Source organism: Pseudomonas sp. Con_6, from assembly GCF_059379395.1.
In genome coordinates, this window is record NZ_CM182011.1 from 5,551,196 (window position 1) to 5,605,907 (window position 54,712).

Here is a 54,712-nt window from a genome sequence, read left to right on the forward strand (position 1 = left end):
GATGGCTTCTTCGTCGGTGGTGTTCGGACCATCGATGATAGCCAGGCCGCGCAGCTTGTCGGCCAGAGCGACCAGGGCGGTGCCCACGGCGGCGGTGGCGCTGTGTTTCGGCGTGACCAGCAGGCGTGGCTGGGCGTTGAAGCGGCTCTTGCCGTCGAGCAGGGCTTGCAGGCCGCTGCGTTTGCCTTCGGCGTCGACGCTGCCGATGATCGCCGAGGTCTGCTCGGCGGCGTCGGTCAGCTTGGCCACGCCGCAAGCGACGATGACGGCCTTGGCCCTGGCGAAGATGGCCTGGCAGGACCTGGTGATCGCCGCGTCGGCGCCGAATGCGGCGACGGCTTCACGCTCGCTGGTGATCAGCACCAGGTCGTTGGCCTTGGCGGTGGCGGTCGCACCTTCGGTGAAGGTGTCGACCAGTCCGATGATGGACGAGGACGGCAACGCGATGCTGCGGGCGCCGGTGTCGACGTTGGTTACGGTGACGCCGTGGAAGAATCCACTCATGTGTTTATCTCCAGAAATGAGAAGGCCCCGTGGATACGGGGCCTTTGGGATGGGAAAGCAAGTACCCGGGTAGGGCTTTATTCATCTGTTTCAAGAAGCCAGACAGGGGAGACTGGGCGCTGATCGATATTAGGAAACACACTGGCTGATGGCCAGTCACGCAAGGTCTGACGATAGCCAAGCAATTCGACGACCTGCGTAGCAGTCAACGTCGGTGTTATGCCCATATCCTGTTCTTCACGATGACGACTCACCAACCATTCATAACGGGCCAGTTCACCAGTACGCCAGATCCTCTCTCGCTCGCTCAATATCTCGATACTCAGCAGCGGCTGCTCGTGAATTTCAGGAAGACCATCATGCTGAGGCCGAATCAGCTGCCCGCCAGCGCAGGCTTCAAGCAACTCCAAATGCCGCTCACGGCTAATTTCATGGCCTCCATTGTTATCAAGACTGAATAGAAACCGGCCATCCGCTTCAATCCACTTTGCCCAAATACTCATATTTTATCCTCAATAACCGATAGCAACCCAACGGATATAAGCGGTACCAGCAGGATAAGTACTAACGTTGATAATATCCTCTCGACGAGACTGAAAACCGGTTGCAGTAAGCAAGCGCATCTGTGTACCGACGGTGGAGTTTACAACTGCCGCATCATGAGTGAAGGTGCTGACACAGGCAGGGATAATACTGAAGCCCAATGGAAAACTAACATTGGTCTCAGTATCAACACTGTTCGCTGCATGTACGCCCCACTGAATCATCAACCCACCCAACCAGCTCGGGAATATAATCGCGCTGCTCCCATAGCCTCCGCCCTTTATGAAATCAAACCCCCAGCGTAATTTCTTGGGCGTAACCACTGCCGTATCGCTTACCCCCTGATCAACTTCGGCTTGAGTCGCGACGGATCCTGTCAGCAGTGGAATACCATTCCATTTCAAAGCACCCAAGGCATCCATGATCAAACGCCCAGAACGACGGGCACTCCAGAAAAAGGCCATCCCAGGGGCATATTCATCACCCGCCTGAGCTGCACCGACCTGTTGTGCTTCTCGAATGACTATCGCGGTATCTGCTGCCGTCAAACCGGCGGAGGGCGCAGCGAGAATCGGTACCTGCTGACTGACATAGTTTGAGTTCACACGAAGCGCATCGGTAATTCCATAACCTGCGAGCGTTGTAGCTTTATCAGCCTTGTTTCCGAACTTGGCTAGAAGTTCCGTCGCGGTGAACGTATCGGTAATTCCGTAACCCGAAAGCGTTGTGGCCTTGTCAGCCTTGCTGGCGAACGTGCTGTGGAGCTCAGTGGAGTTGAAAGTATCGGTAATACCGTAACCAGCCAGTGTTGTGGCTTTGTTTGCCTTACCGGCCAACAGCCCGTCCACTTGTGCCCTCAGGTATCCATCACTGACACGAATATACTCGGATGGCCTGAAGTTTCCGTCATGCCACAGGGTTCGCGTATTCCCCCATTGCCCGGAAGTCTTGGCTGAACGCACCAGGACTTTTGGCTCATCCGAACCATATTGAAAACCAAGCTGGGCAGCATAATCATCCGTGGTATAGGGAAAGTTAAGCAACGAAAGCCAGTTTCCAAAGGAAGTGGTGCCAGAAGTGAAAGAGTGGAATCCTCCTTCAAGACCAACCCTGTCGATCTCGCTAGCAGCCGCAGTCTTGCCGCCCAGACCCAGATAGCCCTTCTTCAGTCCGTCAACGATTCCATACCCTGCCAGCGTCGTCGGGTTTTCACCGCCGATCACGACACCACGATCATTGACCTGAACTTTGCTATATGTTCCCGCTGGTCGGGTCGGCGGTAGCACAGTCATGATTACCGTTTCAATGTAATCTCGCGTCGCCAGTACGACCGCCGGATCAATCTTCAACTGCACATTGGCGCTGCTGCTTACCACCAGGTTCAGGCGTACCACCTGGGTCTTGCCGGTCCCCTGCGCCAGCAACGGCTTGTAGCTCGGCGCACAGTTGGCCACCGCTACCAGGTCGCCGGCGCTGTCGTAGAGGCCGATCTCGCGGATCCACCAGCCACCGACATCCGGCGGAATCACCTGCTCGGCAATGATGATGCTGGCGTCCTTAGGATCGATCGTAAGCTGGTTCAACGGCGCCCGACGGCGTTCATTGATCAGCCTGGTCTGGGTGCGCGACGGCACCGGCTCGGTATTGTTGGCGTCGCCCACGCCCATCTGGGCGAAGGTCCAGGGCACGCCCAAGGCGTTCGCGTTGGCCTGCTTGGCCTCCCCCACCGCGGTGAGGATCGCGAAGAACTGGCTGTTCTGGTCAGTCATGAGTAAACGTCCAGGGTTTCGATTTGATGGTCATGGCCTCTGCGGCCAAGGTTTCCGCGGACCTCGATGTCACGTGAGGCAGGCGGGTAGATGTCGATTTCATCGCCTTCGCTCAAACCCAGGCCAACCCGCAGGTAGCCCTTGCTGTCGAGGGTGATGGCGAGGCCGATCATGTGCCGGCTGACCGGCCGCGCGTCGTCGATCAACGCGGTGAGTTCCTCGTAGGTCTCCTCGCTGATCCCGGATTCGGACACGCCGATCTTCAGGGCGAAAGTGCCCGGCACGCCCTCGGGCACGGTGTTGAACCATTCGGCGACTTCGATCAGGTAGCCGAAGGGTTCGACCACCCTGCGCAAGGCGCCAAGGGTGCCCTTGCGGGCATGCACCTGGAACGAGCCACGGATCACCGCGCGCTTGACCGCCTCCGGCCAGTTCTCGTCCCAGCGGTCCACCGACCAGGCCAGCGCCAGCTGGTGCAGCAGGTGCGCCGGGCAGGTGTCGGGGTTGTACAGGGTGCGCAGGGGAATCTGCGGAACATCCGCCGTGGCGGCCTCCACAGCCCGTTCCAGCAAGGTGCTGTTCAGTGGCAGGAGGCTGGTCATGTCAGCCTCCCAGCGTCACGGTGAATTCATCGCACCAGGCGGCCTGGCCCTTGGTCGGACGGATGTCCTGCCAGCCGACCAGTTCCACCCGAGCGACCCCGCTGATATGCAGTTGCGCGTCGATCCCCGAGCGCGCCACTTCGATACCGAGACGACGGCGCGGGTTGATCCAGGCCTGCAAGCGGCGCCGGCACTCGGCCAGGGTCGCTTCGTTCTCCGGACCGTTGCCGACCATGTGCAACACCGCCTCGATGCGATAGTGCAGGATCTCGGCACTGCGCACGGTCAGGCGATCCGCGACCGGACGAACCTCGTCATCGTTCAGGTAGGCGGCGACCTGCGCCAGGAGTTCGGCGCTGGCAGCGCCCTCGTCGTCGAAGCTCAGCACCGTGACATCCACCATCGCCGGCGACGGGCTTTCCGCCGTGGCATCGGCCACCTGCCCGGAGGCATTGCGGGCGTGCAGGATGTAGCTGTTGCGCGGCCCGGCGGTTGTCAGCCCTTCGTAGACGAGTTCGATGCGCTCGCGCAGGGCGTCGTCTTCTTCAAGCAGTTCTTCGATCGGCGGCACGCTGTTCGGGTCGGCGGCACGTACCACCAGGCGGCGCAGTTGCACATTGGCCGCCAGTTGGTCGAGGTCGCTGCCCTGGGCGTAGGCCAGCAACAGCGCCTTGGCGGCGTCGTTGACCCGGGCCCGGTTGAGCAGTGTGCGGTAAGCGCCGACTTCCAGCAGCTTGGTCACCGGATCGCTTTCCAGCGGCGCGTTCCAGCCGTCGCCCATATGGGACATGAAGGTCGTCAGGTCGGCCTGGAAGATCTCCTCGAAATCCAGGTCTTCCAGCACCTGCGGCGCGGGCAGCGCCGAGAGGTCCACAATACTCATGCCGTCACCTCCAGGATCTGGCTGTCGCCCAGGTACTGCCCGGTGAGTTGCAGGCTGATCTGCCCGTCAACCACCGCCGTGACCCGGACCCTTTCCAGTTTCAAACGCGGCTCCCAGCGCACCAGGGAGCGCGCGACTTCGGCCTGCACCGCACTTTTCCAGCCCTCGTTGACGGGAAGGTCGACGAAGCGGCGCAGCTTGCTGCCGTAGTCCGGACGCATGCGCCGGCTGCCCAGCGGGGTGGTGAGGATGTCCTCGATGGACTGGCGCAAGTGGGCGAGACCGGAGAGTGGCTGACCGGAGCGGCGATCCATTCCGATCATGGCGCTACTCCTTTGTAGATTGAGGGTTGTGCACCGCGGCGCGGACACCGGGTGCAAAATGCTTTTTCGTGGGCGCCATGGCGTTCCTCCCTGGCATGAAAAAGCCCGCAATGGGCGGGCTTCAGTGTTTGTGGTTCGGCGTATTGCCGGCGGTGTCGATGATCGCCCCGCCGCCGTGGATATCCCCGGTCACGTTCAGCGCGCCGTTGACCTGCACCGGACCATTCAAGGTCAGGCTGCCAGCGGTCAGCGTGATGGAGTCGGGAGTGGCCACCAGCGTGCTGCCGCCGACCTTGAGGGTGATGCTGCCTTGGGGCAGCTCGACGCTATAGCTGCTGGCGTGCCAGTCGTAGGTCAGCGAGCCGCCATCGTCGAAGCGCCAGACTTCGACATGCTCGCGGTTGTCCGGCGGATTGCCGGCGTTGCCGTAGAGACCCGGGACGAAGGTGCCCTGGGCCGGTTCGCCGCTGGGACTGATGAGCATGCCCTGCTCGTCCAGGCTCGGCGCCCGCCAGTGCCGGGCCTTGCCGGCGGCCTGGCTGTGCCAACGGACCCAGGCGCTGGTCCAGCCGGCGCCGTCGGATACCCGCACCCGCGCCGCAGCCAGGTCGACCGCCACCACCCGGCAGGGAATCAGCAGGCCAGCGATCATGCGGTCATGCATTGCGCTGGCGTAGCTCACGCGAAATCCTCCGGCGCCTTGTAGTCATTTTCGTGACCAGGGCCGGAATCGGGATCGAAGGCCAGCACCAGTGAACCTGGTGGCTGGTTCGGCCACGGCCATTGCGCCTCGCCCAGGTGCAGCGCCTGCTCCCATTGCACCGTCCAGGTGGTCGACGCCGTGCTCGACGGCAACGCCTGCACGCCGCGGGCTTCCTCGACGAAATCGATGTTCCAGTACTGCTTGCGCAACAGCACCATCAGTTGCGCGGCCAGGGTGATGGCTTCCAGTGTCGCCTGGGGGCGACCGCCGTCGGTGCTGATCTTCGCTTCGAACGTGGCGATGACACGGGAATGCCCGTCGCCCGGATCGACATCGGGCTTCAGCCCGACGATGGCGTAGAACAGCGCCGGCAGCGCCGTTTCCTGCTGCACGGCGGCATAGCTGCCGACCGTGGCCAGCTGCGGTATCGCCGTCTCGATGGTTGCGCTGATGGCCTGATGCAATCCGCTGAGGTCGGTCATGATCTCTCCTTGCTGTCATTGCCCAGGCCCAGGCGCTTGGTCGCCCAGCGCTCGTACAACCCCATGGTGATGTCCGCGCCGCCCACGGCGGTCAGGCACCCCAGGGCGCTGGCCGCCCAGATCGAAAAGCCGCTGGCATACAGCAGCATCATGGTGGATACGCCGCAGACCATGCAGGCCCCCGAGCGCAGTGCCAGTCGTCTCAACAGGGCTGCGCCACGGGCGCCCGCCTTGTCCGCTCGCCACATCTCGCCGCAGACCCCACCCAGCAACGCCAGGACGATCACCAGCCAGATCGGCATTTCCAGCAACGTCTGTTGCTCGCTTGTCACGGTCCTGCCTCCTTTTTTACTTTCCGCCTGGCGATGAGCCATTTGGGACCGAGGGATCACTCGGCATTCCAAAGAGCCCGGGGCCAGGCCCTGGGCTCTTCAGTAATGCGTCGTTGAAACGCCCGCCACTACTGGTGCGCGGGACGTCTGCACTTCAGATTGTTCCTCCGGCCGCGGCCACCTGCCCGCCGGATAACTGCTCTTGGTGCTTTACGCTGCACACCCGGGTCAGTTGCCAACCCTCTGAACAGTCGAGGCCTGTTCATCGCTGCCTTTCTCGCCGCCGGTGTCTGACCGGCTTGAGACGAACTTTATGCATGGATGCATATACAGTCAATGCATTTTTGGAAATATTTGCACTACTGGATTTGCACATATGCATGAAAGCCTTGCTGGCATGGGTGCGGAGCGGTTTTCGAAGGGCGAAAAAAAACCCGCCGAGGCGGGTTTTCGATGACCGAGGAGATGACCTAGCGAGCGTACATGCCCCACCAGAACACATGGCCGAGGATGGCGATCTGTTCTTCCTGCATCTGCTGGAAGCTGTAGTCCTCGTCGGGGTGTTCATCGCGGTTGAAGCTGCGCAGGCGGATGCCGGTGGGCAGGCGATACAGCTGCTTCACCCGCAACTGGCCGTTGTGGTTGATGGCATAGAGATCGCCATCGATGATGTCGCCAATCGAGCACTTGCCCGTGTTGACCCCCACCGTGGCGCCATCGCGCAGCACCGGCAGCATGCTGTTGCCGCGGACCGTCACGCACTTGGCCTGGTCGAACTGCACGCCGTTGTGACGCAGGCTGCGCTTGCCGAAACGCAGGCGGGCGCGCTCGCTTTCCTCGATGACGAATCTTCCTGATCCTGCTGCCAACTCGACCTCGCGAAGAAAAGGAACGGACACCTCGTCGTCCTCGACGGGGGTTTCATCGTCCCACAGGCTGATATCACGCAACTCGTCATGACCGGGCACCCGCTCGACCTCGCGGCTGTCGCCCAGGTCGACACGACCGCGCAACTGGTCGGTGCTCACGCCGAAATACTCGGCGATCTTCGACACGTGCTTGTCGGACGGATCGACGATCTTCTCGCCGAGAATCCGCGACAGGGTGGATTGGGGCACGCCGGTACGCCGGTGCAGCTCCGTGGCGGAGATCCCGTGGCGATCCAGCAGTGATTTGAGGACTGAGGCTACATTGCGCTTGTGCATGACGTGCATACTGCCCTGGCGATAGCCGGAATGCAATTGCGAATATGCATTGAACGGGCGCGATCCGGCATAAGTTGTAAAGAGCCTGTGGGGATTTGTCGCCTTGCGGCCTCAGCGCCAGCGAAGAAATCCCTGTAGTATTGGGCGTTTCGCATTTGTCCAATAGACGCACAGCTGTAAGGCCTTGAATGTCTGACCTCTCCGCACACACCCCGATTGTGCTGGGGTATCAGCCTTAAAAGAGCCTCAGCCCTTGATTTACAAGGGCTGCACACGCCATATGCGCTATCGCATACCCTTTCTCCTAGGCGCTGATGGGCATTGTTTGGCGTCTGATTTGCCCCATTTTTGCCCCATGGATTCACCAACGGCCGCCCCGCCGGATGCCTGCCGATTGGCCGAGCTGCTGAGCGCTCTCTGGATAGGGATTTGCACCAGCCGGGAGTCCTCAGTAGGCCGTTGCAGGCCTGAAAACACGATCCACTACCGTATCCGCTCTGTGCTGAGGCGTCGTGTTATGGCCCAAGATTTGCCCAAGCTCCACCACCCTATTTATGGGTCATAGTCAGGCAGCGTCCAAGAAACGGCAATTCGACAGATCTCGCTATCCTCACCGCCAGACGGTGACCATTCGATCTTATTAGAATGGATTCGAAGGCGTCAGACACTGCCAATAGGCCATCAATGGCCAATTGACACTATCACTATCCTTCTGCAACCTGCAGTGTCAAACACTCCAAAGACAGGGATGACAGATGCGTAAAGTATTAATTTTTGGTAATGGGCTAGGCATGGCACTTGCTCCGCAGCAGTTCAACTTATCCCAAGTTATGCACGACGTATGGAACATCGCCCACTTTCTAACAGAAGATGATAAACGGCTTATCAGTTTGACCCTTGGACATGAGGGTGCCATTCCTCAAAGCGAGGCTCAGCTTGACGTCCTTCATCAAGCCGTTACAGCTTGCAAAACATTAAACAGAATACTTTCCCCAAACCTCCACTGGCTTACGGAAAATGGTCAGCGCTTTCCAACTGCGGTTTCAAAATATATTCATATGGTTGCGAGCAGACTACACTTAACAGATGCTGACTTGCCAGCCGACTTTATTACATCGCTATCTAATTTCATCCTACAAACAAACTCCCATGTAGCCACCTTAAATTATGACAAATTATTATATGGCGCCTTTATTGATCGGGGCATCCTAGCTGGCTTCAACGGCAGCCTTGTCGACGGAATCACAAACCAAGGATTTACTCCTGCAAACCTAGAGCGCATGTATGGTAGAAATTTTGGATACTACCTACACCTTCATGGCTCGCCTCTTTTCTATACCAATGCCAACGGACAAATTCTTAAGCTTCAACGCCATGAAATTAGCACATTCACAGCAAACCCTTCTGAGCATATTGTTTTAACCCACGTAGCACACAAACGTTCCGTGATTAGCGCATCCCCCATCCTGACTGCTTATTGGCACTACCTACATCGCGCCCTTCAAGAAGCCCATCAAATTGTTGTAGTCGGCTACTCTGGACAGGATATCCATCTAAATGAATTGATCGCCATGTATGGAGCTTATAAACCCATTCGAGTTATTGAATGGGTCGGAAACATTAACCCCCATCGACTCATTCAGTGGCAGACAGCGTTCAAAACACAAAATATACAGCTGGAGCATTTTGCGAACATATTGGACAACCGTGTCTGGTAAGGATCTTTTTTCACAGATGTATTAATATCCAGCTCAATTGTGATGGAGTATCAGCCACAAAATCGCCTCAGCCCTTGATTTACAAGGGCTGCACAAGCCATATCCGCTATCGCATATCCTCTCTTCCAGGCGCTTATGGACATTGCTTGGGGTCCGATACAGCCATTTGTGTCCCGTGGATTTCTCAACGGCCGCCCCGCTGGATGCCTGCCGATTGGTCGAGCTGCTGAACGTTCTGTGGATAGGGATTTGAACCCGCCGGTCGTCCGCAACAGGCCGTCGCAGGCCCAAAAACACGGTGACTTACAGTACCTGCCCCGGACTGTGGCATCCTATTAAGGCCTGAAATTTGCCCAAAAATTGCCCCAGCTTCGGGTCCTTGGTCGTGGGCAGTGCCAAGTGCGTCCGCACCATCGCCCTCCCCAAGCCCCCTCATACAGATCTCGCCAGCCGCACCCACCTGAAGTGGACCACCTGCTCTTATTAGTAGAAGGAATTCGAATCCGCCCCCCCGATGCGGTAGCCTGTGACCCGCTCAAAAACTCAAGATTTACACACAAAGACGTTAAGCAAAAATACAAGTAAACTTTTCAGGCCACAGCAGAGAACCAATTTTAGCACCGACCATTGTCCATAAATTACTCCCCCTACTACCGAGCAGGCTATCACAACAAAATACATTCATATACTCCTAGTCGTTAAACCACCCACATCACCAACATTAGAACCAACGTTACCAAGGAAAACATGGCAAAGAGTATCATAATCAATAATTCTAACACCCGGATAGCGCCGACAGGCTTGGATTATTTCAGAATGGTCAGAATTCTCCCAACTCCCAACAACTAGCACCAAGCCGGGATTGTAAACTTCAATCCCATATTTTCCTTTAGCAAATTCGGCATTCGCCGGATAGGAAAAATACTCTGCATAGTTAGCTAGCTGTGCAACCCCTTCCTCTACGTAATCAATAAACCGTCTGCGCTTTCGTTGGCCTTTGGTGATATTTCTCCTATCCAAAAGCGCCGTCTTAAGGTCATATATATCGTACAACCCATCCTCACGCCGCACCATTAAATCAGGATTGATCGCGCTATCCGTGCATGTGCCGTCATGTTGAATCCAAAGAAGATAAGGCTCATATATGAATTTCTGCGTTTTGAACGCAGAGTTAACAACATCAGGATGAAGCCGGAAAAACTCCCCAAGAGTTGTTTCGTGCAGCCCTCTAGATAGATAAAGATTTTGAAGCTGACCTGCGACTTTCTGCCGACGCACGTATTCGTCTGGGACACAGTGAACCCCATGAATTTCAAGCTCACCCAAATAGCTCGACAACAAGCGATCGACCTCCCCCCTTGACAATTCACTCTTAAAAACCATCAAATGGAGAACACTCTTACAACGATATAGCTCCTCCCTTGAATTTACAAAAATACAATTTTCAAAAAAACAGTATTCCATTTCATTACCAAACCCAACAACACTACCATGTCCATTCTCCCGACTTATTGCCGGCCTACCTAACTCCACACATGGAAATCGTTGAGAGACTTTATCTAAGTCAGCCGCAGTTGACAGCGTCAGCCCCCTAAACGTAGCCGCCTTCTCAATTGCGAATAACGGATCCGGCTCATCGTCATAAAATTGACTTAAATATCGATAAATAAATTTTTCAGCACAGCGCTTAATAACAAGCCCACGGTACACATCGGTAACACCTACCAATTCACAAAGATAATACCCTGAGCACTTGGTAAATACGATCATATTCGGGTAAAACGCCTTATGACCATCCGGAAATACTAACTTCCCACTCTCCGACATACCTCTAACAGAAGCTAAATATTCTTTCCAGCGTGCAGAAACCAGATCAACAAATTTTTCGAAGAGCATACTGAACGTACCTGCACCAAGCAGCCATTACCGAAACAATGCCCCGAGTATAGACAAAACTCGACGTTCACAAGCAAAGAAAGTAATGAGTTAAGCACGTGACCACCACAGCGCTAGTGTGCAAACACCGTCCAGAGTTGATTAATTCGTGTTGTATACAACCGACTCATCATCTCACGACGCATCCCCCACTCGGGGGTGCGGGGGACGCTAGCGGCGCGCATCGTTCCCCGGCCATATCGGCAATTGATCTCGTCCAGCACCGCCATGAGCCTCTCACATGCCTCCGGCTGCGTCACCGCGAACAGGTCATCCGTGAATTCGCCAGGCTGCCGCAGATCCATCAGCAGCACCTCAGCCTTGCTGTAACGGAATCCGGGGCGGTAGACCCGCTCCACAGCCTCGATGGCCGCCTTGGTAAGCAGCAGGGTGTCATTAGTGGGATACGGCAGTTCGACCAACGCACCGTTGGCATACCTCGCCTCATCAGGGTTGAACATACCGGTACGAATGCTCACCCGCATGCGCTTGCACACCGAGCCTTGGGCTCGCAGCTTCTCCGCTGCCCGTGCAGCATAGGTGGCCACCGCCTGCTTGATCGGCGTCAGCTCAACCAGACGCTTACCGAACATCCGGCTGCAGCAGATCTCTTGCTTGGGCGGATCTGGGTCCTCCAATTCCAGGCAGGACGTGCCGGCGAGCTCTCTGGCCGTCTTCTCCACCACCACGCTGAACTTGTCGCGCAACATCCGTGGGTCAGCCTTCGCCAGGTCCATCGCCGTCCGGATACTCATTGCCTGCAGGTTCTCGGTCATCCGCCGGCCAATGCCCCACACCTCCTTCACCGCGGTATTGCGCAACACCCAGTCACGCTTGAAGTCATCGCAGATATCCACCACGCCGCCGGTCTGAGCCTGCAGGCGCTTCGCGGTGTGGTTGGCAAGCTTCGCCAGGGTCTTGGTCCGAGCGATCCCCACACCAACGGGGATGCCCGTGCACCGAAACACTCGAGCACGAACGTCTCGGCCGAGCTGGGTGCGATCGCCCGGGATCCCGGTCAGATCCGCGAAGCATTCGTCGATCGAGTAGACCTCAGACGCCGGCACCATCGACTCGATCAGGGTCATAACCCTCTCGCTCATGTCTCCGTACAGCGCGTAGTTCGACGAGAAGGCGACGATGCCATGTCGCCTCAACTTCTCCTTGGCCTGGAAGTAAGGCTCACCCATCTTGACGAAGGGCTTTGCGTCGTACGATCGAGCAATGACACAGCCGTCATTGTTGCTCAGAACAACAATTGGGGTCTTCGCCAGGTCGGGGCGAAACACGCGCTCACAGCTCGCATAGAACGAGTTGCAGTCGATCAGGGCGAACACCTGGTCACTGGGCATGATCACGCACGCTGTAGCGAACCACGCCCCAGATCACCAGTTCGTCGCCCTCCAGGATGTGCCGGGGCGGGTAAGCGGGGTTTTCGGACTGGAGGATCACCACACCGTTGCGACGGTGCAGCCGCTTGCATACCGGCTCCGAGTTGACGGCCGCGATCACGATATCGCCGTGCTCGGCTTCATTGCTGCGGTCTACGATCAGAAGATCACCTGAGTAGATTCCGGCGCCCTGCATGCTGTCACCTTCTACCTGCACCAAGTAGACATGAGGCGCACGGAGGTCGAACAGCTCGTCGAGGGAGATGTGCCGTTCGAGGTGATCCGCCGCCGGCGACGGAAAGCCGGCCGGCACGCGGAAGGAGTAAACAGGGAGCAATGTTGGTCCACCGGTCGGCGTTCCAAAAAAAGTGATGGTCATAGCGAAGCGTCCCACAGCAGACTGTATATTCATACAGTTAACTGTCAGATGCTTCCTACGTCAATGGATGGTCGCAAAGCAACCGACAAACGAGTGGAGGTGATTTATGTGCGGGAGGTACTCGATCTACGACGACATGGACACCTACCTGCGGCAGTTGTCCTTGGACCTCGTCGTGATCAACGGCTATGACCACGAGCGGATCAACCGCTACAACGTCGCGCCATCGACCCGCGTGGAGCTGATCCGCTCTGTCGCGGGAGGCCTGAGCGTCGATCGAGTGAAATGGGGATGGTCGCCATTCTGGGCGAAGGGGAAGCGTCCCGACCCGATCAATGCGCGGGCCGAGACGGTGATGACGGGGAAGTTTTTCAAATCGCTCTGGCCAGCAGGCCGAGCCGTGGCGCCGGCGAACGGATGGTTCGAGTGGATACCCGACCCGACCGATGCAAAGCGCAAGCAGCCCTACTACATCTCTGCCAGCGATTATGAGCCGCTGTTCTTTGCAGCGCTTGCAGAAGTCCACCCAGGGCTGGAGGTCGACCAGCGCGATGGCTTTGTAATCATCACTGCCGCCGCCGACGAGGGGCTCGTCGACATTCATGACCGTAAACCGTTGGTGCTTACACCTGGAGTGGCCCGCGAGTGGCTAGATCCGAACACGCCTCCGACGAGAGCAGCCGAGATCGTGCAGAGCGGATGCCGACCAGCCAAAGACTTCAGATGGCACCCCGTTAGCAAAGCCGTAGGCAACGTACGGAATCAAGGCCCTGACTTGATCGATAAGCTCCGATAAAAATTAAACATATGGATATCCTTTAGATACCCAACAAATACCAATTAGATATCCGTCGATATCCATAGATAACTTCAAGCTATCCCTTGATATCAAAAGATATCGGAATACAGCAAAGTAAACCCAAGGTATGTACAAAGGTACAAAGATACAAAAGCGCAAAAGCGCTAATGCGCTAATGCGCTAATGCGCTAATTCGCGAACGAGCCCGCACCTGGCCGACAGATAAATTCCATCAACAAGTGTTGACGCAACTGTAACTTCCAATATTTAATGGAAAGGCACTGAACCAACCGCCCCAACCACTCGACGCCATCGGCTTTGAGCGGGCGCATCTGACTTGGAGAAACTAAAGCATGAGCTTCGACCTGATACTTATTCTAGCGATTGAACTGGTAAGGCTTATCCGTGAGCGGAGGCGCTAGAACAATCCACCCAGATCTGCTGGGCTCCAGTTCATAATCACAAGTTCTCCAGTGACATCAGCTTTTCCTTGTCGCTGATTAGTGTTTGTGTAGCGGATATCGAGGCTCTCAAAATGAAACCCTTCGAAGGCTTTCCGGATATCCGGATGATCATTGATGCTGACCATCACCTTGCCCTTGCAGCGGCGCATGAAATCCACCATCCGCTCATACTCGGAGAACGGAAAGTCCATTCCGTACCCTGCCGTCTGCCAGTACGGCGGGTCCATGTAGTGGAAGGTGTGAGGCCGGTCGTACCGTTCGGCACACTCAAGCCACGCAAGATTCTCTACGTAGGTGCCAGACAAGCGCTGCCACGCAGCTGACAGGTTTTCCTCAATCCGCAGGAGGTTGATCGCGGGGCCGGTTGTCGCGGTACCGAAGGTTTGTCCCGTGACCTTGCCGGCGAAGGCGTGGTGCTGCAGGTAGAAGAACCGGGCAGCCCGCTGGATATCTGTGAGGGTCTCCGGCCGGGTCATCTTCTGCCACTCGAACACCTGACGCGAGCTGAGGGCCCATTTGAACTGCCTGACGAACTCCTCCAGATGGTTCTGCACAACCCGGTACAGGCACACCAGGTCGCCGTTGATGTCGTTGAGCACCTCCACGGGAGCAGCTTGAGGCCGCATGAAGTAGAGAGCAGCACCGCCGGCGAAGACCTCGACGTAGCATTCATGCGGCGGGAAAAGCGGGATGAGGCGATCGGCAAGGCGGCGTTTGCCACCCATCCAAGGAAAGATTGGGGATGTCATTGATTAGCAAGTCTTTTCGGTAGGTATTAGCAAATGGTAGGCTCGCTGCGCTTTGTGCACAGAGCAGGAGCCTTGGCCGGACTTGCAGGATTGGTCTGCGGTTTGGTGGGCCTGGTGGATGTTGACGCATCCACCAGGCCCGCTCCTTTCACATCAGGGTGCGATCCCTCGCACATAGGCCTGGCAGGCCTTCAGCGCGATCAGTCCTTGATCGCCGTCACCGGTGATTCCGATAATTCTTTGAGCATGCGCTCGGTCAAGTCGGGCTCGACTGGCTCCATGAACCACGCCGCCGGCGCCGGTGGTGGCTGACACCCCACCGCCACCAGCCGAGGCGGAGGCGTCGAGGAGGACTGACAGCCGCAGATCAGAAGTAGCAAGGCGGTCGCGAAGGCGAGCCGAAGCTTGTTGCGCATCGGTAAGCTCCTGGTGATGGATTTTGTCAGCGGCCTGCAGGCGGGCCTCCAAGGCAGTACGCCTGGCCTGCTCTGCGTTGTTCCAGTCAATAACGGCGAGCCCCGCCGCTAGGCGCTCGTCCTGGAACAAGCCAGCCTGCTCGGCGAGCTGCAGCTGATACGCGTACGCCTGCCACTTCCAGGAGGCGCTGCCGCCCAGGCCGAGCCCCAGCAGCAGCGCGAACGCAGGCAGGCGCCAGTCCAGCAGGCTCACTGGAGCACCTCCAGCGCGCGGTCATACAACGCCTGACGGTCCTTCAGGCCGTTGCTACCACCGTTGATCGTCTTCGTGATCTGCCGCAAATCACCCTTGTCCGCCAGGCTATTGAGCCCGTTTGTTTGCCAGAACCAGGCAGCCGACATCGATGCGTAGACCGGGTGCTCGAGGAGTTCAGGGGTGTTGAGCAAGCGCCCATCCCCGAACAACGCTTCGCTGCAGGCGTTGTAATTCAGCCGGCCGGTCAGTTGGATCAGACCGCGCCCAGGGAAACGCCAACCATCTCCCGACGCTTCTGGCCCATTCCCCATCCGGCCGCCGTAGACGGCATTGGCTAACTTCTCGGGCTGGCCACCCAGCTCAGCGGCACGCGGTACCAGGGAGCGCCAACGGCTGTCAGGCGGCGATGCCAGCCCGACCTCACGGATCCGCTCCGCACGGTAGTTGAGGTTTTCTTTCAGGTTGCGCAGATGACCAGACTCATGACCGGCCTGGGCAAGGAAGGCCGCGATGCGCAGCCGGGTGATGATCCCGTACTTACCCATGGCCGCGTTGAGTGCAGGAACAAAAACGCCGGCTTGTTTGCCGGCGCTGGGGAGAATGCGCAGCAGTTGCTGCTCGTTGATAGGCATTGTGTCGTTCTCCTGTGTGGCCGTCAGGCCGTGGGTGACAGATCGATCGTCTTGAGGGGTTTGGTTTCTTTCTTCTTCTTGCCTTTGGCCTTGGCCTTGCCCTTCTTGCCGCCGTTGCATTCGACCGAGGTCGTCCAGCCGGACGCGGTAAAGGTCTGCTCAACGCTGTCGACCAGGTACTCGCCGTCGAGTCCGACCTTGAAGCCTTGGGCAACGATCAGGCGCTCAGCGAACAGGTCCGTACGACCGGCCATTTCCAGCCGCACGCCCGCAGTGCTGCGGTTGAACGCGGCCAGTCGAGCCTTGGCGGCCTGCTCGGCTGCCGTCTTGTTCGGGTGGATGTGGCGGTCGGTGTGGACCGGCGGCAACGTCGACGGCGCATCGTCGTTGGTGACATCGATCACCTTGAGCTCGCCCGTCTTCTTGTCCTGGTGCTTCGCCTGCACGGTCTTGTGCGTGGTCTTGTCGCCGAGGGTGAACTGGTAGCGACTGACCTCCTCCCGGCTGATGGTGATCGCCGGCAGCGTCTTGCCACTTGCGCTCTGGCCACCCTGGCGAGGCATCACCAGCAGCTTGCCGTCAGCCACCTTCGCCGTGCAGTCGTACTGCTTTGCGAGCCGGGTGATAAAGTTGAAGTCCGATTCGTTGAGCTGGTCGACCCGGGGCACCTTGGTCTGAACCGGACAGACCGGCTCCCAGCCGTTGCGCTTTGCGATGTCGCGCACAATCTCCTGCAGGGCGACGTTCTCCCAACTGCCGCTGCGCGTGGTCTTGCCGGTACCGCGCATGTCGCTGGCCTTGCCTCGGATGACCAGGGTATCCGGCGGTCCACTCAACTCGATCTCGTCGACCGTGTAGCGCCCCAGCTTCGCAAGCGGTCTGCCGGCGTAGCCCATGAACACGTCGACCTTGGCCCCCCGGGCGGGCAGCGACACCGCTCGATCGCGGTCATCGATGCGCAGCTCGAATTCGTCGGACTCCAGCCCGGGCTTGTCGGACGTGCGTAGCATCAACAGCCGGTCGTTGATGAGGGCGGTAATATCGCGGTCGTCCGCGACGATGCGAAAAATCGGTTGCATCGTTCCTCCTCCAGAAAAAGAAAACCCCGCGCAGGGCGGGGTCAGTGACAGGAAATGCGGTCATTCCCACAACTGCACCGTTGCGTCCTGTTGCACCGCCAGGTCAGGCAGCACGATCAGCACGCCGGCACGGTAGGGCTGTGGCTCTTCTGCCAGCCCCTGGTTGGCGTCCAGCACGGCTTCGACGGCGCCGTTCAGGTGGCCGTAGTAATGCTGGCAGAGCGTGTCCAGCAGATCCCCGTCAGACGTTCTGCATGTCGTCGCCATAGCTCACGAACTCCAGGGAGAATGACTGTTTACGCGGGATCCCGCCGGCGAGCAGGCTGCTCTGCTCTTCCTCGACACTGAGCAGGCACCAGTTGCCGAGCACCTCGCCGTAGCCGGTGACCAGGCTCAGCGGCCGCAGCGCGCGGCCGATGCTGCGCAGGGTCTCCAGTTGCTTGAGCCCGACCTGGCCGTCGGGGTAGATCACCCCCTTCAGCGAGACCTTGTCTTCGCCCTGCCCCACTGCTTGCTGGGCGATCGAGCGCGAGAGCCGTTCCTGGCCAGCCCAGCGGAACGCGGTCTGGCGGCGGAGCTCGTCGAACGCAGCAGTGTGGAGGTTGAAGTAGTACGGCTGGGCATTCGGTTCGAGCGACTGGATGATCAGCAAATGCGGGAATGGCTTCACCGCCTCCGCCGCCGGCGTTTGCTCTGGCGCGAACGAGCCAGTCGACACGATGTTGCCCAGCGACGGGCTGACCTTGCCGGCGACCTGGTTGATTGCAGCACCGGCTTTCGCGGCCTGCTCCCGCAGCATCCCCAGTCGCTCCTGCACCTGGGCGGCCGCAGTGGTCGCCTGGCCGTAGATCGCCGCTGCCCGGCCGACAGTCTCCTGCGCAGCGTTGATACCCCGCATCGTTCGCTGCAACTTCTCCCCGATGGCCGGGCCGAGGAACGGGATGTTCTCCAACTCGGATGCAGCACCGGTGATATCGCTGATTGCCCCGGTGATGGGGCCCAGCATGTCGTCCGCGCTGCGCCGGCCCGCCTCTCCCGCTGCAACCAGGTACTTCAACCCGGACTGCAGTTGCTCCATATAGGCCATGGGCCCTCCTACACGTGGGGTTCATCACTCAACTGGCGGGCCTGGGCCTGCCGTGCGAAGTCCTGCATCTGCCGCTGTATGTGAGGCCAGAGCTCCTGTGCCATGCGACCTGGATCCTTAGCGTCGCCTTGCACAGTGATGGGGATGCTGGGGGAAAAGACGAAGGACTGATCGACCTTGGCCGGCTCGGGCTTGGAGGCCGCAGGCGCAACCGCGATGCTCGGCGCCACGGCCGGTGGCGGGGCGGCTTCGGTGATAGAGCGGACTACATCACCAGGCGCCGGGGCTGCTACCGGCTTTTCAGCGACCGCTTCCGCCGGCATTTCCTTTTCGCCGAACAGCGCCTTGCCCGCCCAGGCACCGCCGACCTCCCCGCCCATGCCGCCGACGATGGCCCCCACCAGACCGCCAATGGCGGTTCCGATCACAGGGACCACCGAGCCGATCGCCGCACCGGCCATAGCACCTGCAGCAGAGCCTGCGAGGTTACCGACGACGCCGCCGTAACCCTCCGCTTTCTCGTCCTGGGTTTCGGCATTCAGCGCAACATCAATCGCGCCAAGGCCGGCGTCGACCAGGCTCACCCCCGGCAGACGCTTCCCAACTTCCGTCACGCTCCGCGCACCCTTGACGATGCCACCGAGCCGCCCCGACGGAGATGCGGGCAACCTCGGCGCATCAAGCGTTTGCGGATGGGAAACCGTAGCTGGTTTGGGAGTGACCGCCGGAGTTGTTGGACGAGAGGCCGTCGTGCGACGCACCTGCGCGCGATCCTGACGCCGCGCCCGGCGCCGTTGCCGGCGGCTGGACTCGGGCCCTGAGCCTCCGCCCTGAACGGTGCGACCGATAGCATCAGCGTTCACAACGAAGACCTTCTGCGTCTCCGGCGCTTTCACCGGCAGCCCGCCAGCGGGGTCATTGCTCCCTCTGCGGAAACGGCTGGGCAGCCTCGGTTGCTCACCTGGCGCCATCGGCACTGGCACTGACGCCGTACTACTTCCCAACACACTTTTGCCGGCGCCGACGCCGATCTCGGCGAGTCGCTCCCCGGCTTTACCGCGCCCCAGGTCGATCAGCCCCTTCCCGACCCGGTAACTGTTGATGGCCCCCTTGAGCGCAATGAACCCCGCAGCGAGCGCCCCGATCCCGACAACAACCGACTGGGACTCGCTGGACAGCTTGCTGAAGCCCTGGGCCAGGCCGGCAACGCTGGTCGCCACCCAGTCAGTGAACGGCCGTATCGAATCGCCGAGACTTCGCATGGCGTCGTCCATGGCGTTCTTCGCCTCGATCCATTTCTGCGCGGATGTCTCGCGGCGCTCGGCAAGGTTCTTGTCGAGAATGCCGGTGGCCTTGTCGCCCATCGCATCCTTCTTCAACTCCTGATACAGCCCCCGGTTCTGGCCGTATGCCGTCAGCGCCGCCTTCACTTGCATGTCGGCGAAGATATCGCCGGTACGCAGCGACTGCTCAAGGGCATCCAGCATTTTCAGCGCCTTCGCCGGGTTGACTTCCTTGTCGATCTTCGCCTGCGCCTCGGCCATTTTCTTCGCCTTCGCCGGGTCGGTCTTCTGCACGTACTGCATCGCCAGGGCCATGCTTGATTCGAGAACAGACATACCCTTCTGGATCCCTGTGGTGAGCGACGCCTGGTAATCGATACCCGCCTTCTTGTATGCGTCGACCACTTCGCCGGAGCCGATCTTCTCGATCCAGTTCTTGAGGTTGTTCGCCGCCTCGTCGGAGCTGCCCGCAGTCTTCATCTGCACCTGCAACATCGCCCCCAACTGCGCCACTGCCTCCGGCCCAACACTGCCGGTCTTCTCCATGCCGGCCAGCAGCACCGGGAACCAGCGGGCCATGTCACTGGCTTCGAATGAACCTGCCTGGCCCTGCAGGGCGACTCCCTCCAGGGCCTTCTTCATCTGCTCAGGGTCAGTGATCTTGGCGTTCTGCTCCATCGACATGATCATCTTGGCCGTGTCCTCGCCACTCGCCCCCTGCCCGACCGAGAACTTCGCCGCGACATCTGCATAGGACAGCGCACGGTCGAGGTCCATACCTGCACCGACAAGCTGGTTGACGAGATCTGCAACGCCGGAGTTGCTCATGCCGTTGTCCTGGGCGACCTGGATGATGCGCTTGGACATCGCCTGCTCCTCGGGCTGATTCGCCACACCGGCTTTGATCGCAATGTCACGCATCGTGGCCTGGTACCCGGCGCTGATCGCGGTCGGTACCGCCACAGCAGCCACCGCTGCGGTCGCATGGGCAGCGGTAGACTTGAGCCCCTCCTTGCCCGCAGTGAGCTGCTGCTGGCCCTTGACCTGCAGATCAGTCGCACGCGCGGTCCGACCCAGGCGCTGGTACTCCTTTTCCAGCCTGCCCACCTGGACACCCTGCTTGCGCAGAGAATCCAGGTTGTTCTCCAACTTGCGCAGCAGCCCTGCGGCCGAGGCCGAGCCGCTGTCGTGCGCTTTCTTCCACTCCTCCCGCAGCTTGACCGTTTCGCCAATCACGTTCTTCAGCACCCGGGCTTTGGCGCCCTTCTGCTCCAGCTGCGAGATGCCGCTTTCTGCGGTCTTGAACGCCGAGCCAAGGGACGACGCCACGGCGCCGCCGATGACCAGCGATAGATTCAGCTTTGCCATGATTCACCCCAGCTGGGCTCAGTCCGTGAGCCACCAGACCATGTCGGCGTAGGACATGGTCATGATCTCTGCGGCGGAAAAGCCGAGCTCCTGTGCGAGCCGCTTCGCTGCCGCTTTCTGCGTGGACGGACTAAAGCTCGTCGTCCTGCACCAGGCGAAAATACCCGGCCTGCAGGCGGGTGTAGTCCTTCAGGGTCATGCCCTCCAGATCCTTGGCGCTGACCTCGGCGAGGGACGCGAACAGGTTCATCTCACGCTGCTCGGGATCCTCACCGCCGGTCTGCTGGGCAGTGCGCAGATCACGCACGGTCGGCGCGCGCAGGCTCAGCTTGTCGACCTTGATGCCGTTGGCTTCGACGGCGCGACTCAGGTTGACGGTGACGCGGTCAGCATCGATGACCATCCAACTCGGGATTTTCTGGCTCATGCGGGGTTCCTGTGTATGTGATGGGGGTTAAAGGCCAAGGGCCGAACGCTGGGCAGCCAACTGGTCGACACCGTTGATTACCCGCTTCATGCCCAGCGGGTCGATCTCGTACATCAGGCGCCCGTCGACTTCGAGCTTGTAGTACGTGAGCGCGACCGAGTGCTTGAACTCGGCTTTGTCTGCGGGCTTCCAGTCGCCCATGTCGAGCTCCTTGAGCAACCCGCGAAGCGTCACCACCACCGGGGTGATCGCGCCCTTGAGGCCCTTGAAGGCCCCACGGAAGGTGCCGTTGAACGACGTACCGTCGGCCAGGCCGAAGAACTTCAGCGACTCCTTGCGCACGCCGGTTGTGGCGAAACTGGCTTCCAGCTTCTCCATGCCTTGGTCTTTCTCGATCGGCGCATCCATGCCGCCCAGGCGCAGTTCCTCGGTCTTGAGGGTCAGCTTGGGCAGCGTCAGGCTGGTGACGTCGCCCTGGAAGCTGACGCCGTCGACGAACAGGTTCAGGTTGGCCAGGGTTTGCGGAATCATTGCCATGTGGTGCGCTCCTTATGCGTTCTGGTCGAGGACTTCGGTCAGCCACTGCTCGGTGACTTCGACGCGGAAGTTGGGGTTTTCAGCAGGCGGGACGTCGGTGAAACGGATGTTCCAGTACACCTTGCCCTGCTCCAACTGGCTGGCCGTGTTCAGCTCGGGGTCCGCGTAGACTTCGAAGTTGATGATTGCGCCCTGGGCTTTCAGGTCGCGCATGAAGCTCTCCAGGCCCTCGGCCACATCCTTGACGTAGGTCGCGGTGATCGAACGGTCGACCGCCCACTTGTGTCCGTAGAGGATCGCGTCCATGACGATGTCCATGGTGCGCACCCGGGTCACGAACGCCCATTTCGGATCGCTGGACAGCGTGCGGTTGCCCCACAGGCGGTAGCCGTCGTCGCGGATGATGGTGGTGATGTTGGCGTTGTTGAGCAGGTTGGCCCGGCAGGTCTCGTCGCCGTCGAGGAATTCGACCGAGCGGGTGGTGCCGGTGATGCCGACGAACTCCTTGTTCGACGGCGAGGCCCAGAAGCCATACTCGTTGTCGGTCCAGGCGAACAGCCCGGCGACCCAGGCCGAGGCAGGCGCATCGACCGTGGCGTCGGCAGTGGTGTCCCAGTACTGCACACCCGGGTCGACCATGTAAGCGCGCTTGGCGCCGAAGTTCTCGGCATAGGCCAGCGCAGCTTCGTCGGTGGTTCCCGGTCCGTCGATGATCGCGATGCCGCGCAGCTTGTCGGCCAGGGCGACCAGGGCGGCGCCCACGGCTTGGGTGGCGCTGTGCTTCGGGGTCACCAGCAGGCGTGGCTGGGCGTTGAAGCGGCTCTTGCCGTCGAGCAGCGCTTGCAGGCCGGTGCGCTTGCCATCGACAAGCACCCCGCCGATGATCGCCGAGGTTTGCGCCGCAGCGTCATCCAGCTTCGCCACGCCGCAGGCGACGATCACTGCCTTGGCGCGGGTGTAGATGGCCTGGCACGCCTTGGTAATGGCCGAGGCCGGGCCGAAGGCGGCGACAGCTTCGCGCTCGCTGGTGATCAGCACCAGGTCGTTGACCTTGGCCGTGGCGTCCGGTCCCGGGGTGAAGGTGTCGACCAGGCCGATGATGGACGACGACGGCAGCGCTATATTGCGTGCGCCGGTATCGACGTTCGTTACGGTAACGCCGTGAAAGAATCCACTCATGAACGTAAAGCCTCCAGAAATGCGAAGGCCCCGACAGAGCGGGGCCATTCAGAAAATTGCGGATGAAAAAAAGCCCCGAGGGGACGGGGCTAGGGACTGGCCGATACAGCGATCCAGGCCGGTGTAACGGGGCGTCGGGATCGGTCGGGGAAGTCGACAGACTGCGGCCATTCACGCAGCAGTTGCAGATAGCCAAGCAGCTCAGCGAATTGGGTGTAGCTCAGGGTTGTGGCCAACTGCTGTTCCTGCTCGTCGCGATGTCGATCTCTGAGCCACTGCACACGTGCAAACTCTGCGTCGCGCCAATCGCGCTCGGCCAGCCGCGCCTTGGCAGCCAGCGCTGCGGGGTCCGCCTCCGGGTCCGTCAATACAAACTCACCACCGACCCGGACAACTTCCTGACCCCGGGCAACCCCCTCCAGGATCTCAACCCGTTTTGAAGGTGTCACTTCGACCGCGTCGCCAGGAATGACCCGGTGAATATCCGAGTCAAAAAAACCGCGCTCCGCGAAACTGAAAAGCAAAGTCATGTCAGTACCTCATCGCCCAATCGCAAACCACGAAATTTCGCCGTCAGAACCGCTGTAGTTGTTCTGTATCCGGATGACCGACTTCGATATCGCCATCGCCCCCGGCGTCCCGGCCGAACTGGCCGCGCCGGCGGCCGTGGCAGCCATCGTTGTGAAGTTCATCGTTGCGAACACGCGGAACACGTCGGCGGTGAACGCCACTGGCAAGATAACGTCGCGCGTGGGGCCCGCCGCGCCCACTGCGGTACCCGCCTTGGGTACCCCGGACGCGATCCCCCATTGCAACATGAAGCCCCCCAACCAGGGCGGGAACTGAATGTAGCCAGTGCCGCCGACAAGGAAGGAAAAGCCCCAGCGCAGCTTGAACGGAGACACCACCGTCTCGTCGCTCGCGCCCTCGTTCAGCTCTTCGAACGTTGCGTATTTGCCGGTCAGCAGAGGCTTGCCGCGCCATTTCAGAACGCCCAGGGCGTCCATGATCAGCCGGCCTGCCGTCTTCCCACTCCAGTGGAAACCGAGGGAGGGCGCGTACGAATCCGTATCTTTCGTCGCCGCGACCTCCTGCCCTTCGCGGAGCAACAGCGCGGTATCTGAAACAGTTTCACCCGCCGTCGGCGCCGACAGTGAAGGCTGCTGCCGGCTCACCGCACCCACTTTCAACGCATCGCCGATGCCGTAGCCCGCCAGGGTTGTGGCCTTGGTCGCTTTCTTCGCCAGCTCGGTAGTAATCGTGGTTGCGAAATTCGGGTCATTGCCGAGCGCCGCCGCCAGCTCGGCCAAGGTGTCGAGCGCACCGGGCGCAGCAGCGATGAGCGCATCGAACTCAGCGCGTACAAACTCGGTATTCGCGATCTGCTTGTTTCGGCTCCCCGCCGGCGCGGTCGGGGCAGCCGGGGTGCCTTTCAGATCAGGACTGTCCAACGGCGCCTTTTTCTGGATTTCGAGCGTCATCAGATCTTGTTCAAGCGTGGTGATGACTTTTTGTCCGCGCCACGTCAGATCGCCAAGCGACGTCATGATGAGCTTTCCGGCGGACTTCCCATACCAATAAAAAGCGATGGATGGCGCGTACGTCTCGTTGTGCTGGACAGTAATCCCGCCCTTTGCTTCTCGAATGATTAGAGCTGCATCTTCGAGCGTGTCGCCAGGCGTTGCTGCTGCAAGGACCGGGCGCTGGGTGCTTACGACTCCGACTTGTAGCGCGTCGACAATGCCAAGGCCGGCAAGCGTGGTCGGGTTAGAGCCAGCGACGAAAATGCCTCGCTCGTTGAACTGGACTTTCGTGTATGTGCCCGCCAGCTTGTTCGGGGGCAGAACGCTCAAGATCGACGAATCGACATAGTCCCGGGTCGCGAGCACCACCGCCGGATCGATCTTGAGCTGGATGTTCGCTGTGCTTGTGACAACGATGTTCAGCCGTACTATCTGAGTCTTGCCGGTGCCTTGGGCGAGCAGAGGCTTGAAGCTCGGCGCACAGTTCGCCACGGCCACAAGATCGCCGGCAGCATCGTAAAGACCGATTTCGCGTATCCACCAGCCGCCCACATCCGGCGGAATAACCTGCTCGGCAATGATGATGCTGGCGTTCGCGGGGTCAATCTTGATCTGATTGAGCGGCGCCCGGCGGCGTTCGTTGAGCAGCTTTGTCTGGGTGCGCGACGGTACCGGATCGGTATTGTTCGCGTCGCCAACCCCCATCTGGGCGAAGGTCCAGGGCACGCCCAGGGCATTCGCGTTGGCCTGCTTGGCCTCCCCCGCCGCAGTGAGGATCGCAAAGAACTGGCTGTTCTGGTCAGTCATGAGTACACGTCCAGATATTCAATTTGATGTTCACGGCCGGAGTGGCCATAGGTACCACCGACGTCGATGTCACGCGCAGACGGTGGGTAGACGTCGATTTCCTCGCCCTCGGCGAGGGCCACGGCGAGGCGCAGGTAGCCGGTCGAGGCGAGCGTGATCGCCAAGCCGGTCAAGTGTCGACTGACCGGCTTGGCGTCATCGATCAGCCGCACAAGTTCCTGATACATCTCGTCAGTGATGCCCTGATCGAGCACGCCCACTTGCAGCGCGAAGGTGCCCGGAACGCCCTCGGGCACGGTCTGCCACCACTCACGCACCTCAATCAGGTAGCCCAGTGGTTCGACCACCCGCCGCAGCGCGCCGATGGTGCCCTTGCGCGCATGCACATAGAACGAACTGCGGATCACCGAGCGCTTGACCGCCTCGGGCCAATTCTCGTCCCAGCGATCCACCGACCAGGCCCACGCCAACTGGTGCAGCAGGTGCGCCGGGCAGGTGTCGGGGTTGTACAGCGTACGCAACGGGACCTCTGTGACCTCAGCCACAGCAGCTTCCATGGCGCGCTCCAGAGACGTGCTATTGAGCGGCAGCAAACTGGTCATGTCAGTCGCCTCGCGTCACGGTGAATTCATCACACCAGGCAGCCTGCGCCTGGCTGGGACGGATGTCTTGCCAGCCCTCAATATCGACTCGGCTGACACCAGCGATATGCAACTGGGCGTCAATTGCGGAACGCGCCACTTCCACCCCAAGGCGGCGGCGCGGGTTGATCCAAGCAGCCAGCCGGCGCCGACACTCAGCCAAAGTCGCCTCGGCTTCAGGGCCTGGCCCGGTGGTGTGCACAACCGCATCAATGCGGTAACGCAGGATCTCTGCACCCTGCACAGTCAGTCGATCCCCCACCGGCCGGACATCGTCATCACTGAGCTTGACCAGCACCGTATTCAACAGCGCCTCGTCGGCTTCACCAGACCCGCTCAGGCTCAGCACCGTCACCGTGACACACGCCGGCAACGGGCTTTCGGCGCTCGCGTCAGCGACCAACCCGGAAGCATTGCGCGCATGCAGGATGTAACTGTTACGCGGGCCTGCGGTGGTCAGCCCCTCATAGACCAGCTGGATTCGCTCTCGCAGGGCGTCATCTTCTTCAAGCACTTCCGCAGTAGGTGGCGACGTGCTCAGGTCTTCGGCCTGAACCACCAGACGGTGCAGGCGGACATTTGCCGCCAGTTGGTCAAGGTCGCTCCCGCGAGCAAATGCCAGCAGCAAGGCCTTGGCTGCATCGTTGACCCGTGCCCGGTTCTGCAGGGTGCGATACGCCCCAACCTCCAGCAGCTTGGTCACTGGGTCGCTTTCCAGTGACGCGTTCCAGTTATCGCCCAGGTGCGAACGAAACGCCGCCAGGTCATTCTGGTAAACGTCCTCGAAGTCCAGGTCTTCCAACACCAGCGGCGCTGGCAGCGACGACAGTTCGATAGTGCTCACGCGCTCACCTCCAAGATCTGGCTATCGCCCAGGTACTGCCCGGTCAGTTGCAGCGTGATCTGGCCGCCGACGACGGCCGTCACCCGCACACGTTCCAGTTTCAGGCGCGGCTCCCAGCGTCCCAGCGCCCGGGCGACCTCCGCTTGCACCGCGCTTTTCCATCCCTCGTTGACCGGCAGGTCAACGAAACGGCGCAGCTTGCTGCCGTAGTCCGGGCGCATGCGCCGGCTACCCAGCGGGGTTGTCAAGATGTCCTCGATGGACTGCCGCAGGTGGGCGATGCCCGACAGCGGCTGCCCGGTACGGCGATCCACTCCGAGCATCGGTTACTCCTCTGGCACCAGGTCTGGGTGCGCCGCCAAGTAGTCGAGCCCGACGGTGTCGCTCGCGGTGGTGGCGACGATGCCCTGGGCAACAGAAAGCAGCCGGCCGTCCGGCAGCACCAGCACGCGGGAGGTGAAGCGGGTGTCGCGATAACTCAGGGCCGGGCCGGGCTTGGGCGGTGTCGCCGGCGGGGTTTCTTTGTTCGCCATGAATCCTCCTGGAATGAAAAAGCCCGCACTGGGCGGGCTGGTTAAAAGGGATGGGTCAGTGCTTGTGATTCGGCGTGTTGCCGGCCGTGTCGATGATCCTGGCGCCGCCGAAGATATCCCCGGACACCTGCAGCTTGCCGTTGATCTGCACGTCACCGTTCACCACCACCGTGGTAGCCGTTGCGGTGATCGCGTCGTCCGTGACCACTGCGGTACTGCCACCGACCTTGATCGTCGCGGTACCAGTGGGCAGAACGATCGTGTAGGTCTTGGCCTGCCAGTCGTAGACCAGCGAACCACCGTCGTCGAAACGCCAGACCTCGACGTGGTCGCGGTTGTCGGGCTGGGCACCTGCGTTGCCGTAGAGGCCCGGCACGAACGTGCCCTGGGCGGGCTCCCCGCTGGGACTCATCAGGGCACCCTGCTCGTTGAGGCTGGGCGCCCGCCAGTGCCGCGCCTTACCGGCCGCCTGGCTGTGCCAGCGGACCCAGGCACTGGTCCAGCCAGCACCATCGGATACGCGCACCATCGCTGCCGCCAGGTCGACGGCGACCACACGGCACGGGATGATCAGGCCAGCGATCATGCGGTCATGTGCCGCGCTGACCCGACTCATTCGAGGCCCTCCGGCGCGATGTACTGGCCTTCCTGGCCGGTACCGGTGTTGGGGCTGAAGCCGAGCATGAGCGTCCCCGGGGGCTGATTCGGCCACGGCCAGACTTCGTCTCCGAGATACAGCCCTTGCGTCCACTCAACGACCCAGACGACATAGCCGTCCAGTTCGGGCCGAGTGAAGTCTTGGGCAGCACGAACGAACTCGGCCGGACCTACCTCCTGGCCCCAGTGCTGCATGCGCAGAAGAACCGCAAGCCGGGAGGCGATGAATGCCGCCTGCTGGTAGCAATCCTCCTGCTCGGCACCGACGATAGCCCGGGCTTCGAAACGTGCGAGAACAGCAGTCTCGCCGGTACCCTGGTCCTGGCCCGGCTCCAACTCCGCCAGTTCCAGCAGCACCATCGGCACTGGCACAGAGGTCACCACGCCAGGAGGAAAGCAGACCGCCTCCAGACCCGGGATCGCCTCGCGTACATGATCCTCGATCGCCTGATAGAGCGCGTCGAGGTTGAAGGTTTGATCAGACACGTCAGCCCCCTTTCAACAGCTTCTGCAGTTCGTAGTTCAGCTCTTGCTCCAGGATCTCCAGCAGCCGCTCGTGCGCCCGCCGGGCCCAGGTGTCGAAGTGGGGGCGGACGCCCTCAAGCGACAGCATGGCCTTGGCCAGGGGGAACCGATATCCGCTTTCCGAGGCGTAGCCAGTGCTGCGGGCACCCAACTTGCTCTCCGGGTAGTCACTTGCGTTGAAGTGCTTGCTGGCAGTGCGGATCCAGATGTCCGGGCTGTTGCCGTAGACCTTCTTGTAGAAAGCGCCCTGGTAACGGCGACCGGCCACCGAGACACCTGATCGATTCTGTCGAGCGCGGCCCGCTCGACTTGCCTCGATCGCGTTGATGCCGAACCAGAGCTTGCCAGGACCGCTACCACTGACCGGGAAGGCACGCAGTCGCTGGCGAACAGCAGCCTGGGCGATTCGCTCCTGCTGACTGATCGACCGGGCAATGTGCGTACGCAGCCAGCGCAGCGTCTTGTTGATCGCTCGACGCTCGGCAGCACTGAAGGCTCTCGGCGCCAGCTCAGCGAAGCGGCTGAACCGCTGCTTGTCGGTGGTCGCCACCTGCAGGGTGAGCAATCCGTGGTCGGCTTTGTTCTGGAAGTAACTGCCAACGCTCATGCCGTTTTCCTCAGAATCAGGGTGACCAGCCCGTCCCCGCCCGGCTCCGGCCGGACAACGATGTAGGTGCCACCCCCGTCCTGCACAGGCAGATCGATACGCACCTGCTGCCGCTCGGTCACGCCCTGCGCATCCGCAACACGAATGACCAGGTGCGGCTCACGCACGGTGGTTACGATCTTGCCCAGCTTGGGCTGCTGCCAGGGCACACGTAGCATCCCCAAAACCTCGCGCCCCTCGATATACGCCGTGTCCGCTAGCGTCTCGAACACAACGTCGTCCACATCCTCGATCAGCTCGCGGAAGCTCATGGTCAGAGCGTCAGGCGAACGACCGCACGCGGCCGGGTACAGATGTGCAACGGGTTGGACTGCGCCTCGCCAGATACGCCCTTGCCGTAAGGCATAGGCTCCAGCTTGCTGTAGTAGGGCAGGCCCTGCGTGTTGACGGTCTCCATGTAGTCGGCCGGGGCATACACCGACAGGAACATCTCCGGCACCCCCTCCGGCACCAGGCGCGCTTCGTCATCGTGGATGAAGGCAATGCCGGCAACCTTGCCGCGGTAACGCTCCCAGATGATCCCGCCGAATTCGAAGGCCTCGCGAGCATCGCCACGCAGAGCAGCGGCCTGCTGGCTGCCTTTGTAGGTTTCCACCACCGACTTGTGCGCAATCAACTTCTTCCAGAAGTTCTTGCCACAGAAGGCCCGGGACGAAGTCGTGGTCACGCTACCGAGCGCATCCTCCTGCATGTCCAGCGCCTCGACACACTGGACCTGGACGTTGGTGCCGGCGTCGTTCAGGCCCATCGACATGCTTTGTCGATCGACCCCGAATCGGTCATAGATGTCGAGCAGAACGGTGGTGCCGTCCGCATCCAGCACCTTGCCGCTGATCGCCCCCATGCGATGGAACTCGTGGGTAGCGTCCAGCTGGCGACGCGCTTTCTCCAGACGGCGGTTGACCACGTCCTGCACAGCCTGCAATTCGGTTTGCGTACCGAAGGCGCGGATGCCCTGGATCTCGTCCGCCCTGATGGCGAAGCGCTCCGGCAGGTGGACCGTGTTGAACGGCAGGAGGATCCGTTTGCTCGCGCCGACGACCAGGCCAGAAGTGCCGCGCTCACCTGCCGGCACCAGCGCCAGCTTGTCACCGTCCTTTTCGATCTGAACGGTGAGGGTGTTGACGCCCTCCTCTTCGAACAGCCCGAGGCTGGCAATGCGGCCCGGAACGAACTCCTGTTCGTTGATGGCTGCGGTTAGTGCGGCAACGCCGAAGGCGTCGTCCTGAAAGATGCCGATTTCGGCCATAAGTCATGCTCCAGAAATGACAAACCCCGCAGTGAGCGGGGTCTGAGTGCAATTGAAGGGGTTATCGAACGATGATGAATTGAGCCGCCAGGTCTCGCTCCGCTTCAGCATCAAAGCCAGTGAGGCTGGCCTCGCTGACCTCGGCCAGCCGCACGACCGCACGCCCGCGGCGGACCACGTCCGACTCACCGAGCGGGGCGAACAGGATGCAGTTGGCTTTCTCGCTGCCATCCTCGGCCGCAGGATCGTAGGGTGCGAACTGGCCAGTGGCCTCGACCAGGCCAAGCAGCTGACCTGCTACCAAGGCAGGGCCCGCCGCGACACTGATCGCTTCGCGGGAGATGCTGCCCGGCCCCTCGGACAGGAGAAATTCGCCCGCATGGGTGGGCTCGCGTTGGATATTGCTCATGGTCGTGCTCCTTTACGGGCGGACTGCCGTCGTGCAGCCCAGATAGTGGTGGGATTGGGCAACTGGGCCTTGATCGATTCGGGCGCGTCTTCGGCGGGTGGCAAACTGTTGTCGATCTCGAACCCTTTGCCCGAGCCGACCAGCTTGTCGAACAGCCTCGCCCGCACGGCCGAGGAGTCCAGACCCGCCTTGACGAACTCAACCGCCAGCTCCGGCAAGCGCGCCGCGACGCAAAGATCACGAACCGCCCGGGCGCGATTGAGCGCGGCCTGGACCGTCGCCTCATCGGTGAGTTTGGTGGATGCGATCAGCGGCTCCACCAGGTTGGCGATACCCGCCTTGCCGCACCCTTGCGTGATCATCAGTGCGAGTGCTGTGGCATCAGCATCGCCTGTACCGGCGGGGGGATTCGCCGCCGAGTCGTCTGGATCTGGGCCGGGCTGGGGGGCGTTGTCCGGCGCCTCATTGAGCAAATCGAGCAGGGCCTTGGGTGTCTGCCTGTATCGCTTCATGGCAGCGCCCTGCCCCAGGCAGGCTTTGACCTCGACGCCGTTACCGACTTCGTCAGCCAGGCCCAGTGCCAGCGCCTCCTGCGCGGTGAGCCAGGTCTCAGCGTTCACCATTCGCCGCAGCTCGGCATCGTCAATATCAGGTGACTTCGCCTTGTACGCAGCGATGATCGCTTCCAGCGTCTGGTCGAGAACATCTGCCACCCGACGCAAGTCCTCGGCATCGCCGGAAGTCCAGGTCCAGGGATTGTGGATCATCATCATGGCGTTGGAAGCCATCACCACCCGGTGGGCACCGCAGGCCGCAACGCTGCCGGCACTGGCGGCGAGCGCGTCGATCCGTGCGGTGCAGCGCTCGCCCAGGCGGTCCAGCGCGTTGTGGATCGCCAGGCCATCGAACAGATCGCCACCGATGGTGTTGAACCCCACTACGACGGGGGACTTTCCATCGTCGATCGCCTTCAGGTCCCTGATGAAGTCGTTGGCCGTGATACCCCAGCCGCCGATCTCGCCGTAGATGTAGACCTCGATGGCGGCCTCCCCGGCTTCGGCTGCGCCCTTGATCTGGTACCAGTGCTGATCCTGGACCTGCGCCGGCGTCTTAGCCTTGTTGAAAATGCGAAACGGCATCAGCGGTTTCATGATTTCTCCTTCTCGTCGGGATCCTCATCGATGACCGACAAGGTGGTGTAGTTGAGGCCCAGCTCTTTCGCCCTGGTGGCTGCTGCCGCGTTCTCGCGGTCAACGATCTCTGCGTCGGTGCCGGAGCGCAGACACATCTCGTCGCGTGAGGCGAAGCCCGCGTTGACTTCGAGCATTCGGGACTGAACGTCCTGGACTGGGTGGATGTAGGCCCAGCCCTGGGGCACCCAGCGGGTCCGCAGGTACTGGCGGCGACGTTGCGCGTAGTCCGGCAGGTCGAGCGCGCCGGAGAGAACCGCCATGTCCATCCAGGCAGCCCGGACCGGGCGGCAGAGCTGGTGGACATAGACCGCAAACTGCAGTTGTTCCAGGCGACGTCTGAACTCGTTGAGCGTGATACGAATCGCCCGGTCGTTCACGTCGCGCATGTCGCCCGTCAGCAGCTCGTAGGGGACCTCCGCGCCAGCGGCAGCGGCCATCAACTGCTGCCGCATGAAGTCGGGATAGTTGTTGCCACCGTCGGGGGGATCGGAGAACTCCACTTCCTCGCCCGGGAGCAGCTCCTGCATGGTGCCGGGCTCCAGGGCAACCATCGGCGTGAAGCCATCGCCGCCGACCTTGAGCGGCGCGCCGCTGACAGGGTCGAACACCGGCGGGCCAGTCTCGGCCGGCTTGCGGATGAAACCGGCGAACAGGTTCGCGACCTCCTGCCGAAACAGCACCGCGTCGTCATAGTTGTCCAGGCTGCGCAGGCGCTTCAGCACCGGCGCCAGCCGCGGCACACCGCGCAACTGACCAGGCTCGACCGGCTCGAAGATGTGCAGCATCTGGCTGGCCGGGATGCGCACCAGCATGTTGTAGCCCGCATTCAAAGCCGCCAGGTCGCTGGGGTGCGAGCGGTAGCACCAGTACGCCACCCGCTGCCCCATCGGGTTGAACTCGATGCCAGCGCGGATGACGTTGCCGTTCTTGGTGACCTCGAACTTATCGTGCGGAACGAACTCCGGCGCCAGGCACTGCAATTGCAGCGGCACCGCCAGCCCATCCTCGATGCGCCTGGGTCGCAGGCGGATGAAGCATTCGCCTGACTGCTCGACCGTCCTAGCCACAAGCGACTGCTGGCCGTAGAAGTCGGTGAGCTGGTCGGCGTCCGACTCATCGCACCAGTCCTCCCACAGATCCTGGAACAGACCGCGCAACGCGGCGTCCTCCAGGCGGGGTTGAGGGGTGATACCCGTCCCAATCAGGTTGCTGACTCGGCGGGTAATGGCGTTCGCGGCGTAGGGGTCGTTGCGAACCGCCGCCCGAGAACGGGAGCGGAGGTTACGCAGCGCCGGCATGATCAGGCTGTTAGCACCCATGTCCGGCGCGTCCCAGCTGGACGAGCGCCGCCCATCAGCTGCGCCTTCGTAGCTGGCCTTGATACGCTCCGGAACCAAGAACCCCGCCCGTGACAACGTGGGGTAACGAATGCTCACAGCCCCTTACCCCCGTGATAGAGGCGGACCACGCGCGAGCGCTTGCCAGTAGCCTGGGCAAGCTCGGTACGAATCACGTCCCGCGCCCGTATCAGTTCATCAACGGAGCGGTACTCCACCGTCCGGTCTTCGTAGCGCACGACCTTTTCGCCGCGCGCAATCGCCCGCTCGACCGCGTCGAGGTGTTTCTGGGTATAGGCCATGTCAACGTCTCTTCAGATAGCCGCTGGTGGAAGCGCGGCGTTGCATTGGTTGGGCGGGTGACCGAGCAGCTGGAGCTGCTGCAGGCCGGGCCGGGCTTGGTGCGGGTCGTGGCAGAGGTTCCGATTCCGGCATTGCATCCGCTGCCAGCTCGACAGGGACAGGCTTGTGCACCTGCTGGTCGTCGAACAGGCCGGCTTGTGCCAGGGCCTGGCGAAGGCGTGCCCAGTCCTGCTCGCCATACCTGTGCAACCCGAGGTAGTAGGCCATCGCCAGGTTGTAAACCAGCAGGTCCAGCGCCTCGTTGCGTTCGGCCTTGCCCTTGACCCACTCGATCCGCTTGTACCCTTTGACGTAGCGGGCAACCTTGCGCTCGGCCACACATTGCTGGAAGAACTCTTCCGGCAGGTCGTTCGCAAAGTGCAGCGCGCCCGGCCCCGACTCGAAGCTGTAGCGGTTGTAGATCCAGTCCTTGGCCGTATCGGTACCGACCATCCACAGCTCCGCGCCGTTGCGCTCGGTCTGGCCGTTCCAGGTAACGTCAACCAGCGATGGCCGCTGGGCGATGACAGGGCGACCCGGCTTGCTCGCGCCTTTCAACGCAAAGATGTTGCGCCAGCGACGAAGGCGGGTGAACTGGTAGACCTCATGGGTGTGGTGACCACCGGAGTCGATGCCGGTGGCGAGGATCGCCATGGCCACTCCACAGGGGTGGCGGTACCGCGCTTTCAGCCGCTCATCCAAGACCGCCCAGAGGCGATCATCTGCCGGGTCACCGGGGATCACCTGGTAGTCAACTACCCAGCGCTCCATACCTACGCCCCACCCGTTGACCATCAGCTCCAGACGGTTGTCCTGGACGTCCACAGATGCAGTGAGCGCCAGTACGCCCGCAGGCATGGAACCCAACGAGTACCCTTCCTTACGCGCACGCTCTATCAAGACTTCGTGCTTGGTCTGCTCCACGGCGCTGTCCCAGACCTTCGCCAGTCGGGTGTTGTAGAACACCTGCATGGGCTCAAGGTCGCCGCGGTCCTGGGCGGTCTTGGCCTTTTCGTACTGCTTGGCCAGATCGCTCCATGACGTCCAGCCCAATGGGGCATATAGCCCGTTGAGGTGGAAACCGACGGTCTCACCATCCCCCTTCGCCGTGGCCCGCCACTCGCCGTTGGCCAGCATCTCGCCCTTGTGATGTTCCTCGATCAACACGTCGCACTCGGGGCTGGCGCACTTGTAATGGACGATCGAGAAGTCCGGTGAATACAGCAGGCGATCCCAAACCAGGACCTGCATGTGCCCGCAGGTCGGGCACGGCACGAAGTACTGGCGCTGATCGCTCTGCTCATACAGGTCGGCGATCCGCGACGCCCCCTTGATGGTCGGCGAGCTGGAGAAGTAGAACTTGGCGTTGCGCCCGAAGGTACTGCCCCGGGTTTCCGCCAGGTCGATCGGATCGCCCTCCTCGTCAACGTCCACATCCCAGCGGTCCACCTCATCCCCGTAGATGAAGCGCGCGGACAGCTCCGCGAGGTTGGCGGCCGAGCCGGCGGTTGTGGCGAACAGCGTGCCCCCCTCGAACTCTTTCGTGTCCATGGTGTTGCGCGAGTCCCGTGAGCGGTTGGCCGCGACACGGGCCTTGAGCTCCGGGGTCACCGCGATGGTCTTGCCGATCCGCGAAGACACGCGCTTCGCCAGTCCCAGGCTGGGCAGCAGCGTCAGGATGTTCGACGGCGACATGTGGATCAGCGCCCCGATCCAGTTCAGGGCGATCTGGGTTTTCATCAGCTGCGAGGCGACCATCGTGATCACCCGTTTGCACGGGTGGGCAGGCGACAGGCAGCGCATGGGTTCGCGGGCATACGGCGTACGCGCCGTGCGGTATTTGCCGGGCTCGGCTGCGCCAGTATCACGCGGTATCCGCATGTACTCGTCAGCCCATTCGTCCACCCACAGTTCCGGGTCAGGCTTCAGCCCACGGCCATACGCTTCGCGGTACGCCTTCGCACCGTCCGCGTACTCGGTGGGCATAGGCTCAGCTCGTTGTCATGGCTTGTTCAAGGTCGGCGCCGTTCATCTTCGCCGCGTCTTCGAAGACCTGGCGGAAGGCGCGGTTGAGTTGCTTCTCGATCGTCCAGGGATCGGACATGCCGGCTATCTCCGCGGCGAGCTGCGGTGCGAGGCCGAAGACCAGGTCGCGCAAGGTGCGACCGGCGGTGAAGGCTGCGTCTTCCACGGCCTTGCGCTCGACCAGGTTGCCCTGCACCTTGAGGAACTCGGCCTCGGCCAGCTGGGCAAGGAAGTGCTCCCGGTGTGCCCGGGCCCTCTGGAAGTCAGGGCCCTTGCTCACCGCCGGCAAGGTCGGCAGCGCCGCAGGTGTTTCGGCGACTGGTTCAAGGAGGCTGCGAACGTCACGGTCGATGCGATTCTCTTCGTGCCTTGCCGCGACGGCCGCCTTGCTGGGGTCGGCCGACTGAGCCAGAAGCGCTTCGGTAGCCTCGACGTCCACCTTGCCATCGGCGGTCAGCACCAGGCGGTCCTGGCTGGCGAGTTTTGAAACATAGGATTTCGACCAGCCCCGGCGGGCAGCGAACTCAGACTTGCTCAGATAGGTCATGGCTAACCACCCAGTTTACCCAGTGAACTCAAGGGGTTAACCAGTTCACCGCAGTTCACTAAGCTGGTGAACCTCCCGCTAACAAAGTCCCGCGGGTTCCCCGTCCCGTACCCGGTCAATATCGCCAGGGTCCCCGGCCCGCCTGGGCTCCAGCCAGATTTCACTGCCCCGGCCCACCGCTCGATGGGGGCACTTCGCAGACCCCGAGCCGCTTCGCCGCCCAGCGTTCGTAGAGGGCAATAACAACGTCGGCACCTGCCACCGCCGCGAGGCAACCGAACGATGCCGCTGCCCAGACGGAAAGGCCCGCCGCGTAGAGCAGCATGATGGTCGCCATCCCGGTGACAACGCAGGCGCCGGAGCGAAGGGCGATGCGCCGCACCAGGGCCCAACCATGCAAACCTGCTACATCGCCGCGCCATGCCTCGCCCGACACCCCGCCGACCAGGGCCAGCAGGATCACCGCCCAGATCGGCATTTCGATTAACGCTTGTTGCTCGGTTGTCATACGGTCCTCGCATGTAAAAAGCACAGCGCCAGAAACAGAAAACCCCGCCAGCTGGCAGGGTTCTCATGGATCGCAGTTCGGTGCTTGGGTGAAGCGCCGAAGCGCAGTTGTCATATCGTGGGGACTTTTTACCGACGAACTGCAAAACCGAAAAGGGGTGATTTTCGGTTCGTCGCTTCGACGCTACTTCGGCGCACCTTCGACGCACTCTCGGCGCATTCCAACCCGACGAACGGTATTGCTCCGGTTGGGTCCCGCGCGGCTCACCAGGATTCTGGCCACCTGAAGGTGCAGGGCAGCGACCCAGTTCCAGTAGGTCCGCTCGGCGTGTTCCTGCAAGCCCACCTCCCTCATCTGTTCGCGAATCGTGGCCCCGTAGACGTAGCGGAAGACTGCAAGGCGTGCCAGAACCTTGCCGCGATCATCACGCCGCTCCAGCTCGGCCACCGCCGCGTCGATCTCCGCAGCAGCGTGATCAAGTCCGGCGCCCGCCATCAGGATCCGCGAGCCTGAAGCACCGGTGCGCGGGGCCAGCCCCTTCCACTCCATGATGCTGCCCATCTGGCTGCCCAAGCTGGACTGGCCGAGCTGGGCGCGCTGTTCGGCCCAGTGACGCAGCAAACAATCGATGTCCTTCATCATCACCGGCGCCCTCCATCCACAACCCAACACAGAAATGTCCAACCCACCACAAACCCAACACAAAAAAACTTCAATGAATTCAATGGATTGTTAGAACATGTGGTTAGTGTGTTGGGTGTGGTGGCTTTTTCAGGGTTCGCATGGGATTTTTTGGGGATAAGTGAATCCCCCGAGAAAAAATCCCGCGTACGCGCGCGCGACGCCAAACCCACCACACCCAACACAGACCATCCCCGTGGCGTGTAAACCGCGACTTTCAGTTGTGCTGACCCTCTCCGGGCAACCCACCACAAACCCACCACACCCACCACATCAGCAGTCGTAGTCATGCCGCCAACCCCTTGATGTGGTCCCAACCGTCGACGTTCCAGCCCGCCAGCCTGGCAGCTGCACGCCACTCGACGACGCGCTTGCCCAGCTCGGCCGCTTTCAAGGATGGGGTCGGGGAAGGTTCTTCGACTTCGGGGAAGAAGAAGGCCGCAAATCGCCGGGTGTTCCCGTCTGTCCAGGGCAACGAGGGCGTCTTCATCACCGTCGCACTGATCATCAGCGAGAACTTCGTCTGGCTCATCGAGTGCTCTTTGTTCCGCGAGCACCATTCAAGGAACATCGCATAGAGATCGCTACTCAGGCAGCACCCCCACAACTTGGGGCCGAGCTCGCCGATGCGCCACAGGTGCTGGAACGTCTGCCAAGCCGTCCGGCTCATGGCCACGAGCCGCTGTCGGGCATCAGTCCGCGGTGGTCGCGTGCGCTGGTCGAAGTCGCCCAGGTTCACATCAAGCAGCCACCCATACAGCGCCGCCACGCCACCATTCGCCAACTCACGGCTGATCGCCTTCTGACGCTTCGCCGGCAACGTCTCCATCGGCCACATTACCAGCATCCGCCGGTCGTCATCGCTGATGGGCCAGGGCATGATTTCGTTGCTCAGGAACACCGCGTTCATGTGGTTGGCCTCCTCCCAGCCGTTGATGAACTTGGATTCCATGCGCACTGTCTTGCCGGTGATCATGTGCTTGATCTTGCCGACCTGGTTGTATCGCTGATCCCGGCTCACCACTTCCTCGAAAACGGCCCAGAGCTTGCGGCTCTGCCAGGCGTTGAAACTGCCCTCCAACTGCGTCTGCCCGACCGTCGCCGCGTACTGCCCATACAGCTGGCCGAAGACATCGGCGAACAGCAGGCTCTTGCCCGAACCCTCCATGATCGAATGCATGAGCACTGCGGTATCCATCTTGGCGCCCATGTGCTGCAGGGGGTACGCCAGCCATTTCACCAACCATGCCATGGCATCCGGGTCGTGGTTGCACAGGAAGGAAATCAGCCAGCGCAGGTTCTGGCAGGCGCCATCATCACGGACAGGCTCCAGCGGCAGCCCCTCGAACGTGTTGATGTAGAGGTTGGGGTCCTTGGTCATGGTGGGGTCGAAGACGATGTGATCGACGTCCACCACTCGCCGGCGAGTGCTGTTCAGCCAGAGCGCGTACGCATCGCCCAGGGCCATCTTCACCGCTCCCTCGGCGATCCGCCGCTTCTTCTCCCGATCCCAGACGTCTTTCGTGCCGTCGATGTAGACATACCGGTCGATCGGGTCGAGGTTCAGAGCGCCGCCCTTGCGGCCGGAGATCTTGCGTTTCTGCTCGATCTCTTTCACCTGGTCGATCGAGATCAGTTTCTTGTCCGCGTTCGCCAGCCACTCCTTGAAGATGTCCTTGCCGACCAGGGCCTCGAAGCCAGATTTTTTCATGAGCTGGCACTTGTCGAGATCCCACACGTTGGTGGTGCCCTCGACCAGAGCGAATCGGCGCACGGGATCATTTCCCCCGCCGCCCCCGGTGGCCGAGGAGCCGGCCGGGCTGGGTGCGTCGTCCGCCGAGGGCGACGGGGAGTCATCCGTGTCGCCGAACTCATCATCCCCTACCTCGGCTTTCGCCTCTGGCGAAGGGGTGCGGGGAAGCTCGCCCAGCGGAGGCGGCTCGGGCGGACGAGACTTGGCGTCGATTCCCAACATCCTTGCCGCAGCCCGGGTCGCCGCGCGCTGGTCACCGTCGTGCACGAGAATGCAGAAGACGTCGAACGCATCATTCTTGTGCCCGTTCGCTAGCGGATCAGAGCTGTGATGGGAGAACAGTTTGTCGTCGATGATGGTGACGCCGGCCAGACCGCTGCTGCTCTGCGGACACAACCACTTGTCACCTCGACGCTCGTAACCGTGCGCCTCGATCAGCGTCGCGATGTCGTGCGCCTGGTTGAACAGGGGAATGACATCCGGGAGATCCCGCCCGGAGTGAGCAGCAGCTGGCCGGGGCTTTGCCGGCGTTGGCCGGGGGGCGGGCGCCGACTGCGGCCGCCAAGGGCAAACCGCTTCGGCCTTGGGCTTGAACTCGTCCCAGCCTTGCCAGATGGCGAGCAACTGAGGCGGCAGTACCGGCAACCCTTCTACCGATGGCGGCGTGCGCCATGTGTAAGGCTTGCCGGTACCGGGGTGAATGGATGGCGGCAGCACGTCCTGCACGAGGCCGGCCCGCAGCTCGAAGACGGGGATCTTCTTGAACGGCTCGGCGGCCACCTTCAAGGCCGCTTCCTTTTCAGCATCACCCGCATCCCTGGCGACCTTGGCCTGGGCCATGAGCGCCTTGTGGATTGAGCCATCAGGGTCCGCCTGGCTGGGCCAGGTCAGGGGGTGCCAGCTCAGATCGATGCCATCGGGCACACGGAACATGATGCGGAACCGTGCCGGGTTGCCCACCGATGTTGGATAGGAGTCGGCCAGGGCGTCCAGATCCATGCCGAGCACCTCGCTCAGGATCTGGCGCGTGCACTGCACCTCGTCGACGTCCAGGGAACAGACACGACTTGGCCCGAGCACCACCCCAAGGTTGTGGCTCGGACACTTCCGCCAGAACGCCTCGGCATCAGCGGCTTCAGTGAAGTAGCCACCGGGCTTGTTCCAGGCGACACCCTTCGGCCCCTTCTCCCCCGGCTCGATGGGAACCAGGGCCAGGCCAAAGGTTTCGATGTAACGCCGCGCCCAGTCAGCCGTCGCAGTGGTCGGACGCTCGCTCATCGACGCCGCTCCCGCAGTTTTTGGCAGTCGATGCAGGCATCACACCCCGGCGCCGCTGCTTGCCGATCAAAGGGAATGGGGTCACCGCAGTCGCCGCAGAACTGCGCACTTGGCCTGACCGGCCGAAGAGCCATCTGCTGCAGGGCAAGACCGAGATGAAACTCGGCGCGGTCGTTAGCGATATCAGCCTGGTCAGCCATGAGCGCCGTCCTCCATCGCCTTGCGTGCACCGGCCATGATCGCCATCACCTGGCGGATCACGTCCATTCCGCGCTGCTCCAGCAGCTGGACTTCATGCAGCTCCCAGATATTGTCGGCAGCACCGTCGTGCATGGTGCTGACGAACTCGCCCGCCTCGTCCAGCAGCTTGCCGACCGCCTTCAAGGCTTCGTTCGTCGCGGGCACTGGCTCCGGCCGGTACCACACGGCACCTGCCGGCCGAACCAGAGCGTCGAGCAGGCGGGGATCAGCAGTAAGCCTGATCACCTCCTCCAGTTCGTCGGGGTTCAGCCAGCGGCGTTCTTCATCGAGGTGGAGCTTCTTCTGGAGCGTGTCCTGGTCGAGGACCATTTCGAAGGCAAGGCGGGTGAAACCGCCCTGATAGTCACGCCCGGCGCGATAGAGCGCTTGGCGCAACGTGAGCACCGGGCCCGCGCCCGGCAAGAGGTCTGTCCTGCTCATAACCGTAAAAACTCCTTTTACGGTGTAGCCATAGGAACGGGCACGCCCTATCCTACGACTACGACCGTTGTACGTGCTGTGCGCGTTCGTAGCCGGACTAGGGAGGTGAGAGTCCCTAGTCCGGCGCCCTTTAGGCGGCCATCTGTTTTCTTCTACTACCGATGCGCCGCAATTCGTAGCCTTCCGCTTTACCACTGTCATCGATGACCACTCGGACATCGCGCCCGCTCAGCAGCATCTGCGAGATTGCGCCCTGGGTAACGCCCAGCTTCTCCGCGACTTCGACCTGACTCTTTCCGGTCACGTATTCACGCAGCGGGGTTCCAAATTGAATACACATTGCCAGCTCCCAAGAATGGACTGCAGGCAGATATTAGTCAGACTCATAAAATGATGCAAGAGAAAACCATCGTCACTGTTTGAGGCATATCAGCAACCCTTATAGCATCGCCTCATGAAGATGAAACCGTCCTACATTGCAGAAGAAGCCGCCCGTCTCCAGGCAGCCTACAAAGCACGTAAATCAGAAGACCGCTCTCTGAACCAGGAGAAGGTCGCTGAGGCATGCGGCTGGGCCGGCCAGAGCGCCGTAAGTCAATACATGACGGGAAAAATCGCTCTCAACCTCCCAGCCCTTTTAAGCCTCAGCCGAGTCCTCCGCGTCCCCCCGGAGGCCATCAGTCCACGTTTAGCAGAAACCCTCGACACGACTGCTAACAGTTCAATGTTAAGTCCAGCCCTTGGAAAGGGTTTACATGTGAACGCCATGGAGATAGGACCGGCGGGGAGACTTTTGCCTGTGATCGGATACGAAGAAGTGGGGGCCTTTAGCGAGGCGAACGGAGATTTCTCAGAGGAAGAGGTAAAGGAATGGGTTGAGGCCGGCGGCGCTGCAGGCCCGGGTGCATTCGTTGTCAGAGTTGAAGGCAAGAGCATGGAACCGGTGTTCGCACCCGGCGATAAGGTCGTGATCGATCCGACTATGGAGTGGAAATCGGGCGATTATGTCCTGGCGAAAGCCTCCACAGACCAGGCTGCGACTCTGCGCCAAATCAGCGTTGAGGCCGGAGTTACCTATCTCCACGCGGTAAATCCAGGATGGCCTGATCAGGTCATCAAGACCGACGCTACGTGGCGTATCTACGGTCGAGCCCGAAGAAAAATCGTTGATCTGTGAAAGAAGCCCGCCTCCAGCGGGCTTTTTTGTGACCCACCACTGAAAAACAGTAAATAGCAGCAAAGCTATTGACAGAATAAAACACTAATACTAATTTTCCGTCCGTACCTCCTCTCACCGAGTACGAACCAATGGAAAATGCACAGCACACTTGCAAGATCTTCTTGCACCCCACAGCCTGTACAAGAGCGGTCGTCAACGCACTCCAGCACCGTACCGGCATGCTGGTTGTCATCAACACCCGCGGCTACGCACATGCTGTCCCTGTGACCAAGGGGGCAGCATGAGCGCGTACCAGGTGCCCCTCGGCAATGTCATGTTGCTGCAGCAGATCCTGGCGGACGGCGGCAGCATGCCTTGCCGCGTTCGTCGTTCGGAAGGCTGGGATGTCGCCACCGTCCGCACCCAGGTCGAAGCCGACTCTGCAAATGTGCAGGTCGAGTTCAAGTCCGTGATCGGCAACCTCAAGTTGCAACGCGGAGACCCAGCCAACCACCTGCACCTGCGTGACTTCATCCAAGACCTGGCCAACGACCGCGCGGATCACGTCAGCAAAGCGCTGGCCCTGATGGAGGCGCATGAGTTCGTGAGCGCGCAGCTTCCGGAAAACCATCTGGCCTATATCTCCCCTACTCCCTGGCCGAGCACCCCGTTCGCCGTCGCCATCACCAACAACAGCGGCGAGATGTGCGCGGTGGCGACAGGGTCGAGCAAGGAGGCGCTGGCCGCGCAAGTCCGCACCAAGCTCGGCCTGCTCACCCAGGGGAACGGGGAGCCGGCATGACCAGCACGCTCGACCAGCTCCGCCGGCAGTGGCCCACACCCTGCCCAACGATGTCTGCGGTGAGGGAGCACTACTTCCCCCACATCCGCACGGACCGGCATTTCCGCGAGCTGATCGCCGCCGGCCAGATCAGCCTCAAGCTGACGAAGCTGCACAACTCGGCCCGAGCCCAGCACGTGGTGTACCTGCACGACCTCGCCACGTACATCGACGCCCAGGCACCCCAGACGGCATAGCTAGAAGGCGACCCCGGCCACCAGGGGCATCAGTCCGCTACCGGCTCTCACCCAACCCCGGTAGCGGCATTCCATTTGGAGTACAGCAAATGCAAGCACAGCACTACACGCTCGCGGCCGGGATCGCGCTGATCCTGACCTTGGTCGTCGCCAACTACCTGTTTGCCCGGACTCGCGCGCGAGCCTATGAGCATGGCCGGGCCGACGGCGTTGCGGAAGGCCTGGAGCAGCGGGACGCCATGGCGTGGAAAAAGCTCCAGGACCTGGACCGCGCGCAGGAGGAACGTGCGATCGAGCGGGAGAAGGAGCAGCGACAGTTCCTCCATTCCAAGGCGGCACTGCAGGGCAGGATCGACGAGTTGGAGGAACGGGTCAGGTCTTACACCGGCCTGGCCGTGACGGCCGCCGACCACCAGCTGATAATCCGCGCCGCCGAAACGCTGACCATCGCCAAGCGCACCTGGGATGCGATGAAGGGAACAAGCACCTGGTCAGAACGAGCAGCGTCAGAGCTCGTCGCGCTGCAGCGCCTCGCCGAGCTGGTGCACGCCGAGATCCGCAAGCAGCCTCTCGCGACTAACGCAGGGAGCGCGGCATGACTCTTCGCAAGCACGTCCTCAAGCATTTCCACATGTGCTGCGGCCTGGGTGGCGGCGCCAAGGGCTTCAACCGGGCCAAACCCATCGTGGGCAATCTCCAGGCGGAGTGGCAGTGCCTCGGCGGTGTCGACGTCGACCCGGCCGGTCTGGCGGACTTCGAGCGCCTGAGCGGCGTGAAGGGCACGCTGCTGGACCTGTTCACCCGCGACCAGTACACCCGGTTCCACGGGAAAGAGCCACCGCCTGGCTGGCGGGAGGCGACACCGGAAGACATCCGCCGGGCAGCTGGTGGCCAGCGTCCGGACGCGGTGTTCATCAGCAGTCCATGCAAAGGCGCGAGCGGCCTGCTGTCCGAGAAGATGAGCCAGACCCCCAAGTACCAGGCGCTGAACGAGTTGACCCTGCGCTGCATCTGGCTGTTCGGCGAGGCCTGGGCGGACGACCCGGTGCCCCTGCTGGTCTTCGAAAACGTCCCGCGACTCGCGACTCGCGGCCGGCATCTGCTGGACCAGATCAACAGCCTGCTCGGTAGCTTCGACTATGCCGTGGCCGAGACGACGCACGACTGCGGGGTCATCGGCGGCCTGGCACAGAGCCGGAAGCGCTTCCTGCTGGTCGCCCGCCACGTCGAGAAGGTCCCCGCCTTCCTGTACGAGCCGGAACACAAGACGCTGCGTGCGGTCGGGGACATCCTCGGCAGGATGCCACTGGCCGGCGACGTCGCTGCTGCGGGGCCGATGCACCGCGTTCCAGCGTTGCAGTGGAAGACCTGGGTGCGACTCGCCCTGGTCGAAGCCGGGAAGGACTGGCGCAGCCTGAACGATCTGGCGATCGAGGACGGCTACCTAAGAGACCTGATCATCGTGCCGGAGCATCGTTCGGGGTATATGGGCGTCCACGGCTGGAATGACAGCATGGGCACGGTGGCCGGTCGCTCCAGCCCCACGAACGGTGCGTTCTCGGTCGCTGACCCACGGGCCCAAGCCGACGCGCTGCAATATCAGCAATATGGCGTCCGCCGCTGGGAGGACACCAGCGGCGCGGTCATTGGCGTGAAGTCGCCCGGGCAAGGAACCTTCAGTGTTGCCGACCCGCGACCGACTGGCGTTCGGCACAACAACGTGTATCGGGTCTGCCGAATGGATGGTCCAGCGGGGGTGGTAACTGGTGGTCAGTCTCCAAGCGCCGGCGGACAGTGCATTGCGGACCCTCGACCGAACTGGAAAAGGCACAGCAACAACCTGGCAGTGATGGATTGGAACCGGCACAGCTCAACCATCATCGCCGGCGGCAAGGGCGTCCAGGGTGGTCAGCTATCGATCGCGGACCCACGACCAGGCATGCGCCGCACCAAGGGCGATGCGTACCTGACTGGCGGCCACTATGGCGTGGTTGAGTGGTCAGGATCTGCTGGTGCTGTTTCCGCGAGTGCCATGCACGACAACGGGCGATGGAGCGTGGCTGATCCCCGACTGCCCGAGGCAAGCGAGCGACTCGCGTGTGTAATCCAGTCGCTCGACGGCACCTGGCATCGCCCCTTCACCACCCTCGAACTGGCCGCGATCCAGAGCCTTGTCGAGCCAGAGGAACAACTGGAACTGGACGGCCTCAGTGATCAGGCTTGGCGAGAGCGCATCGGCAACGCAGTCCCACCGTACGCCGCAGAAGCCATTGGGCACGTTATGGGGACCACCCTACTGCTCGTTGCCCAAGGCGAAACGTTCGTGCTCAGTAGCGTGCCGATCTGGGTACGCCCTGTCGCTGTCGGCTTGAGCGTCGCTCAACGGGGGACCGCGTGATGGCGAGCGCGAGTAAAGCAGAGGTCACAGCTCCGGTTATCCGCTACCACGGCGGGAAATTCCGGCTGGCCAGCTGGGTGATAGACCACTTCCCCCCGCACCAAGTGTATGTCGAACCCTTCGGGGGAGCGGCCGGCGTGCTCATGCAGAAACCACGGGCACACGGCGAGGTGTACAACGACCTCGACGGCGACGTCGTGAATCTGTTCCGCGTCCTGCAGGGCGCAGAGACCCGCGCCGCCCTGGTCGAGCAGCTCGTTCTCACCCCGTACGCCCGGGAGGAGTTCGAACTTGCCTGGATAGTGGCAGAGGATCCCGTGGAGCGTGCCCGGCGCACGATCGTTCGAGCCCAGATGGGCTTCGGATCGGCCGGAGCCAGCAAGGGTACGACGGGGTTCCGAATCGACTGCGCCAGACAGTACGGAACCGCACAACAGCTGTGGGCACGCTATCCGGATCAGCTCGCAGCCGTCGGCCAACGCCTCGCCGGCGTCCTGATCGAGAACCGCCCGGCGCTGGAAGTGATGCTGGGCCACGACTCCCCGCGAACCCTTCACTACGTCGACCCACCCTACCTGCATGACACACGCGTACGCGGCGCCCAGCACGGCCGCTATTACAGGCACGAGATGACCGACGCACAGCACGCGGAGCTCCTGCAGAGACTGTGCTCGTTGAAAGGGATGGTCGTCTTGAGCGGCTACCCCAGCGAGCTCTACGCGGACCACCTCCAGGGTTGGACGATGAACTCGACACAGGCACGGATCAGCGCCGGACGGGGCGGAGCGACACGCACAGAGTGCCTTTGGCTCAACCGGGCATGCATGAACTCACTACATCGTGGCGGACTTCTGGAGCAGACAGCATGAACATCGACCTGCACAAGTTGAAAGCACTAGCGATAGCGGCCAAGTCCAACCCATACGATGCGGTGGCTGGCAACGACTATGGAATGGCCATGCCGCCAGCGGTGACCTTGGAACTGATCGCAGAGATCGAGCGCCACCGCCCCCTGAACGCCGAGGGCTGTAAGCCCGAGATCAACATCCAGCCCTCTGGCAGCCTCACCGCTGCACCTACGCCCGAGCACGACCTAGACAAAGCGGAGGGCGAGCAGCCCGACCTCAACTTGGCCACCTCGCAGTTGGCCGAGCTAGCTGCCAAGAAGGTGATCGAGTCCGGGGCAGCAAACTACATTGGCGACGTCTTCACCATCTCCCTAAACACCGGCGACCAGCCGTTTGAGGTCATCGTGACGACTCAACGCGTAGGAGCGAAAACGCCCCACGAACTGCACGTAGAAGCAGCAGCCGAACGCGACACCTTCAACCTTCAGGTGGCAGAACGCGGTTCACTGCTTGAGCACTGGCTGCAACTCGCCAACTCCCGCGACGACAACCTCTCGGACCTGGCGAAAGAGACCAGGGCACTGCTCGACTCCGAGACTCCATCTTGGCAGCAAGCTGCGAGAGACGTTCTGACAGAAAGGCGTCGACAGATTTTCAAGGGCTATACCGCCGCCCATGATGACCACTACAGCTTGGGGGAGCTCACGTGCTACGCGGTGGCGCATGCATTGATCGCTACAGGAACAGCGCCTGGCTGGGTGTATCAAGCCGGGATATGCCAGTGGCAAGTCAAGATTGAAGACCCGCGCACGATGCTGATCACCGCAGCCGCGTTACTGCTGGCGGAGCTGGAACGCCTCGACCGAGCAGCAGAAAGCGCCGGGATCCAGGCCGAGCTGCTGCGCCTTCGCCAGATGATGATGGACGTGACCAATGACTGAGCAAACCCGCCCACGACTGGCCACCTACACCCTCGACCTGAACGTCATGTGTGACATCTGCGGGAAGTCGAGGACGGTTGGACGCCACACGAAATGCAGCCGGACCCGCCAGCAGCGCATGAACGCTCACTGGGAATCCGTCATGGCCAACCAGGCCGCCAAACGAGCACAGGGGAAACGCGCATGAGCCTTCCGCGCTGGGTACTGATCAACCGGGCCGCCGAGCTCACCGGCTACTCAGAGGATGCCATTCGCCACAAGGTCAAGAATGGCACCTGGGCACAGGGACGCATCTGGCGGAAAGCGCCAGACGGACGCATCACCATCAACATGACGGAGTACGACAAGTGGGCCGAGAGCGCACCGCAAGTGGCGTAGCGGCCGAGCTGGCCAAGCATAAGGGCATTGAGCTACATGGAGGCTATCTGCGGATCGTTTTCATGTGGCGCCGCACCCGGTGCCGCGAGTCTCTCGGCCTGCCACCGACGAAGGCCAACGTGAAGCACGCCGCCCTGCTCAGGGCGGCGATTCTTCACGAGATCAAAACCAACACCTTCGACTATGGCCGTCACTTCCCAGATTCGAAGCACTCATCCAACTACAGCACCGTAAAGGACGAGCGGTTGAGCCTGCTGGTGGAGCGGTACAAACCGCTCAAGGCCGTGGACATCACGCCCGAGACCGAGGACCGGTACCGGCGTGCCCTTGATATATGCATAGACACCATAGGCGGGGAGCGCTTCGCCGGCATATTGCTGCCTGAGGACATCCAGACACTCCGCGCAAGGCTGATCGAAACGAGGGTCCCGTCGACAGTGAACCACTACCTGGCCACCTTCGCAGGTTTCCTGACCTGGTGCGAAAGCAACGGGTATTGCAAGGCGGGACTGGCTGCCGCCTGCACCCGATTCGCAATGAGCGACAAGGAGCCCGACCCTTTCACCTACGAGGAATTCGACCGACTGATTCGCAAAGGCTGCCTACATCCCCAGGATGCAGCCGCGATCACCCTGGTCACCTACACAGGTCTTCGCCCGGGCGAGCTGTGCGCCCTGGCCGTGGAGGACATCGACCTGGTCGGCGGCAAGATCGAGGTCACCAGGGCGATCACCACGAAGAGCACCTTCAAGGTTCCGAAAACCGGCAAGCCCCGGACGGTGTTGATGATGCAGCCCGCCATCGATGCCGCCAGGGTGCTGATGAACCTTGTAGCCGACCACCCCAAACGCGAAGTGCGGGTGTACCAGAATCGGCATGAATGGCGTGATGAGTTCGTCACGCCCCTGCTCTCACCCAGCACCCAGGCACGAAAGCTGATCATCAACCACTGGTTCGTCTCGACCGCCTGGAACACCAAGTTCGCAGCGATCCAGCGGCGGGCCGGGATCCGCGCCAGACGCCCCTACCAAACTCGACACACCTATGCGTGCTGGTGCCTAACAGCGCGTGGTAACCTTGCATTCATTGCCAAGCAGATGGGCCACAAGGACTTCACCATGCTGGTGGAGGTCTACGCGAAATGGATGGATGACGAATCGCCGACTGAGCTTCAGTACATCTGGAGCGGCATCCAAAAGCAAAGCGGAAATGCCCCAAATTTGCCCCACACTTTTGAGACAAGCGCTCTAAACCATTGATGAATAAAGCAATTTCTGATTTCTCCGCACACACCCCGATGATGCAGCAGTACTGGAAGCTGAAGAACCAGCACCCGGACCAGCTGATGTTCTACCGCATGGGCGACTTCTACGAGATCTTCTACGAAGACGCGAAGAAAGCCGCGAAACTGCTGGATATCACCCTGACCGCCCGCGGTCAGTCGGCGGGCCAGTCGATTCCCATGTGCGGTATCCCCTTCCACTCGCTCGAAGGCTACCTGGCCAAGCTGGTGAAGCTGGGCGAATCGGTGGTGATCTGCGAACAGATCGGCGACCCGGCCACCAGCAAGGGGCCGGTGGAACGCCAGGTGGTGCGCATCATCACCCCGGGTACGGTGAGTGACGAGGCCCTGCTGGACGAGCGCCGCGACAACCTGATCGCCGCCGTACTGGGCGACGAACGCCTGTTCGGCCTGGCGGTGCTGGACATCACCAGCGGCAACTTCACCGTGCAGGAGCTCAAGGGCTGGGAAAACCTGCTGGCCGAGCTGGAGCGGACCAACCCGGTCGAGCTGTTGATCCCGGACGACTGGCCCCAGGGCCTGCCCGCCGAGAAGCGCCGTGGCTCGCGTCGTCGCGCCCCCTGGGACTTCGACCGCGATTCGGCACGCAAGAGCCTGTGCCAGCAGTTCGCGACCCAGGACCTCAAGGGCTTCGGCTGCGACAAGCTGACCCTGGCCATCGGCGCCGCCGGCTGCCTGCTGGCCTACGCCAAGGAAACCCAGCGCACCTCCCTGCCCCACCTGCGCAGCCTCAAGCACGAGCGCCTGGACGACACGGTCATCCTCGACGGTGCCAGCCGCCGCAACCTGGAGCTGGACGTCAACCTGGCCGGCGGTCGCGACAACACTCTGCAATCGGTGATCGATCGCTGCCAGACCGCCATGGGCAGCCGCTTGCTGACCCGATGGCTGAACCGCCCGCTGCGCGACCTGAAGGTATTGCAGGCGCGCCAGGGTTCGATCCGCTGCCTGCTCGACAACTACCGTTTCGAGCGCTTGCAGCCGCAATTGAAAGATATCGGCGATATCGAGCGGATCCTCGCCCGTATCGGCCTGCGCAATGCCCGTCCGCGGGACCTGGCCCGCCTGCGCGATGCCCTCGGTGCCCTGCCCGAGCTGCAAAACGCCATGGCCGAGCTGGAGGCGCCGCACCTGGCGCGCCTGGCCGCCATCGCCGGCACCTATCCGGAGCTGGCTGACCTGCTGGAAAAAGCCATCATCGACAACCCGCCCGCTGTGATCCGTGACGGCGGCGTACTGAAGACCGGCTACGACGCCGAACTGGACGAACTGCTGTCGATCAGCGAGAACGCCGGCCAGTTCCTCATCGACCTGGAAACCCGGGAAAAGGCCCGCACTGGCCTGGCCAACCTCAAGGTCGGCTACAACCGCGTGCACGGCTATTTCATCGAGCTGCCGAGCAAGCAGGCCGAATCGGCACCCGCCGACTATATCCGGCGGCAGACCCTCAAGGGTGCGGAGCGCTTCATCACCCCCGAGTTGAAAGTCTTCGAAGACAAGGCACTGTCGGCCAAGAGCCGCGCCCTGGCCCGGGAGAAGATGCTCTACGACGCCCTGCTGGAAACCCTGATCAGCCACCTGGCGCCACTGCAGGATACCGCCGCCGCGCTGTCCGAGCTGGACGTGCTGAGCAACATGGCCGAACGCGCCCTGACCCTCGACCTGAACTGCCCGACCTTCGTCGACGAGCCGTGCATGCAGATCGAGCAGGGCCGACACCCGGTGGTCGAGCAGGTGCTGACCAGCCCGTTCGTGGCCAACGACCTGTCCCTCGACGACAGCACGCGCATGCTGATCATCACCGGCCCGAACATGGGCGGTAAGTCCACCTACATGCGCCAGACCGCGCTGATCGTGCTGCTGGCCCATATCGGCAGCTACGTCCCCGCAGCACGCTGCCAGCTGTCGCTGGTGGACCGCATCTTCACCCGCATCGGCTCCAGCGATGACCTGGCCGGCGGCCGCTCCACCTTCATGGTGGAAATGAGCGAAACCGCCAACATCCTGCACAACGCCACCGACCGCAGCCTGGTGCTGATGGACGAAGTCGGCCGCGGTACCAGCACCTTCGACGGCCTGTCGCTGGCCTGGGCCGCCGCCGAGCGCCTGGCCCAGTTGCGCGCCTACACGCTGTTCGCCACGCACTACTTCGAGCTGACCGTGCTGCCGGAGAGTGAGCCCCTGGTGGCGAACGTGCATCTCAATGCCACAGAGCACAACGAGCGCATCGTCTTCCTCCATCATGTCCTGCCTGGCCCTGCCAGCCAGAGCTATGGCCTGGCAGTGGCGCAACTGGCGGGCGTGCCGGCGGTGGTCATCCAGCGCGCGCGGGAGCATCTGAGCCGCCTGGAGACCTCCAGCCTGCCCCACGAGGTGCCGAAGCCCGCGACCAGTAGTCGCAGTGCGCCAGCCGTACCGCACCAAAGCGACATGTTCGCCAGCCTGCCGCACCCGGCCATCGAGAAGATCAGCAAGCTCGACCTGGACAACATGACCCCACGTCAAGCTATCGAAATGCTCTATGCACTGAAGACTCTGTTATAACGCGCTGCCTTACAAGCTGTTAGAATCCCGCGCGGTTTGGCGGAGCGTCGAGTTATTAGCCTGGCTCGCCGCGAACCTACCAAGCCGAGCGGCCCTGACTGGAAGGGCACCGCTGCCGTCGCCTGAGGAGAGAATTAGAAATGACCTTCGTCGTCACCGACAACTGCATCAAGTGCAAGTACACCGACTGCGTAGAAGTCTGTCCGGTGGACTGCTTCTACGAAGGCCCGAACTTCCTGGTCATTCACCCGGATGAGTGCATTGACTGTGCACTGTGCGAGCCTGAATGCCCTGCCCAAGCCATCTTCTCGGAAGATGAGGTTCCTGATGACATGCAGGAATTCATCGAGCTGAACGCCGAGCTGGCAGAGATCTGGCCGAACATCACCGAGAAGAAAGACGCGTTGCCAGAGGCCGAGGAATTCGACGGAGTCAAAGGCAAGATCAAGGATCTGGAGCGCTGAGTCCCGGCTCGCGACACGATCAACAAAAAAGGCCCTTACGGGCCTTTTTTCATTTTCACCGGGCAAAAAAAGGGGCGGTTTGACCCGCCCACATTTTTTCCGTAGTCCCTGTATTCCCTTTCATCATCCTGATGAATCGCATCCTGCGATGTCCTTGGTCTTCATCCGTTGAAAACCTGTGTCAGTCCGTAGACACAGGACAAATATTAACGCGTACGACGTTGCTCGCAACTGGCAATGGCTCTCAAAAAAAGACACAAGGGTTGTCTAAGCAAAACATAAAATCCTTTTATTTCAATACCTTAGATAAGATTCGACAGTAAGATCGAGTCGAATTTACCTGCATGTACTGCATTGGCTTACAGAACTCGTAAGCAATTACTTACAACAAAAGACTAAGAGCCGACAGAATAGCCTGATGTCCTAGGACACCAACGAAAACGCCCCGAACGTGTCGGGGCGTTTTCTTGCAAGGCTGGCGGTTCTAATTATTGAAACAGCGACTCGCTGGACAGGCCGTTCTTTTCCAGGATCTCGCGCAGACGCTTGAGTCCTTCGACCTGGATCTGACGTACACGCTCACGGGTCAGACCGATTTCAAGGCCAACGTCTTCCAGCGTACTGCTTTCGTGACCACGAAGGCCAAAGCGGCGGATAACCACCTCACGCTGTTTGTCGGTCAATTCGCTCAGCCATTGATCAATGCTCTGGGACAGGTCATCGTCCTGCAGCAATTCGCAAGGATCGGTCGGCCGGTCATCGGTCAGGGTATCGAGAAGTGTCTTGTCCGAGTCTGGGCCAAGCGACACATCCACCGAAGAAACCCGCTCGTTCAGCCCGAGCATGCGCTTCACTTCGGAAACAGGCTTTTCCAGAAGGTTGGCGATCTCTTCAGGGGAAGGCTCGTGATCGAGCTTCTGGGTCAACTCGCGGGCCGCGCGCAGGTAGACATTCAGCTCCTTGACCACATGAATCGGCAGGCGGATTGTGCGAGTCTGGTTCATGATCGCGCGCTCGATGGTCTGCCGGATCCACCAGGTCGCATAGGTGGAAAAACGGAAACCCCGTTCCGGATCGAACTTCTCGACTGCCCTGATCAGCCCCAGGTTGCCCTCTTCGATCAGGTCGAGCAGGGAAAGCCCGCGATTCACGTAACGTCGGGCAATCTTCACCACCAGACGCAGGTTGCTCTCGATCATCCGCTTACGGCCCGCCGGATCACCACTTTGCGACAGACGCGCAAAATGGACTTCCTCTTCAGGTGTCAGCAGAGGAGAGAAACCGATTTCATTGAGATAAAGCTGGGTCGCATCAAGTGCTCGGGTGTAATCGATGTACTTGTGCTGTTTTAGCGAAGAGCCCTGCTTGGCCCTGGTCCGAACCGAAGGTACAGCAGGTTCGTCTGACACCACATCCGTTTCCAAAACGATGCCCGTCTCCATCAGGAGAACTTCATCGTCGATGTCAAACTCCGGCACTTCTTTACTGAGAGCCATTGTTATAGTCCTTTGCTGAGTTCGAACTCAGACTCGAGCGTACCTTATCCATGGCATCGCTTGAGCCTGTCCCCATTACGCCAAGGAACAGGCCGGAACCAACAATCAACGGTTTGGCAGGAACTGCAGCGGATCTACCGGTTTACCCAGGCGGCGAATTTCAAAGTGAAGCTTCACCCGATCGGTGCCCGTGGACCCCATTTCGGCAATTGTCTGCCCTACCTTGACTTGCTGTCCCTCCCGAACCAAAAGCCTACGGTTGTGACCGTAGGCACTCACGTAGGTTTCGTTGTGCTTGATGATTACGAGCTCACCGTAGCCCCGCAAGCCACTACCGGCGTACACCACTGAACCATCAGAGGCAGCAAAAACAGGCTGTCCCAAATCCCCGGCGATATCAATGCCTTTATTCAAACTACCGTTTGAAGCGAATTTTCCAATTAATACACCGTTCGCAGGCCATGCCCAACCACCGCTGGAGCGCTCTGCAGCGGGCACTTGGGTCGGCGCGGTAGACGGCGTGACGACCGGCGTGGTGCTCGCAGTATTAGTACTTTTCGGTGGTGGCGGAGTGCCAGCCGGTCGTCGGGTGACCGTGGTTTTGCTCGATGGTGAAGTGGATGTCACCACGCGGGAAGAACCGGAGGAAGGCTCATCGAAGCGGATAGCCTGGCCCGGGCGAATGGTGTAGGGCGCGTCGATACCGTTGCGCGCGGCCAGCGACTTGTAGTCCCAGCCATAGCGGAAGGCAATGGAGAACAGCGTGTCCCCCGGGCGCACCACGTACTGGCCGGAGGTCACCGCTGGACGCTTGGGTGCGGCATTGTTGCGATCGACCACCCGCGCACCGCTGGAAGAGGAGGAAGTGCTGGAGCAACCCGTCACCAACGTGCCAAAG

The 54,712-nt window shown here is 61.3% G+C and carries 61 protein-coding genes and 1 pseudogene (2 of these 62 cut by a window edge); 13 read left to right on the forward strand and 49 right to left on the reverse strand.

Features of this window, described 5'->3' with window-relative positions:
* The 11 genes and pseudogenes from AC5QPF_RS24945 to AC5QPF_RS24995 all read right to left on the reverse strand — a co-directional run.
* Window positions 1-504 carry the beginning of a phage tail sheath subtilisin-like domain-containing protein gene (locus tag AC5QPF_RS24945; protein ID WP_494960340.1) on the reverse strand. Its footprint begins 663 nt before the window's first position, so 504 of the gene's 1,167 nt are visible here — the first part of the coding sequence; it begins with the start codon at window positions 502-504; its stop codon lies off the left edge, out of view.
* 77 nt (window positions 505-581) lie between these two features.
* Window positions 582-1,007, reverse strand: a complete 426-nt coding sequence (locus tag AC5QPF_RS24950) for a tail fiber assembly protein (RefSeq protein ID WP_494960341.1) — start codon at window positions 1,005-1,007, stop codon at window positions 582-584.
* Window positions 1,008-1,016: 9 nt separating this feature from the next.
* Complete coding sequence (locus AC5QPF_RS24955) at window positions 1,017-1,511, reverse strand: gp53-like domain-containing protein (RefSeq protein WP_494964245.1); 495 nt, start codon at window positions 1,509-1,511, stop codon at window positions 1,017-1,019.
* Window positions 1,512-1,829: 318 nt separating this feature from the next.
* Window positions 1,830-2,816, reverse strand: a pseudogene (locus AC5QPF_RS24960) (phage tail protein); the annotation flags it as partial.
* Window positions 2,813-3,418 (reverse strand): phage tail protein I, encoded by a 606-nt coding sequence (locus tag AC5QPF_RS24965; RefSeq protein ID WP_494960342.1) that lies wholly within the window; start codon window positions 3,416-3,418, stop codon window positions 2,813-2,815. The gene AC5QPF_RS24965 and the pseudogene AC5QPF_RS24960, both read right to left, overlap by 4 nt.
* A gap of 1 nt (window position 3,419) precedes the next feature.
* Complete coding sequence (locus AC5QPF_RS24970; RefSeq protein WP_494960343.1) at window positions 3,420-4,301, reverse strand: baseplate assembly protein; 882 nt, start codon at window positions 4,299-4,301, stop codon at window positions 3,420-3,422.
* A complete protein-coding gene (locus AC5QPF_RS24975; RefSeq protein ID WP_075806183.1) occupies window positions 4,298-4,624 on the reverse strand; it encodes a GPW/gp25 family protein in 327 nt (108 codons plus the stop codon). Before AC5QPF_RS24975 ends, AC5QPF_RS24970 begins: the two co-directional genes overlap by 4 nt.
* Before the next feature lie 121 nt (window positions 4,625-4,745).
* A complete protein-coding gene (locus tag AC5QPF_RS24980) occupies window positions 4,746-5,306 on the reverse strand; it encodes a phage baseplate assembly protein V (RefSeq protein WP_494960344.1) in 561 nt (186 codons plus the stop codon).
* Window positions 5,303-5,809 (reverse strand): hypothetical protein, encoded by a 507-nt coding sequence (locus tag AC5QPF_RS24985; RefSeq protein ID WP_494960345.1) that lies wholly within the window; start codon window positions 5,807-5,809, stop codon window positions 5,303-5,305. The genes AC5QPF_RS24980 and AC5QPF_RS24985 overlap by 4 nt, the downstream gene beginning before the upstream one ends.
* Window positions 5,806-6,141 (reverse strand): phage holin family protein, encoded by a 336-nt coding sequence (locus tag AC5QPF_RS24990; protein WP_494960346.1) that lies wholly within the window; start codon window positions 6,139-6,141, stop codon window positions 5,806-5,808. Before AC5QPF_RS24990 ends, AC5QPF_RS24985 begins: the two co-directional genes overlap by 4 nt.
* Window positions 6,142-6,611: 470 nt before the next feature.
* A complete protein-coding gene (locus tag AC5QPF_RS24995; RefSeq protein ID WP_494960347.1) occupies window positions 6,612-7,355 on the reverse strand; it encodes a S24 family peptidase in 744 nt (247 codons plus the stop codon).
* A gap of 746 nt (window positions 7,356-8,101) precedes the next feature.
* Here AC5QPF_RS24995 and AC5QPF_RS25000 point away from each other — a divergent pair.
* Complete coding sequence (locus tag AC5QPF_RS25000; RefSeq protein WP_494960348.1) at window positions 8,102-9,064, forward strand: SIR2 family protein; 963 nt, start codon at window positions 8,102-8,104, stop codon at window positions 9,062-9,064.
* 681 nt (window positions 9,065-9,745) lie between these two features.
* Here the strand turns inward: AC5QPF_RS25000 and AC5QPF_RS25005 are convergent.
* The 3 genes from AC5QPF_RS25005 to AC5QPF_RS25015 all read right to left on the reverse strand — a co-directional run bounded on the left by AC5QPF_RS25005 (window position 9,746) and on the right by AC5QPF_RS25015 (window position 12,769).
* The gene (locus AC5QPF_RS25005; RefSeq protein ID WP_494960349.1) at window positions 9,746-10,960 is read right to left on the reverse strand and encodes a hypothetical protein; all 1,215 of its coding nucleotides are present in this window, start codon (window positions 10,958-10,960) and stop codon (window positions 9,746-9,748) included.
* 113 nt (window positions 10,961-11,073) lie between these two features.
* Complete coding sequence (umuC, locus tag AC5QPF_RS25010; protein WP_494960350.1) at window positions 11,074-12,351, reverse strand: translesion error-prone DNA polymerase V subunit UmuC; 1,278 nt, start codon at window positions 12,349-12,351, stop codon at window positions 11,074-11,076.
* Window positions 12,341-12,769, reverse strand: coding sequence for a translesion error-prone DNA polymerase V autoproteolytic subunit (locus AC5QPF_RS25015; protein WP_494960351.1), 429 nt, complete (start codon window positions 12,767-12,769; stop codon window positions 12,341-12,343). The genes umuC and AC5QPF_RS25015 overlap by 11 nt, the downstream gene beginning before the upstream one ends.
* Before the next feature lie 106 nt (window positions 12,770-12,875).
* Between AC5QPF_RS25015 and AC5QPF_RS25020 the strand changes: the two genes are divergently transcribed.
* The gene (locus tag AC5QPF_RS25020) at window positions 12,876-13,565 is read left to right on the forward strand and encodes an SOS response-associated peptidase family protein (protein WP_494960352.1); all 690 of its coding nucleotides are present in this window, start codon (window positions 12,876-12,878) and stop codon (window positions 13,563-13,565) included.
* Window positions 13,566-13,986: 421 nt separating this feature from the next.
* Here AC5QPF_RS25020 and AC5QPF_RS25025 read toward each other — a convergent pair whose 3' ends face one another.
* From AC5QPF_RS25025 to AC5QPF_RS25185, 33 genes are all read right to left on the reverse strand, one after another.
* Complete coding sequence (locus tag AC5QPF_RS25025; protein ID WP_494960353.1) at window positions 13,987-14,781, reverse strand: DNA adenine methylase; 795 nt, start codon at window positions 14,779-14,781, stop codon at window positions 13,987-13,989.
* A gap of 153 nt (window positions 14,782-14,934) precedes the next feature.
* On the reverse strand, window positions 14,935-15,450 hold the full coding sequence (locus tag AC5QPF_RS25030; RefSeq protein WP_494960354.1) for a lysis system spanin subunit: 516 nt from the start codon (window positions 15,448-15,450) through the stop codon (window positions 14,935-14,937).
* Window positions 15,447-16,085, reverse strand: coding sequence for a glycoside hydrolase family 19 protein (locus AC5QPF_RS25035; RefSeq protein WP_494960355.1), 639 nt, complete (start codon window positions 16,083-16,085; stop codon window positions 15,447-15,449). The genes AC5QPF_RS25030 and AC5QPF_RS25035 overlap by 4 nt, the downstream gene beginning before the upstream one ends.
* Before the next feature lie 23 nt (window positions 16,086-16,108).
* Window positions 16,109-17,164, reverse strand: a complete 1,056-nt coding sequence (locus tag AC5QPF_RS25040) for a contractile injection system protein, VgrG/Pvc8 family (RefSeq protein ID WP_494960356.1) — start codon at window positions 17,162-17,164, stop codon at window positions 16,109-16,111.
* Between the two features lie 60 nt (window positions 17,165-17,224).
* Window positions 17,225-17,431, reverse strand: coding sequence for a tail protein X (locus AC5QPF_RS25045; RefSeq protein ID WP_494960357.1), 207 nt, complete (start codon window positions 17,429-17,431; stop codon window positions 17,225-17,227).
* The gene (locus AC5QPF_RS25050) at window positions 17,406-18,251 is read right to left on the reverse strand and encodes a phage tail protein (RefSeq protein ID WP_494960358.1); all 846 of its coding nucleotides are present in this window, start codon (window positions 18,249-18,251) and stop codon (window positions 17,406-17,408) included. The genes AC5QPF_RS25045 and AC5QPF_RS25050 overlap by 26 nt, the downstream gene beginning before the upstream one ends.
* 8 nt (window positions 18,252-18,259) lie before the next feature.
* Window positions 18,260-20,905 (reverse strand): phage tail tape measure protein, encoded by a 2,646-nt coding sequence (locus tag AC5QPF_RS25055; protein WP_494964246.1) that lies wholly within the window; start codon window positions 20,903-20,905, stop codon window positions 18,260-18,262.
* A 127-nt stretch (window positions 20,906-21,032) separates the two neighbouring features.
* Window positions 21,033-21,329, reverse strand: a complete 297-nt coding sequence (locus AC5QPF_RS25060) for a phage tail assembly protein (protein ID WP_494960359.1) — start codon at window positions 21,327-21,329, stop codon at window positions 21,033-21,035.
* A 27-nt stretch (window positions 21,330-21,356) separates the two neighbouring features.
* Window positions 21,357-21,866: a phage major tail tube protein gene (locus AC5QPF_RS25065; RefSeq protein WP_494960360.1), complete on the reverse strand. Its 510-nt coding sequence runs from the start codon at window positions 21,864-21,866 to the stop codon at window positions 21,357-21,359.
* A gap of 12 nt (window positions 21,867-21,878) precedes the next feature.
* Window positions 21,879-23,045, reverse strand: coding sequence for a phage tail sheath subtilisin-like domain-containing protein (locus tag AC5QPF_RS25070; protein ID WP_494960361.1), 1,167 nt, complete (start codon window positions 23,043-23,045; stop codon window positions 21,879-21,881).
* Window positions 23,046-23,134: 89 nt separating this feature from the next.
* Entirely contained in the window at window positions 23,135-23,575 is a 441-nt protein-coding gene (locus tag AC5QPF_RS25075; RefSeq protein ID WP_494960362.1) for a tail fiber assembly protein, read from the reverse strand.
* Window positions 23,576-23,584: 9 nt separating this feature from the next.
* Window positions 23,585-25,375, reverse strand: coding sequence for a phage tail-collar fiber domain-containing protein (locus tag AC5QPF_RS25080; protein ID WP_494960363.1), 1,791 nt, complete (start codon window positions 25,373-25,375; stop codon window positions 23,585-23,587).
* Window positions 25,372-25,977 (reverse strand): phage tail protein I, encoded by a 606-nt coding sequence (locus AC5QPF_RS25085; protein WP_494960364.1) that lies wholly within the window; start codon window positions 25,975-25,977, stop codon window positions 25,372-25,374. Before AC5QPF_RS25085 ends, AC5QPF_RS25080 begins: the two co-directional genes overlap by 4 nt.
* Window position 25,978: 1 nt before the next feature.
* Entirely contained in the window at window positions 25,979-26,860 is an 882-nt protein-coding gene (locus tag AC5QPF_RS25090; protein WP_494960365.1) for a baseplate assembly protein, read from the reverse strand.
* A complete protein-coding gene (locus AC5QPF_RS25095; protein WP_494960366.1) occupies window positions 26,857-27,183 on the reverse strand; it encodes a GPW/gp25 family protein in 327 nt (108 codons plus the stop codon). The genes AC5QPF_RS25090 and AC5QPF_RS25095 overlap by 4 nt, the downstream gene beginning before the upstream one ends.
* Before the next feature lie 3 nt (window positions 27,184-27,186).
* Complete coding sequence (locus tag AC5QPF_RS25100) at window positions 27,187-27,393, reverse strand: hypothetical protein (RefSeq protein WP_494960367.1); 207 nt, start codon at window positions 27,391-27,393, stop codon at window positions 27,187-27,189.
* Window positions 27,394-27,448: 55 nt separating this feature from the next.
* Window positions 27,449-28,009, reverse strand: coding sequence for a phage baseplate assembly protein V (locus tag AC5QPF_RS25105; RefSeq protein ID WP_494960368.1), 561 nt, complete (start codon window positions 28,007-28,009; stop codon window positions 27,449-27,451).
* Window positions 28,006-28,536, reverse strand: coding sequence for a hypothetical protein (locus AC5QPF_RS25110; RefSeq protein WP_494960369.1), 531 nt, complete (start codon window positions 28,534-28,536; stop codon window positions 28,006-28,008). Before AC5QPF_RS25110 ends, AC5QPF_RS25105 begins: the two co-directional genes overlap by 4 nt.
* Window position 28,537: 1 nt before the next feature.
* Complete coding sequence (locus tag AC5QPF_RS25115; RefSeq protein ID WP_494960370.1) at window positions 28,538-29,182, reverse strand: hypothetical protein; 645 nt, start codon at window positions 29,180-29,182, stop codon at window positions 28,538-28,540.
* Window positions 29,179-29,493 carry a head-tail joining protein gene (locus AC5QPF_RS25120; protein WP_494960371.1) on the reverse strand — a complete coding sequence of 105 codons (315 nt, stop codon included), beginning with the start codon at window positions 29,491-29,493 and terminating at the stop codon, window positions 29,179-29,181. The genes AC5QPF_RS25115 and AC5QPF_RS25120 overlap by 4 nt, the downstream gene beginning before the upstream one ends.
* 2 nt (window positions 29,494-29,495) lie before the next feature.
* Window positions 29,496-30,491 carry a major capsid protein gene (locus tag AC5QPF_RS25125; protein WP_494960372.1) on the reverse strand — a complete coding sequence of 332 codons (996 nt, stop codon included), beginning with the start codon at window positions 30,489-30,491 and terminating at the stop codon, window positions 29,496-29,498.
* A gap of 61 nt (window positions 30,492-30,552) precedes the next feature.
* Entirely contained in the window at window positions 30,553-30,900 is a 348-nt protein-coding gene (locus AC5QPF_RS25130; protein WP_494960373.1) for a head decoration protein, read from the reverse strand.
* Window positions 30,897-32,051 (reverse strand): head maturation protease, ClpP-related, encoded by a 1,155-nt coding sequence (locus AC5QPF_RS25135; RefSeq protein WP_494960374.1) that lies wholly within the window; start codon window positions 32,049-32,051, stop codon window positions 30,897-30,899. Before AC5QPF_RS25135 ends, AC5QPF_RS25130 begins: the two co-directional genes overlap by 4 nt.
* Window positions 32,048-33,529 (reverse strand): phage portal protein, encoded by a 1,482-nt coding sequence (locus AC5QPF_RS25140; protein ID WP_494960375.1) that lies wholly within the window; start codon window positions 33,527-33,529, stop codon window positions 32,048-32,050. Before AC5QPF_RS25140 ends, AC5QPF_RS25135 begins: the two co-directional genes overlap by 4 nt.
* Window positions 33,526-33,732, reverse strand: coding sequence for a phage head-tail joining protein (locus AC5QPF_RS25145; RefSeq protein ID WP_494960376.1), 207 nt, complete (start codon window positions 33,730-33,732; stop codon window positions 33,526-33,528). The genes AC5QPF_RS25140 and AC5QPF_RS25145 overlap by 4 nt, the downstream gene beginning before the upstream one ends.
* Window position 33,733: 1 nt before the next feature.
* Complete coding sequence (locus AC5QPF_RS25150) at window positions 33,734-35,758, reverse strand: terminase gpA endonuclease subunit (protein WP_494960377.1); 2,025 nt, start codon at window positions 35,756-35,758, stop codon at window positions 33,734-33,736.
* Window positions 35,759-35,762: 4 nt separating this feature from the next.
* Complete coding sequence (locus AC5QPF_RS25155; RefSeq protein WP_494960378.1) at window positions 35,763-36,344, reverse strand: terminase small subunit; 582 nt, start codon at window positions 36,342-36,344, stop codon at window positions 35,763-35,765.
* Window positions 36,345-36,504: 160 nt separating this feature from the next.
* Window positions 36,505-36,852 (reverse strand): phage holin family protein, encoded by a 348-nt coding sequence (locus AC5QPF_RS25160; RefSeq protein WP_494960379.1) that lies wholly within the window; start codon window positions 36,850-36,852, stop codon window positions 36,505-36,507.
* A 183-nt stretch (window positions 36,853-37,035) separates the two neighbouring features.
* Entirely contained in the window at window positions 37,036-37,494 is a 459-nt protein-coding gene (locus AC5QPF_RS25165; RefSeq protein WP_494960380.1) for a hypothetical protein, read from the reverse strand.
* 325 nt (window positions 37,495-37,819) lie between these two features.
* The gene (locus tag AC5QPF_RS25170; RefSeq protein ID WP_494960381.1) at window positions 37,820-40,564 is read right to left on the reverse strand and encodes a DUF5906 domain-containing protein; all 2,745 of its coding nucleotides are present in this window, start codon (window positions 40,562-40,564) and stop codon (window positions 37,820-37,822) included.
* The gene (locus AC5QPF_RS25175; protein ID WP_494960382.1) at window positions 40,561-40,764 is read right to left on the reverse strand and encodes a TraR/DksA C4-type zinc finger protein; all 204 of its coding nucleotides are present in this window, start codon (window positions 40,762-40,764) and stop codon (window positions 40,561-40,563) included. Before AC5QPF_RS25175 ends, AC5QPF_RS25170 begins: the two co-directional genes overlap by 4 nt.
* Window positions 40,757-41,245 carry a phage regulatory CII family protein gene (locus AC5QPF_RS25180; protein WP_494960383.1) on the reverse strand — a complete coding sequence of 163 codons (489 nt, stop codon included), beginning with the start codon at window positions 41,243-41,245 and terminating at the stop codon, window positions 40,757-40,759. The genes AC5QPF_RS25175 and AC5QPF_RS25180 overlap by 8 nt, the downstream gene beginning before the upstream one ends.
* A gap of 130 nt (window positions 41,246-41,375) precedes the next feature.
* Complete coding sequence (locus AC5QPF_RS25185) at window positions 41,376-41,585, reverse strand: Cro/CI family transcriptional regulator (RefSeq protein ID WP_494960384.1); 210 nt, start codon at window positions 41,583-41,585, stop codon at window positions 41,376-41,378.
* Window positions 41,586-41,699: 114 nt separating this feature from the next.
* On the opposite strand from AC5QPF_RS25185, the gene AC5QPF_RS25190 reads away from it, so the two are divergent.
* The 11 genes from AC5QPF_RS25190 to fdxA all read left to right on the forward strand — a co-directional run bounded on the left by AC5QPF_RS25190 (window position 41,700) and on the right by fdxA (window position 52,318).
* Window positions 41,700-42,422, forward strand: a complete 723-nt coding sequence (locus tag AC5QPF_RS25190) for a S24 family peptidase (protein WP_494960385.1) — start codon at window positions 41,700-41,702, stop codon at window positions 42,420-42,422.
* A gap of 283 nt (window positions 42,423-42,705) precedes the next feature.
* Window positions 42,706-43,206, forward strand: a complete 501-nt coding sequence (locus AC5QPF_RS25195; RefSeq protein ID WP_494960386.1) for a hypothetical protein — start codon at window positions 42,706-42,708, stop codon at window positions 43,204-43,206.
* Window positions 43,203-43,442 (forward strand): pyocin activator PrtN family protein, encoded by a 240-nt coding sequence (locus AC5QPF_RS25200; protein ID WP_494960387.1) that lies wholly within the window; start codon window positions 43,203-43,205, stop codon window positions 43,440-43,442. Before AC5QPF_RS25195 ends, AC5QPF_RS25200 begins: the two co-directional genes overlap by 4 nt.
* 89 nt (window positions 43,443-43,531) lie before the next feature.
* Window positions 43,532-44,041, forward strand: a complete 510-nt coding sequence (locus AC5QPF_RS25205) for a hypothetical protein (protein WP_494960388.1) — start codon at window positions 43,532-43,534, stop codon at window positions 44,039-44,041.
* Complete coding sequence (locus AC5QPF_RS25210) at window positions 44,038-45,840, forward strand: DNA cytosine methyltransferase (RefSeq protein WP_494960389.1); 1,803 nt, start codon at window positions 44,038-44,040, stop codon at window positions 45,838-45,840. The genes AC5QPF_RS25205 and AC5QPF_RS25210 overlap by 4 nt, the downstream gene beginning before the upstream one ends.
* Complete coding sequence (locus AC5QPF_RS25215) at window positions 45,840-46,709, forward strand: DNA adenine methylase (protein ID WP_494960390.1); 870 nt, start codon at window positions 45,840-45,842, stop codon at window positions 46,707-46,709. The genes AC5QPF_RS25210 and AC5QPF_RS25215 overlap by 1 nt, the downstream gene beginning before the upstream one ends.
* A complete protein-coding gene (locus AC5QPF_RS25220; protein ID WP_494960391.1) occupies window positions 46,706-47,629 on the forward strand; it encodes a hypothetical protein in 924 nt (307 codons plus the stop codon). Before AC5QPF_RS25215 ends, AC5QPF_RS25220 begins: the two co-directional genes overlap by 4 nt.
* A 183-nt stretch (window positions 47,630-47,812) precedes the next feature.
* On the forward strand, window positions 47,813-48,007 hold the full coding sequence (gene xisR, locus AC5QPF_RS25225; protein ID WP_494960392.1) for an excisionase family protein: 195 nt from the start codon (window positions 47,813-47,815) through the stop codon (window positions 48,005-48,007).
* A 62-nt stretch (window positions 48,008-48,069) separates the two neighbouring features.
* Complete coding sequence (locus AC5QPF_RS25230) at window positions 48,070-49,266, forward strand: tyrosine-type recombinase/integrase (protein ID WP_494960393.1); 1,197 nt, start codon at window positions 48,070-48,072, stop codon at window positions 49,264-49,266.
* Window positions 49,267-49,277: 11 nt separating this feature from the next.
* Window positions 49,278-51,854 carry a DNA mismatch repair protein MutS gene (mutS, locus tag AC5QPF_RS25235; RefSeq protein WP_494964247.1) on the forward strand — a complete coding sequence of 859 codons (2,577 nt, stop codon included), beginning with the start codon at window positions 49,278-49,280 and terminating at the stop codon, window positions 51,852-51,854.
* A 140-nt stretch (window positions 51,855-51,994) separates the two neighbouring features.
* Entirely contained in the window at window positions 51,995-52,318 is a 324-nt protein-coding gene (gene fdxA, locus AC5QPF_RS25240; protein ID WP_042121894.1) for a ferredoxin FdxA, read from the forward strand.
* 488 nt (window positions 52,319-52,806) lie between these two features.
* On the opposite strand, the gene rpoS is transcribed toward fdxA, so the two are convergent.
* Together rpoS and AC5QPF_RS25250 are read right to left on the reverse strand one after the other, a co-directional pair.
* On the reverse strand, window positions 52,807-53,814 hold the full coding sequence (gene rpoS / locus AC5QPF_RS25245) for an RNA polymerase sigma factor RpoS (RefSeq protein ID WP_494960394.1): 1,008 nt from the start codon (window positions 53,812-53,814) through the stop codon (window positions 52,807-52,809).
* 105 nt (window positions 53,815-53,919) lie between these two features.
* Window positions 53,920-54,712, reverse strand: the 3' portion of a protein-coding gene (locus tag AC5QPF_RS25250) for a peptidoglycan DD-metalloendopeptidase family protein (protein ID WP_494960395.1). Its footprint extends 68 nt past the window's final position; 793 of the gene's 861 nt are visible here — the last part of the coding sequence; its start codon lies off the right edge, out of view — the gene reads right to left on this strand; the stop codon is at window positions 53,920-53,922.

What these genes read in the sequence shown, in the direction of transcription:
- AC5QPF_RS25130 (WP_494960373.1), bottom strand. Translation starts at nt 30,900, where the DNA reads ATGAGCAATATCCAACGCGAGCCCACCCATGCGGGCGAATTTCTCCTG.
- umuC (WP_494960350.1), bottom strand. Translation starts at nt 12,351, where the DNA reads ATGCCCAGTGACCAGGTGTTCGCCCTGATCGACTGCAACTCGTTCTAT.
- AC5QPF_RS25215 (WP_494960390.1), top strand. Translation starts at nt 45,840, where the DNA reads ATGGCGAGCGCGAGTAAAGCAGAGGTCACAGCTCCGGTTATCCGCTAC.
- AC5QPF_RS25035 (WP_494960355.1), bottom strand. Translation starts at nt 16,085, where the DNA reads ATGCCTATCAACGAGCAGCAACTGCTGCGCATTCTCCCCAGCGCCGGC.
- AC5QPF_RS25015 (WP_494960351.1), bottom strand. Translation starts at nt 12,769, where the DNA reads ATGACCATCACTTTTTTTGGAACGCCGACCGGTGGACCAACATTGCTC.
- AC5QPF_RS25195 (WP_494960386.1), top strand. Translation starts at nt 42,706, where the DNA reads ATGAGCGCGTACCAGGTGCCCCTCGGCAATGTCATGTTGCTGCAGCAG.
- AC5QPF_RS25190 (WP_494960385.1), top strand. Translation starts at nt 41,700, where the DNA reads ATGAAGATGAAACCGTCCTACATTGCAGAAGAAGCCGCCCGTCTCCAG.
- AC5QPF_RS25155 (WP_494960378.1), bottom strand. Translation starts at nt 36,344, where the DNA reads ATGACCTATCTGAGCAAGTCTGAGTTCGCTGCCCGCCGGGGCTGGTCG.
- rpoS (WP_494960394.1), bottom strand. Translation starts at nt 53,814, where the DNA reads ATGGCTCTCAGTAAAGAAGTGCCGGAGTTTGACATCGACGATGAAGTT.
- AC5QPF_RS25210 (WP_494960389.1), top strand. Translation starts at nt 44,038, where the DNA reads ATGACTCTTCGCAAGCACGTCCTCAAGCATTTCCACATGTGCTGCGGC.
- AC5QPF_RS24950 (WP_494960341.1), bottom strand. Translation starts at nt 1,007, where the DNA reads ATGAGTATTTGGGCAAAGTGGATTGAAGCGGATGGCCGGTTTCTATTC.
- AC5QPF_RS25085 (WP_494960364.1), bottom strand. Translation starts at nt 25,977, where the DNA reads ATGACCAGTTTGCTGCCGCTCAATAGCACGTCTCTGGAGCGCGCCATG.
- AC5QPF_RS25170 (WP_494960381.1), bottom strand. Translation starts at nt 40,564, where the DNA reads ATGAGCGAGCGTCCGACCACTGCGACGGCTGACTGGGCGCGGCGTTAC.
- AC5QPF_RS25115 (WP_494960370.1), bottom strand. Translation starts at nt 29,182, where the DNA reads ATGAGCGTTGGCAGTTACTTCCAGAACAAAGCCGACCACGGATTGCTC.
- AC5QPF_RS25185 (WP_494960384.1), bottom strand. Translation starts at nt 41,585, where the DNA reads ATGTGTATTCAATTTGGAACCCCGCTGCGTGAATACGTGACCGGAAAG.
- AC5QPF_RS25065 (WP_494960360.1), bottom strand. Translation starts at nt 21,866, where the DNA reads ATGGCAATGATTCCGCAAACCCTGGCCAACCTGAACCTGTTCGTCGAC.
- AC5QPF_RS25165 (WP_494960380.1), bottom strand. Translation starts at nt 37,494, where the DNA reads ATGATGAAGGACATCGATTGTTTGCTGCGTCACTGGGCCGAACAGCGC.
- AC5QPF_RS25120 (WP_494960371.1), bottom strand. Translation starts at nt 29,493, where the DNA reads ATGAGCTTCCGCGAGCTGATCGAGGATGTGGACGACGTTGTGTTCGAG.
- AC5QPF_RS24970 (WP_494960343.1), bottom strand. Translation starts at nt 4,301, where the DNA reads ATGAGTATTGTGGACCTCTCGGCGCTGCCCGCGCCGCAGGTGCTGGAA.
- AC5QPF_RS24975 (WP_075806183.1), bottom strand. Translation starts at nt 4,624, where the DNA reads ATGATCGGAATGGATCGCCGCTCCGGTCAGCCACTCTCCGGTCTCGCC.
- AC5QPF_RS24955 (WP_494964245.1), bottom strand. Translation starts at nt 1,511, where the DNA reads ATGGCCTTTTTCTGGAGTGCCCGTCGTTCTGGGCGTTTGATCATGGAT.
- AC5QPF_RS25060 (WP_494960359.1), bottom strand. Translation starts at nt 21,329, where the DNA reads ATGAGCCAGAAAATCCCGAGTTGGATGGTCATCGATGCTGACCGCGTC.
- AC5QPF_RS25180 (WP_494960383.1), bottom strand. Translation starts at nt 41,245, where the DNA reads ATGAGCAGGACAGACCTCTTGCCGGGCGCGGGCCCGGTGCTCACGTTG.
- AC5QPF_RS25005 (WP_494960349.1), bottom strand. Translation starts at nt 10,960, where the DNA reads ATGCTCTTCGAAAAATTTGTTGATCTGGTTTCTGCACGCTGGAAAGAA.
- xisR (WP_494960392.1), top strand. Translation starts at nt 47,813, where the DNA reads ATGAGCCTTCCGCGCTGGGTACTGATCAACCGGGCCGCCGAGCTCACC.
- AC5QPF_RS25000 (WP_494960348.1), top strand. Translation starts at nt 8,102, where the DNA reads ATGCGTAAAGTATTAATTTTTGGTAATGGGCTAGGCATGGCACTTGCT.
- AC5QPF_RS25040 (WP_494960356.1), bottom strand. Translation starts at nt 17,164, where the DNA reads ATGCAACCGATTTTTCGCATCGTCGCGGACGACCGCGATATTACCGCC.
- AC5QPF_RS25075 (WP_494960362.1), bottom strand. Translation starts at nt 23,575, where the DNA reads ATGACTTTGCTTTTCAGTTTCGCGGAGCGCGGTTTTTTTGACTCGGAT.
- AC5QPF_RS25125 (WP_494960372.1), bottom strand. Translation starts at nt 30,491, where the DNA reads ATGGCCGAAATCGGCATCTTTCAGGACGACGCCTTCGGCGTTGCCGCA.
- AC5QPF_RS25020 (WP_494960352.1), top strand. Translation starts at nt 12,876, where the DNA reads ATGTGCGGGAGGTACTCGATCTACGACGACATGGACACCTACCTGCGG.
- AC5QPF_RS25145 (WP_494960376.1), bottom strand. Translation starts at nt 33,732, where the DNA reads ATGGCCTATACCCAGAAACACCTCGACGCGGTCGAGCGGGCGATTGCG.
- AC5QPF_RS25025 (WP_494960353.1), bottom strand. Translation starts at nt 14,781, where the DNA reads ATGACATCCCCAATCTTTCCTTGGATGGGTGGCAAACGCCGCCTTGCC.
- AC5QPF_RS25080 (WP_494960363.1), bottom strand. Translation starts at nt 25,375, where the DNA reads ATGACTGACCAGAACAGCCAGTTCTTTGCGATCCTCACTGCGGCGGGG.
- AC5QPF_RS25200 (WP_494960387.1), top strand. Translation starts at nt 43,203, where the DNA reads ATGACCAGCACGCTCGACCAGCTCCGCCGGCAGTGGCCCACACCCTGC.
- AC5QPF_RS25105 (WP_494960368.1), bottom strand. Translation starts at nt 28,009, where the DNA reads ATGAGTCGGGTCAGCGCGGCACATGACCGCATGATCGCTGGCCTGATC.
- AC5QPF_RS25205 (WP_494960388.1), top strand. Translation starts at nt 43,532, where the DNA reads ATGCAAGCACAGCACTACACGCTCGCGGCCGGGATCGCGCTGATCCTG.
- AC5QPF_RS25135 (WP_494960374.1), bottom strand. Translation starts at nt 32,051, where the DNA reads ATGAAACCGCTGATGCCGTTTCGCATTTTCAACAAGGCTAAGACGCCG.
- AC5QPF_RS25175 (WP_494960382.1), bottom strand. Translation starts at nt 40,764, where the DNA reads ATGGCTGACCAGGCTGATATCGCTAACGACCGCGCCGAGTTTCATCTC.
- AC5QPF_RS24995 (WP_494960347.1), bottom strand. Translation starts at nt 7,355, where the DNA reads ATGCACGTCATGCACAAGCGCAATGTAGCCTCAGTCCTCAAATCACTG.
- AC5QPF_RS25050 (WP_494960358.1), bottom strand. Translation starts at nt 18,251, where the DNA reads ATGGCCTATATGGAGCAACTGCAGTCCGGGTTGAAGTACCTGGTTGCA.
- AC5QPF_RS25045 (WP_494960357.1), bottom strand. Translation starts at nt 17,431, where the DNA reads ATGGCGACGACATGCAGAACGTCTGACGGGGATCTGCTGGACACGCTC.
- AC5QPF_RS25150 (WP_494960377.1), bottom strand. Translation starts at nt 35,758, where the DNA reads ATGCCCACCGAGTACGCGGACGGTGCGAAGGCGTACCGCGAAGCGTAT.
- AC5QPF_RS25230 (WP_494960393.1), top strand. Translation starts at nt 48,070, where the DNA reads ATGTGGCGCCGCACCCGGTGCCGCGAGTCTCTCGGCCTGCCACCGACG.
- AC5QPF_RS24985 (WP_494960345.1), bottom strand. Translation starts at nt 5,809, where the DNA reads ATGACCGACCTCAGCGGATTGCATCAGGCCATCAGCGCAACCATCGAG.
- AC5QPF_RS24965 (WP_494960342.1), bottom strand. Translation starts at nt 3,418, where the DNA reads ATGACCAGCCTCCTGCCACTGAACAGCACCTTGCTGGAACGGGCTGTG.
- AC5QPF_RS25100 (WP_494960367.1), bottom strand. Translation starts at nt 27,393, where the DNA reads ATGGCGAACAAAGAAACCCCGCCGGCGACACCGCCCAAGCCCGGCCCG.
- AC5QPF_RS25160 (WP_494960379.1), bottom strand. Translation starts at nt 36,852, where the DNA reads ATGACAACCGAGCAACAAGCGTTAATCGAAATGCCGATCTGGGCGGTG.
- fdxA (WP_042121894.1), top strand. Translation starts at nt 51,995, where the DNA reads ATGACCTTCGTCGTCACCGACAACTGCATCAAGTGCAAGTACACCGAC.
- AC5QPF_RS25070 (WP_494960361.1), bottom strand. Translation starts at nt 23,045, where the DNA reads ATGAGTGGATTCTTTCACGGCGTTACCGTAACGAACGTCGATACCGGC.
- AC5QPF_RS25220 (WP_494960391.1), top strand. Translation starts at nt 46,706, where the DNA reads ATGAACATCGACCTGCACAAGTTGAAAGCACTAGCGATAGCGGCCAAG.
- AC5QPF_RS25095 (WP_494960366.1), bottom strand. Translation starts at nt 27,183, where the DNA reads ATGCTCGGAGTGGATCGCCGTACCGGGCAGCCGCTGTCGGGCATCGCC.